The following is a 56,238-nucleotide window of genomic DNA, read 5'->3' on the forward strand; positions in this document are numbered from 1 at the left end:
GGGCCGGCCAGGCGCCGGTGCCGGCGGGCAGCTTGACCCGGGTCTCGGCGTAGTCGCCGGTCTTGACCTGGAAGCCCTCGCTGGAGCCCTCGGTGGTCAGGAAGCCGGTGTTCCAGGACTGCTTGCCGTTCTCCAGGGCCGGGCCGCCGGGGGTGGCGGTGAAGGTGGCGACCCCGTTGGCGACGCTGACGTTGTTCTTGTTCAGCCAGTCCAGCTTGTTGTCGTCCGGGTTGTGGTTCCCGTACTTGTAGGCGGTGCTCTTGTCGCCGACCCAGCGCTGGCCCCAGGAGATCGAGCCGTTGAACTCGTCGGACCAGGTCAGCGACTTGCCGGCGACCGGGGACGACGGTGCCGGGGACGACGGTGCCGAGGTGGACGGGGTGGCGGTGGCGCTCGGGGTGGGGGTGGCCGTCGGCTTCGGGGTGGCCGTCGGCGCCGGGGTCGGCGCGGTGGTGCCGGTGGCCGAGACCACCAGCTGCTGCGCGGGCAGGTTGTGCCAGGCACCGGCCACGTCCTGCCAGAAGCCGAACTGGCTGTACGTGCCGGCGGGCAGGGTGCGGGCGGCGCTGGTGAAGTTCACGCCGCTCGGGCAGATCTGCACGTTGGAGGCGTTGCCGGGGAAGTCCAGGTTGGTGCCGCTCGCGTCGCGTACGCCCACCCCCACCGTTTTCGCGGTGAAACAGGCCGAGGAGTGCAGGCTCAGCGAGGCGGTGGAGGCCTTGCCCGCGACCATGGCGGCGGGGGCGAGGCGGTCCTGGGTGACGGTCGGCGCGGTGGCGGCCTGGGCACCGGCGACGGACGGCAGTCCGAGCAGGCCGGCGCCGCTGATCGCGAGCGCCCCGGTGGCGGCGAAGGCGGCGTTGCGACCGCGACGGGAGGGACGGGCGTGGCGCGGCGCGCTGCGCCGGGCGGCAGGCTGGGGCATGGGCGACCTCTGCGACGCCTGCGAGGTGAGCTGTCGGGTTCGGGCTGCAGTTGCCCGGCCGCCTGTGGCGCGGCTTCACCCCTAGCCTCGACCCGTGTGCGCGAGCGCACGGGTCGGGCGCCGACCTTGGTTCCCCCGCTCCCGTCCGCTGTGGTGCTCGGTGACCCGCCGGCGGGTGGACGGGACTCGGCGTCCCGGCGGCGGGGTCCGCGACGGCGGACGACCGTTGCAGGCTAGGCAGGCCGTACGTGAACGGACAACTCCCCCGGGTCGGTTGTCGCGCAGGTCACAGCGGTGTCGATCAACGACGCTGCGTGGCGGCCGAGTTGATCAATATTCCTGCCCGGCGGGATGATCCGCAGGATGACCTGCGGGGCACCCGGCCCGATGCCGGGAGCGGGGCGGCTCGGACAGTGCGGCTCGGACAGTGCGGCTCGGACGGGGCGGCTCGGACGGGGCGGCTCGGACGGGGCGGCTCGGACGGGGCCGGTCGGGCGAGCGGGCGCCGACCCGGGTGTGGTGTCCGGAGTCCGGTGCCCGGGTGAGCTCCGGGCGGCCGGTGCGGTCCGGCCCGTCCCGGCCGCTGGCTCCGAGCCCCGGACCCCGAGCCTCGGGCCCCGAGCCCCGGGCCCCGGCCGGCGGCGCGTCGGTGATCCCGACCATGGCAAAGATCTGACCGAGTGCACCCGGTCGGATAAATTGGAACTCCGAGATTTTCCGCCGTGCACAAGACCGCCTCCACCACGAAACGAGGAGCCGCCCCACCATGACCGCGTCCCCGCCCGCCTTCGCCGGCCGTACCTACGTCTTCCGGGCCGACAACGGCGCGGCCTTCCGCAACACCTACTCGGCCGACGGCACGCGGCTGCGCTGGGAGGGTCTCGGCGAGTCCGCGGGCCAGTGGGAGGACGTGCGGCTGCACGTCGCCGAGGTCGCGCCGGAGATCTACTTCGTCAGCTGGACGGAGCAGAGCGGGATCACCGTCAGCCACGTGATGGACCTCAACAAGCTGACGGTGCGGGCCTTCTGGACCTTCGAGGGCGAGGGCGGCCGAGTCGGGCAGTTGCACACCGGGACGCTGGAGCGGGTGGCCTGAGCCGCGCGACGACCGCGTGACGACCGAACCCCCGGAGCCGTGGCTCCGGGGGTTCGGTGGTTCGGTGGTTCGGCCGTTCGGCCGTTCGGTCGTCCGGCCGTCAGGCGGTCGGGTTCGGCACCCTGAGGTGCTGGGACAGCCACTCCAGCGAGGACGGCAGCAGCGCGCTCCAGGTCTCGAAGTTGTGGCCGCCGTTCTCGAGCATGCTGTAGGAGACCTTCATCGGGCTCCGCACCGACTCCACGAAGGCCTCGGTCTCCCGCCGGTAGTCGCCGTCGCCCCGCTTGGTGCCGGCCAGCAGCACGGACACGTTCGGCTGCGGCAGGTTCTTCAGCCGCCACATCAGGTTGGCCTCGTCGCGGCGCTGCTTGCTGCCGCCGAACAGGTCACCGGTGGTCGGGTCGTCGGCGGCGTCGTAGTAGGCGGAGAGTGCGACGGCCGTCGGGAAGACGTCCGGGTGGCGCATGGCCAGCTTGAGCGCGCAGTAGCCGCCGGTCGAGTTGCCCATGAAGGCCCAGGCCTGCGGGTCGGAGGAGACCCGGAAGCTGGCCTGGATCGCCGAGGGCACGTCCTTGGTGAAGTACGTGTCGGACTGCGGTCCGTTCGGGATGTCCTCGCACTCGGTGTCCTGCGGCAGAGCGGGCGAGGGGCGCACCAGGACCATGACGGTCGGCTGCATCCGGCCCTCCTGCAGCAGCTTGAGCGCCGCACCCGGGTAGTTGAACCGGGTGATCAGGTTCTCGGCGATCCCGGGGAAGCCGGTGCTGACGATCACGGCGGGGAACTGCTTCTGCGCGTACTCCGGCTGGAAGTACTGCGGGGGCAGGTAGACGTAGCCCTCGGTGGAGAGCCGGCTGACCGCGCCGTCGATCCGGACCTTGCGGATCTCGCCCGACTGACCGGGCTCGCGGCCCATCGCGCCGCCACCCTTGACCGAGGCGTGGCCGATCGTCTCCACCAGGAGCCGTCCGGAGGCGTCCGCCTTGTTGTGGATCACCACCGGGCCGGTGTCCCCGGTGCCCAGCAGGTCGTCCCAACTGCTGTAGAAGGCGAAGTAGCTGTTCGCCACCAGACCGAGCGCCGCGAGGACGGCGAGCTGGGTGGCGAACAGCGCGCCGATCCGGCCGAGCACCGCCTGCCAGGTCCTCCCCGCCAGTCTCGGCCAGAGCCAGACCGTGCCCCCCATCACCACGACGGCGATCAATACGGTCAGCGCCAGCACCTTGTGGCTCGTCAGACCCATGTCCTACTTGCTCCCACGCCTCGAACTCCGGCCCCCTCCGCTGGGGACATCCGAGGAGTCGACCCCGGTTCCCCCCACCGGGGCGCGAAGATCAACCCTAACGCCAGCTGGGAGCCCGCTGATGACAGCTGGGAGGTCACGGGGAGCGGATGTCCGGTTTCGGGTGACAGAGTTCAACCGACAGATTTCAGATGACAGATTTCGACATCTGTCATCTGTCATCCGTCGACTGAAGCACGCGCCCCGAGCTCCTCCGCCCCACGACCCGTCGCCACCCACCGGCGACCCGAGGGCGGACGAGCCGCCGACCGTCGACCGCCACCCGCCGGACTCAGGACAGACGCTCCCAGAGCCGTAGCCCCGCCGTGAGTTCACGCATGCAGCGGGCGCCCAGGTCGCGCGGGGAGTCCGGGCCGGTGGCGGGGGCGCCGGAGGCGGCCCACTGCTCCAGGGCGACCCGGATCGCCGCGGTCGCGGCGGCGGCGGCCAGCCGGATCTCCAGCGGATCCGCGCCCGCGGGGCAGCGCTCGGCGAGGACGGCGCGCAGCCGCACCTCCGAGTCGGCGTGGACACGCTGCCAGGTTCCTTCCAGCTGCGGGTCGCGCAACAGGCTGCGGGTCCACCGCATCATCTCGGCCCCCGCCTCGTCGGCCGGCGTCAGCGACGCGACCGCCGCGCTCTCCAGCGCCTCGCGCAGCGGCAGGTCGGCCGGACTGTCGGCGAGCCGCTCGACCCACTGCCTCCCGCCCGCCGCGAGCAGCGGGGCGACGGCGTCCTCCTTGACGGAGAAGTACCGGTAGAAGGTCCGCAGCGAGATGCCCGCGGCGAGGGCGATCTCCTCGGCGGTGGTGGCCTCCGCGCCCTTCTCGGCGAAGAGCGCGGCGGCGGTGCGGGCGATCTCCAGCCGGGTGGCGTCACGGCGGCGCTGGTTCAGGGTCGGACGTCCGGTCACGGGGTCAGCCTACGCGGGGTGGTGCCACAGTGGCACGCTGCGCATGAGTGGCACGTCAAGACTTATTGGCACAATGTGCCACATGGGCGTACCGTGCCTCCTGAGGTCGAGAGACCACGAACGAACGGAGTACCACCATGGAGCGCTTCAGCGGGCGGAACGTCCTGATCACCGGCGGCGGCTCGGGCATCGGCCGGGCCACCGTGCACCGGATCCTCGCCGAGGGCGGGAAGGTCGTCGCCGTCGACGTCAACGAGGACGGCCTGAAGGAGACCCTCGACCGCGCAACCGCCGACGGCACCGCGGAGCGCCTGACGGTCCGGGTCCTGGACATCTCCGACGAGGCCGCCGTCGTCGCGGGCGTCGCCGGTGCGATCGCCGACCTGGGCGGACTCGACGTCCTGGTCAACGCGGCCGGCATCCTGCGGTCCTCGCACACCCACGGAACCACCCTGGGGTTCTGGAACAAGCTCCTCGCGGTGAACCTGACCGGCACCTTCCTGATGACCCGCGAGGCGCTCCCCGCGCTGCTCGCCGGCGGCAACGGCGTGGTCGTCAACTTCAGCTCCACCTCCGCGAGCTTCGCCCACCCCTACATGGCCGCGTACGCCGCGACCAAGGGCGGCATCCAGTCCTTCACCCACGCCATCGCGTCGGAGTACTCCCGGCAGGGCCTGCGCGCGGTCTGCGTGGCGCCGGGCAGCATCGACAGCGGCATGACCAACGATCCCGGCCTCCCCGCCGACGCCGACCTCGGCCTGCTCGCCAAGCTCTCCCCCGCCCTCGGCCAGGGCTTCGCGGGCCCGGAGACGGTGGCCGGCGTGATCGCCATGCTCGCCTCCGACGACGGCGCCTTCGTCACCGGCACCGAGCTGCGCATCGACGGCGGCACCCACATGTGACCGCCCGTCGCGGCCCGGAACGCCGGGGCCCGTGCCGTCCCCTGGGCGGACGTCAGGGTTCGGAGCGTCGGCATGGCCCCACCGTAGGAGGCGCCGCAGGGCCGCCGTCGGCTGTCAGCCCGTTCCGGCCCGGGCGTGGCGCCCCCTCGGGACCGCACCGCTGCGCACGTCCCGACGGGTGGCGAGGGCGTTGCCCACCGCGGCGACGGCCGCCCCCACCAGGACGACGGTCACCGTCATCAGGAAGCCGGCCCCGGCCACCCGGCGGTAGCCGCCGTGCCGCCCGGGGTCGAGGAAGGTGTACGGGTACCAGTCGACGGCGTGGCCGCGCAGCAGCGCGTACACCAGGTACAGCAGCGGGAAGGCCAGCCAGCCGAGCACCACGGCCGGGCGCACGCGCCGGGCGGGCGGGTCGACCAGCCAGTCGGCGAGCACCAGGAGCGGCATCACGCGGTGCACGACGTCGTCCACCCACGGGATCACCAGCTGGTCCGGGTAGCTCGCGAGGTACGTGCCGTAGAACAGCCCGGTGATCACCAGGTAGAGCACGACCGCCCCGCGCACCTCGTCCGGCACCGGGCGGCGGCCGGTCAGGCCCGCCCAGCCGCCGTAACCCAGGACCGCGACACCGGCGAGGTCGCTGAGGACGGTGAAGTAGCTGAAGTAGTTCACCACCCCGGTGGGGCCGCTCGCCGCGCGGTAACCGGAGAAGCAGAGGGCGACGGCGACGAAGGCCGCGACCGCGAGCCGGGCGGGGGCGAGCCACGGGTGGGCCGGGGGTGCGGGCATCGACGGGTCCGCCTCTCTGGGGGAGCCCCTCATCCGGCAGGAGGGCTACTCGGATTCAAACCCGGGTGGGAGCAGTCGGCCACAGGAGCGGGATCGGTTCGGGCGGTGGCGCTTCGGGCCGGGGCGCTTCGGGCGGTGGCGGTTCGGGTGGACGCGGCCCGCGCGGAGGCCGGACCTTCGGGGCTCACGGGGAGCGCCAGTCCGCGGCGAAGGCGGCCGCCGGGTTGGTGGTGAGGAGGAGTTCGGGCAGCTCGGGGCCGAAGGCCCGGGCCAGTCGCGGGGCGAGGTCGGTGAGCAGCCGGGTCGGGCCGCCGGCCTGCCGGGCGGTGCGGGTGGTGGTGTCGGCGCCCAGAAGCACCTGGGTGGCATGGCCCGCTTCGACCAGGTCGGCGATGACCTCGAAGGCCTGGAGGTCGGCCGGGTGACCGGCCCGGGAGGGGCTGTCCAGCGCGAGGCGGACGCCCTCGGCGGCGAGGCCGCGGTACACGGAGCGGTCGGGGAAGCGGGTGAGATGCCCGAGGATGATCCGGTCCGGCCGGACGCCGTTGCGGCCGCTGAGCCGGCCCAGGACCTCGTACGGATCGCCGTCGGGTTCGAGGTGGACCGCGATCGGAGCACCGGTGGCGTGGTGCGCCTCGGCGGCCGCGGCCATCGTCCGGCGGGTGTGCGGGGTGGTGCGGCCCGCGTCGTCCGCGACCTTGATCAGCCCGGCCCGTACGGCCCGGGGTGTGCCGTGGGCACCCGGCAGGTCCGTGGCAGCCGGCAGGTGCGCCGTTCCCGGCAGACCCGTGGTGAGCTCGGTGACGAAGCGTTCGGCGAGGTCGTCGGGGGCGGGATCGGTGCCCGGTCCGTAGTGCACCGCCTGGTGCGTGCCGGTGGCGGCGACGACGTGGACGCCGGTCGCGCGGGAGAGGGCGGCCAGGGAGTCCGCGCCCCGGCCCATCCCGAACGGGGTCCACTGGACGAGAGCGCTGCCGCCCGCGGCCGCGTAGGCGCGCAGGACGTCCTCGGCGGCGGCCGGGTCGTCCAGCTCCTGTCCGGGGAGCAGCGGGCTGCGGATGAAGAGGTGGTCGTGGGAGTCGGTGACGCCCAGCTCGGCGGGGTCGAGGTCGCCGAGGACGGTGCGGACGGTGCGGCTCATGCCTGCTCCTCGGTGACGCCGGTGGCGGTGGCTGCGGTGGCTTCGGTCGCGGCGGTGGCATCGGTCGCGGCGGTGGCATCGGCGATGGTGGCGGTCGCGACGCGCAGACCGGCCAGGGCCTTGGGGACGCCGACGTACGGGGCGAGGTGCACCATGACCTCGGTGATCTCCTCCCTGGTCATGCCGATCCGCAGGCTGTAGCGGACGTGGTCGGCGAGCTGCGGTTCCACGCCGCCGAGGGCGGTGAGGGCGGCCAGGTTGGCGATCTGGCGGTCGCGCAGGGCGAGGCCGGGGCGCTGGTAGGTGCCGCCGAAGAGGCTGGTGACGATCCAGTCCGGGAACCCGGGGGCGAGGGCGTCCAGGCCGCCGAGGGCGGTCGCGGCGGCCGGGCCGGCGAGGTCGGCGAGCAGGGCGTACCCGGCTTCGCGGTCGAACGGGGCCGGGGTGAGGTCGGGCGGCGGGGCGGAGGTCATCGGGACAGCTGGTCCTTTCACCAGTGGCGGCCGGCCGGCAGCCGGTCGAGTTCGGGGCGGGAGAGGTGGAGCACCCGGTAGCGGGTGCCGGTCGTCTCCTCCGGTGCCTGGCCGTGCCAGAGGGCGACGGTGAGCAGTTCCCACCGGCTCGGATCGACGGCCACGGCGGCGGTGTGCAGGGCCGGGTGCACGGGGAGTTCGGCGAGCGCCCGCTCGACGGCCTCGGCCGGATCGGCGGTCTCCGGCAGCCGTACGGTGTGGCGGGTGGCGGTGGTCGGGGCGGTCCCCGCCGTTCCGGTCACGGTGCCGCCGACGAGGCCCGCTCCGAGCCAGTGGCGGACGACGGGACGGCCGAAGTCGGCGCTCAGGCTCCGGAAGCCCGGACCCCAGAGGAAGCCGTTCATGCCCTCGGCGGTGCGCCAGAGGTAGAACGGCGCGTACTGGTTGACCGGCGAACTCTGGTGGCCGCGCTCCCTGATCAGGTACGCCTTGAGGCCGAGGCCCAGGTGGGCGTCGAGCAGGTGGCCCTTGTCGGCGACGCGCTTGCGGATGATGCCCATGTCGTAGTCGACGGGGAGGGTGATCTCGTACTGCATGGCGTGCACGGCGGGGCTCCTCGGGATCGGTGGGACTGTGCCGGGCTGTGTCGGGCGGCGTCGGGCTGTGCCGGGCGGCTGGGGCCGTGGGTGGGGTCCGGTGCGGTCCGCACCCACGGCCTGGCCGCCCTGCGCGTCCGGTCCGACCTGCGCGTCCGGTCCGTCTTGTTCCTCAGGCCGCCCGGTGTGCCGCCAGCAGGCCGAGGGCGCCACTGACGGCGCGGTCGAAGGGCTCGGTGCTGTCGGCGGCGCGGGCGAGGACGTAGCCGCCCTGGACGACGGCGACCACGGCGGCGGCGGTGTCGTCCGGGTCGAGGCCGGGGGCGAACTCGCCGCCGGCCCGGCCTTCGGCGACCAGTTCGGCGATCCGGCCGCGCAGCCAGTCGAAGGTCTCCTCGACGGGGGCGCGCAGCTGGGGGTCGGCGACCACGTCCGGGTCCTGGGCCATCCGTCCGATCCGGCAGCCGCGCAGGACGTCACGGTCGCGGCGCAGGTACGCGGCGAAGCGGTCGTAGGCGCTGCCCGGGGCGGCGAGGTCGGCCTCGGCGATGCCCCGCATCTGCTCGGCGCTGCGGCGCAGGGCGGCGGCTGCGAGGTCGGGCTTGCCGGCGAAGTGGTGGTACATGCTGCCCTGGCCGACCCCGGAGCGCTGCTGGATGGCCTTGGGACTGGTGCCGACGTAGCCGCGTTCCCAGAGGAGGGCCTGGGTGCTCTCGATGAGGCGGTCCTGGGTGCTCATGCAGACCACTGTACATACCAGTAGGTACAGAGAGCCAGTGGTCTTCCGGATCCCGTTGCCCTGAGACAGGTCCGGCGGCCGACGCGGACACGAGCCCGCAGGCGGGCAGGCGAGCAGTCGGGCAGGCGGGCAGGCGGTCTACTGGGCAATCGGGCAGGTGAGCAGGCGGTCTGCTGGGCCGGGGTGCCGGGGGCGTTCGACGGTCGCCCGGCCGACTGAGGGCCGTGCGCCGCCCCCCGGCGGCCACGGCCCCTCGACGGTTCGTCATCCCCCGCGCCACCGAACGGCATTCCGGCGCGATCGGTGGCGCGCGTCACGTCACGCACGGTTGTCGGCGTCACACCGCGTAGGGGGTGCACGGCGCGCTGCGCGGGCGGGCGACGGACCGTCCGTCACCGGAGTTCGCGCCGGATCACGGGCGCCACCTCACCCGCGAACAGCTCCAGTTGCTCGCGCTGCACCCCCTCGGTGAGCGCGTCCACGCCGATGCCGACCACCTCGTTGCCGAAGGCCTCGCGGTAGCGGTGGATCTTCTCGATCACCTACTGCGGGCTGCCGACCAGCGCCGATCCGCGGTCCAGCGCGTCCTCCAGCGAGCCGAACGGGGAGTTGTTGTGACGGCCGGCTGCTGAGCCGAACAGGGCGTTCCAGTAGGGGCGGTAGCCCTCGACGGCGTCCTGCGAGCGCTTGGCGACGTACAGTCCGCCGAAGCCCGCGCCGACCCGGGCCCGCTCCGGATCGTGTCCGCAGTGCGCCCAGCGCTCGCGGTAGTGCTCGACCAGCGAACGGTACTTCTCCAGCGGGTGGAAGGAGTTCGCGGAGAAGAGCGGGCGTGGCGTCAGCGCCGGGTGCTGCTGCGGGGGCGACAACAACAGCGGGGTACGGCGCGCGCCACGGGCACGGCGTGCGATACACGGACGGCACGTGTCGGTGGCCCGGGCTGCGCCGGCGGCCCCGACTGCACCACGGGCGAGCCGGGAGCAACGGGTACGGCGGACCCGGCGGACACGCCCCGGACTGCCATCACGCCTCCCCCCACCCCGCACGCACACGATCCTCCGCAAGCGTAGGCACCGACCAAGGAGCGGGCAAGGGATTGATCCGCCGGTGCCGACTGGCAGGATGTCCGGCATGAGCTACCTCGCCGCGGATGACCGCTATGCCTCGATGACCTACCGGAAGGCCGGCCGCAGTGGCGTCCAGCTGCCCGCCGTCTCGCTCGGGCTCTGGCACAACTTCGGTGACGCCCAGCCGCTGGAGGTGCAGCGGGCGGTGCTGCGCCGCGCCTTCGACCGGGGCGTCACGCACTTCGACCTGGCGAACAACTACGGCCCCCCGTACGGCAGCGCCGAGCGCAACTTCGGTTACCTGTTCGCCCAGGACTTCCGGCCGTACCGGGACGAGCTGTTCATCGCCACCAAGGCCGGCTGGGACATGTGGCCCGGCCCGTACGGCAACGGCGGCAGCCGCAAGTACCTGCTGGCGAGCCTCGACCAGTCGCTCGACCGGATGGGGCTGGACTACGTCGACGTCTTCTACTCGCACCGCTACGACCCGGACACCCCGATCGAGGAGACGATGGGGGCACTGGACACCGCGGTGCGCTCGGGCCGGGCGCTGTACGCCGCGATCTCCAACTACCCGGCGGAGCAGCACCGGGAGGCGGTGGGGATCCTGCGCGAGCTGGGGACGCCGGTGCTGATGAACCAGTCGGCGTACTCGATCCTCGACCGGCACGTCGAGGAGGCCGGCGTGCTGGACGCGGTGGGCGACACCCAGACCAGCCTGATCGCCTACTCGCCGCTCGCCCAGGGACTGTTGACGGACCGCTACCTCTCCGGCGACGTGCCGGCGGGCTCTCGGATGTCGGTCGGGAAGTTCCTGACCGAGGAGGCGCTCACCGGGCCGAAGCTGGAACAGCTGCGGGCACTGAACAAGATCGCCGAGGAGCGCGGGCAGACGCTGGCGCAGCTGGCGCTGAGCTGGGTGCTCCGGGACCCGCGGGTGGTGTCGGTGATCATCGGTGCGAGCAGTGTGGCCCAGCTGGACCAGAACCTCGACGCACTGGCCGGCGGGCCGCTGACGGCGGAGCAGCTGGCGGAGATCGACCGACTGAGCCGGTGAGCTGCTGATTCACCAGGCTGCGTCGACGTGACAGATGACAGCTGACAGATTTCGAAATCTGTCGGCTGTCATCTGTCGGCTGTGATCCGTCAGCTGTCGGCCGACATCCGTCAGCCCATCAGCTCCGGCCGATGCCCAAGCCGGGCAGAACCGTTTCTGCAACCCGGTGGGCCTCCTCCAGCAGCGGGTTCCCCGAGAGGATGAAGGTGTCGACGCCCAGCGCCTCGAACTCCTGCAGCCGCTCGATCACCTGGGCGGTCGAGCCCACCACCGCCGTTCCGGGACCGGGCCGGAACAGGCTCATCCCCGGCCACAGGTTGGGGTGGGCCTCCAGCTCCCGCGCCCGGGCCGGCACCCTGCCGCCGTGCTGGCGGAACTGCCGCTGCCAGCCGACCCCGTCCTCCCCCGTCGCGTCGCCCAGTCGGCGCGCGTACGTCGCCTCGCTCGTGACGTCCAGCAGCCGGTCGGCCGCCGCCCAGGCCTCGTCCTCGGTGTCCCGCACGATCAGGTGCAGCCGCAGCCCGATCCGCAGGGTCCGGCCGTGCGCGGCGGCACGCTCGCGCACGAGGTCCAGTTTCTCCTTCAGCAGGTGCGGCGGCTCGCCCCAGGTCAGGTACACGTCCACGTGCTCGGCGGCCATCTCGATCCCGGCCGCCGAACTGCCGCCGAACCAGAGCGGGATGCCACCGGGCTGCTCCGGGATCAGCTCGCGCAGGCTCGCGCCGGCGTTCTTCAGGTCGTAGAACTCGCCCTTGTGGTCGAAGACCTCACCGGCCGTGAGGCGCTTGACGATCGACCAGTACTCGCCGCTGAGCCGGTACCGGTCGTCGTGCTCGACGTCCAGGCCGTACTCGCGCAGTTGCGCGGTCGAGCCGTTGACCACGTTGAAGCGCAGCCGGCCGCCGTGCAGTCGGTCGAAGCTGAGCGCCATCTTGGCCAGCAGGGTGGGCGAGATCAGCCCGGGGTGGACGGCCAGCAGCGGCTTGAAGGCCGGGGTGGTGGCCGCCGCGAGCGCGCTGCCGAGCGTCCAGACGTCGTGGAGGTCGGTCGCCAGCAGGGCACCCGTGTAGCCCAACCGCTCCACACTGCCGGCGAGTTGCTGCAGGTAACGCAGGTCCACCGGGCGGCGGCCGGCCGGCTCCCAGGGGTAGTGACCCTCGCGCGGGATGATGTACCAGAGGACTTCGGAGGGCACGCGTCAGACCGCCTTCGCGAGCGCGGCGGCCACCGGGGCCTCCAGGGCGGGCAGGTGGGCGTCGGCTACGGTCAGCGCGCGGTCGATGAAGCCCACCGTGCGGAAGATGTCCGCGGCCTCCTGCTGCTCGGCGACGAACCCGGCGGTGGCGGGCTCCAGTCGCCACGGCAGTGCGGCCAGCGCCGTCCGCCAGTCGGCGACCGTGCCGCCCAGTTCCCCGGCCGCGATCGCGGCGGCCTCGGCCGGGTGCGCGGCCGCCCAGGCGTCCGCGCGGCGCAGCGCGCCTGTGATCGCGGCGACCACCGCGGGACGCCCGGTCGCGAACTCGCGCCGGGTGAAGAACACCGAGCGGTCGGTGATGACGTCACCGGTGCGGATCAGCTCGCGGAGGTCCCCGCTGCGCCGGGCGGCGGCGAGTTCGGCACCCTGCGCGATCCAGCCGGCGATCTCGCCCTCGCGCAGCCTCCGGGCCTGGTCCTCACCCGCCGCCGGGCGCACCGCGGTGACGTCCCCGCCGTACGTCAGCCCCTGCCCGTTCAGGGCCTTGGCGAGCAGGTGGGTCTGCCAGGAGCCGACGCCGAGGACGACGGTGCCGCCCTTGAGGTCCGCGACCGTCCGGACCGGGCCCGCGGCCGACACCAGCAGGGCGCCGTGGTCCGGGCGCGGCGCGGACACCGCCGCGTAGACCAGGGCGTGGCCGGCCGCCTGTGCGGTGATCGGCGGGGTGGAGCCGGTGCCGCCGAAGTCGATGGTGCCGTCGGCGAGCAGTGCGCCGGTGCGGGTGCCGTCGGCGTAGTGGTAAAAAGCACCGGTCTCGCCGAGCGGCGCCAGTTCCTCGTCCAGGTAGGGGAGCCGGGCGAGGTAGTAGAGCGAGGGGTTGCTTGCGTGGACGCCGAGGGTGACGGTCATCTGTTCGACTCCGGTGGTACGGGCTCGGTTCGGCCGGGGAGGTCGACGGGAGCGGGGAGGTCGGGTGACGGGAGCGGGGAGGTCGGGTGGTCAGTGGACACCGAGGTCGGCCAGCAGCCGTCGGCGCAGTTCGGCGAAGGCCGGGTCGGCGGGGTCGCGCGGGCGGTCGACGGCCACCGCCTCGTCCCGGGCCACCAGACCGTCGCGCAGGACCACGACACGGTCGGCGAGCCGGACGGCCTCGTCCACGTCATGGGTGACCAGGAGCACGGCCGGGCGGTGGCGGCGGACCAGGTCGCCGACGAGGTCCTGCATGCGCAGCCGGGTGAGCGCGTCCAGGGCGGCGAACGGCTCGTCCAGCAGCAGGAGTCGGGGCTCGCGGACGAGCGCCCTGGCGAGCGCGACGCGCTGCGCCTCGCCGCCCGAGAGGGTGGCCGGCCAGGCGTCGGCGTGCCCGTCCAGACCGACCTCTGCGAGTGCCTTCAGCCCGGTGCCCCGGGTCTCGGCACCGCGCGGCAGACCGACCGTGACGTTGGCCAACACCCGCTTGGACGGGACGAGTCGGGGCTCCTGGAACACCACCGTACGGGCCGGAGGGACGAGCACCGTGCCCTCGTCGGCCTGGTCGAGCGCGCCGAGGATGCGCAGCAGCGTGGTCTTCCCGGTGCCGCTGGCGCCCAGAAGTGCGACGAACTCGCCGCGGGCGATGGAGAGGTCGACTCCGTCGAGGACCGTCCGGGTGCCGAACACCCGGCGCAGTCCGCGCAGATGGACCGCCGGGACGGCCTCCCCGGACGCGCCGCCTGCGGGTGCGCCGTCGGGCGTGGCGGCGGGCGTGGCGGCGGGTGCGCCGTCGGGCGTGGCGGCGGACGTCGCACGGGCTGCGGTCACGGTCATCGGGCCGCCCCCTGGACGGCCCGGCGCCACGGCATCAGCGCCCGCTCCAGGACCCGGACGATGCCGTCCGCGGTGAGGCCGAGCACCCCGTAGATCAGGATGCAGACGGCGAGGACGTCGGTGCGGGAGTAGTTCTGGGCCTGGGCCATCAAGTACCCGATCCCCTCGGTGGAGTTGATCTCCTCTGCGGCGATCAGGGCGATCACGCTGAGCGTCATGGACAGGCGCAGCCCGGAGAGCAGGGACGGCAGCGCGCCGGGCAGCACGACCGTCCGGACGATCGCCCAGCCGCCGAGGCCGAAACTGCGCATCGCCTCGACCAGTTTGCGATCCGTACTGCGGACCCCACCGGAGGCGGACACGTACATCGGGAAGCTGGTGGCGACGGCGATCAGGGCGACCTTCGCGGTCTCGGTGATGCCGAACCACACCATGAACAACGGGACGAGCGCCAGGAACGGTACGGTGCGCAGGACTTGGACGGCGGAGTCGAGCAACTCCTCTCCGAGTCGGGTGAATCCGGTGATCACCCCGAGCACCAGACCGGCGGACGCCCCGAAAGACAGGCCGAGTCCGGCTCGGGTGAGGGAGACCGCCAGGGCGTCGGCCAACTGGCCGTTGCTCCACAACTCCGCCACCGCTCCCGCGACCTGGGCCGGCGAGGCGAGCACGTCCTGGGTCAGCGCGCCGGTGGCGGAGGCGAGTGCCCAGCCTCCGAGCAGGGCCAGCGGACCGAGCGCGCGCAGGGTGACGGCGAGCGCCCGCGGGCGGGGCCGGTGCCGTCTGCCGCGCGGGGCGACCAGACCGGCGTCCAGTGCGGCCCGGGTGTCGCCGGGCACGTTTCCCGGCGCACCGCCGGATGCGGGTCCGGCTGCGGGCGGGGCGGGGGACCCGGCTGCGGGCGGGGCCTCGGGTCCGCCTGCGCGGCCGGCGGCCACGTCCGATGCTGCGGTGGTCACTTGGCACCGTCCCCGAGCGTGTCGATGTCGATCAGGTACGGCTTGACGTCCACGAGCTGCTTGGTGACCTTCTGCTCGGCGAAGAACCGGGCGACCGTACCGAACCGGACGGTGTCCGCGTCGGAGATGGCGTCGGCCGCGGCGCTCTGCTTGCCGACGTTCACCGCGACGTCCTTCTCCGCGGGGGTGACGGCGGTGGGGCCGGAGTCGGTGAAGACGTTGAGGTAGGCGGCCGGATCGGCCTTCTCCTTCCGGCCGTTCTCGCGCAGGTAGGCGTAGAAGGCCCTGACCACCCCGGGGTGCTTGTCGGCGAAGCCGTTGCGCACGGCCCAGACGGCGTAGTTGTCGGAGCCCACCTCCCGGCCGTTGACCAGGAAGTGCGCGCCGGCGTTCGCGACGGCGGGCGTCGAGAAGGTGTTCCAGGTCGCCCAGGCGTCCACCTGGCCGGAGTTGAACACGCCGGAGGTCTGGTCGGCCCGCAGGTAGACCCGCTCCACCTGGTCCGCGGGGACGCCGTTCTCGGCCAACGCCTTGAGAAGCAGGTACTCACTGGTTCCGCCCTGGGAGACGGCGACCTTCCGGCCCACCAGGTCCCGGACGGACGTGACGGGCGAGCCGTTCTTCACCAGGATCCCCTCGCCGACGCCGTCGGGCGCGGTCTGGGCGAACAGCTTGAAGCCGGGCTTCTGGGCGAGCGCGGCCACGGCCGAGGTGATCGAGCCCTGGGCGACGTCCAGTTGGTCGGCGGAGAGGGCCTGGGCGGCAGGAGCGAAGGGACCGGCGCTGCCGGTCCAGGCGACCTTGGCGTGGACGGCGGCCAGGGCCCGGTCCAGCGAGCCGTCCTTCTTGCCCAGGGCGAGGAACCCGTTGTTCCCCGGGTCGGGCAGGCGGAGCACCACATCGGCCTTGCCGTCGGCCCCTCCGCCGGCGGAGGCCTCGGTCCCGCCGGCGGACGAGCCGCAGGCGGCCAGGGTGGTGGAGGCGAGCAGCGCGGTGGCGGCGAGGGCCAGGCGGTGGGTCTTCACGGGGATCTCCAATGGGGTACCGGATGACAACTGACAACTTTCGAAATCTGTTATCTGAAAGCTGAAAGTCGACATCTGAAAGTCGTCCGCCGAAGGCGGTTCACTGAAAGCCGTTCACTGAGCTGTTCGCCGAAGGCCATCGGCGCGAGCGGGGACGTCGAGGGGACCGCGGAGGCCCGCCGCCACGCCCGCCCGCCGCCGGTCGAGCAGCTCACGGGCCGCGCGCAGCGGTTCCGGGTCCGCCCACGCCTGGACGTCCACCGGCGCGACGAGGAAGCCCCGTTCCCGCAGGAAGCGTTCCTGCAGCGCCAACAGCTCCAGCCGTTCCGCCGACAGGTCCAGGCGCAGGGTGCGGTGGCTGCCCGCCGCGTAGGCCCCGGCGACGCCCTCGGCGCCGGCCCCGGTCTCGGCCCGGAGGATCCGGGCCACCTCCGCCGGCCGCTCGGCCGCCCAGTCGGCGGCCTCCAGCAGGACGGCGAGGAAGCGAGCAACCAGCTCGGGGTGTTCGTCGAGCAGACGCTGGTGGACGGTGACCGGCCGGGGCGTCCCGTTGTTGACCCTGGCCCGACGGTCCGGCGCCGCATCCAACTCCACGGCCACCTCCGCGCCGATCCGGCGGGCCGCCTCGACGGCGAGCGCCCCCTTCACGTACACCGCGTCGACCGTGCCGTCCCGCAGCGCGGCCAGTTCGGCCGACCACTGCCCGCCGCCGGGCACGGCCGGGACGTCGACGGGTACGGCGTCGTCGAGGGTGAGTCCGGCGAGCGCGAGGGCGCCGCGGAAGCCGGCCAGGGCCATGGCCCGCCAGAAGTCGATGCCTATTCCATGATGTGGGAGAGCCAGCCGCAGCCCGCGCAACTGTCCGGGCCCGGTGATGCCGCTGCCGACCCGGACCAGGACCACCTGGCGCTCCTCGATCCAGGTGAGGCCGATCAGCCGGGTCGCCGCACCCCGCGAACGGGCCCACAGCGCGGGCACGTTGCCGCCCTCCCGGAAGAGGCCGGTGAGCGCGTGCGTGTAGTGGTGGTCGGCGGCCTCCTCGGGCGGGGCGTCCTGGAGCGAGCGGACGGCGATCCCGTCGGCGGCGAACTCACGGGCGAGCCAACCCCGGTCGGCGGCGATCCCGGTCGCGGTGGGCACCGGGCAGCGGGTGAACCACAGGGTGTCGGGAAGGGCGGAGGGGCCGGTGGAGGGGCCGATGGAGGGGCCGATGGAACGACTGGACACGGGGCTTGGTCCTCTACGAAGGTCACGGAGGCGAGGAGAGCGAGGCAGGCACGGCAGCGAACGGAAGCGAACGGCAGGCTCCGACGGCCGCCGAAAGGGAGCGGGTCCGGGCACGCCCCCGGCGAGCGCGCCGCCGGGAGGCGGAAGGATCGCGCACCGCGGGAACGGTGGCGGCGCGACGCAGGGTCGGCAGATCAACCGGCCAGCGGATCACCGGGTGGGCCGATCAACCCGTCAGCGGATCAGCGACAACACGCACAGGAGGGGAGACACCGGCGGAACGTCACGGCACTGCTCCTTCCCGCGAGTCGGGCCATCCGCGCCGCCCGGTCCTTGGTGCCGTTCGGCGCGTTGTGAGGAGCGTTCCACGGCCGTCGATCCGGAATCAAGCCTTTGCCACATGGTGGGATCGATTGTTCATCAATGCCATTCCATTGCAACGTCATCGACACATTCCCGCAGCACCGGCTGCCCTACGCTGAGACTCCCTCCGGCGGTCCGACCGGAACCCGAACCGAAACGCGAGGTGTCATGGCCGAGGCCGCCACCGCCGTCCAGAACCCGCCGGCCGGTGCGCAGGCGGTCCAGCGCGCGCTGGGGTTGCTGCACTGCTTCCACGACAACGGCCCCGACCTGAGCGCCTCCGACCTGGCCCGCCGGATGGGCCTCTCGGTCTCCACCGCGCACCGGCTGGCCCGCACGCTGGTCAGTGCCGGGTTCCTGGAGCAGGACGGGCAGAACGCCCGCTACCGGCTCGGCCCGGCCGTCGCCGAACTCGGCCAACTCACCTTCCACCAGCGCGGACTGCACCTGGCCGCGCCCGAGCTGGAGCTGCTCTCCCGGCGCACCAAGGCGACGGCGGACCTCGCGATCCGCAGCGGCCCGCACGCGGTGATCCTGGTCGGCGGATCGGTCCGACCCGACACCGGGCTGGGCCTGCGCCGCCCGCTGCACTCCACGGCGCTCGGCAAGGTCCTGCTGGCCTGGCCGCGCCCGGGCCGGGCGGCGACCTCGACGCTCGGCCCGCTACGCCCCTTCACCGACCGGACGATCACCGAACCAGCCCTCCTGGACGAGGAGTTGGCGAAGGTCCGGGTGGCCGGGTACGCCCTCAACGACGGCGAGTCGGCCGACGGGGTGCGGACGGTGGCCATCCCCGTCCTGGACGGCGCCGGGCAGGCCCGCTTCGCGCTCGCGGTCCGCTCGACCCCGGCGCACCTCACCGACGACCGGCTGGACTGGTTCCTGGGCCACGCCCGCACCTGCGCCGACGCCCTCGCCGTACTCCTGCTGCCACCCGGCCAGCGGGCCTGACGGCTCGTCACGCAATGCGCAGCGGCCGGCCGCCCGCCCCTTCAGGGGGCACGGGCGGCCGGCCGCTGGAGTCGGCGGCAGCGATCAGACGACGGCCGGGGTGTACTTGTAGCCGACCCGGCGGACCGTCACGATCGTGTCGCGGTAGACGGATCCGAGCTTGCGGCGCAGCCGGGCCACGTGCACGTCGACCGTCCGGCCGTCCCCGACGTGGCCGTAACCCCAGACCGCGGAGACCAGGTGATCCCGGGTGTGCACCCGCTGCGGGTGCTCGGTGAGGTGGGCCAGCAGCTCGAACTCCAGGTAGGTGAGGTCGAGCAGCCGCCCGTCGACGTAGGCGTTGCGCCGCTCGGTGTCGACGCTGATGCCGCGGCCCGCGGGACGCACCGGGCGGACACCCGCCTGGGCCTGGGCGCCGGACCCGGGCGGGGTCGGGGTGACGGGCACACCGGGCAGGCCCGGGTCCCCCGCCGCCGAGCTCTCGGCGGGCACCAGCACCAGGTACCCGACCAGCGGGCTCCCGTTCGCACCGAACTGCGTGCCGTACTGGGCGAGCAGCCCCTGCGGCAGCACGCCCTGCGGCAGGGCGGCGACGACGGCCGCCCCTTCCGGCAGCGCGGCGAGCAGCGCGAGCGGGGCCGGCGGAGCGACCGCACCCGGCTGCGGCGCGGGGGTCGCCGCGGCGGCCGGGGCGACCCCCGGGCGGGCCGGTCCGGCGTGCGGCGGACGGACGGCCGCTCCGGGCCATCGGTCGGCCACCGAAGCCGGGGCGACGGACGGGCCGACGGACGACCGGACGGAGGGGCCCGCGACCCCGGCCGGGCCGGGGGCACCGGGCACGGCGGCGGGGACGGGCGCAACGGTGGGGACGGACGGCGCCGAGCGGACCGCGCGCAGGTGCGGGGTCGCGGTGGGCAGGGGCAGGGTGGCCGTGGAGGAAGAAGACATGGTGTGCCGCTCATTTCGCGCGTGACGGACGGGGTGGGTCGTCTGCGCGTCGACCGGGCGTATTACCGGGGCTGGACCGGACGGAACCGGATCAGCGGGCGGAGGGCCGGGACGCGCTGGGCGAGCCCGGACACGTCTGATCGAACAGGTGCGGCTGCCGGGACGGCCAGAACGGTTCGAGGTCGTGGCGGCCCCGTCGGCTGTCCACCGCGCGGCCCGCGCGCCCGTTCCACCGTCCGGTCCGGCCGTCACCCGCGCACGCCCCGGGGGCCGCAACGGTCGTTCGAGTACGGCCGACGACGGCGGGGGAAGGTCTGAGGCAGACGATGTTCACTGGTGTTCTCTCCGCTGGGCGGGTCCGGTTGGTCGGCCGCGGCACGCCGGACGGCGGTCCGCTACGGCCTGGTCGACGGGATCTGCGGTGCGTCGGGCGGCGGCCGGTGGGCCGGGAGCGCCGGGGACGTACCGGGACGGGACGGGCCGGTCAGCGACAACACGCGCTACAGACCAGCGCGTGGTCGATGTAGCGGCGGACGGTGAGCACCGGAACGGCGGCGCCCGAGCGGGCTGAGCCGGGTGCGAGGGGTCCGGGCACGGCGGTGACGGCGAGTCGTCGGCCGACGGTCATCTGCTGCCCTCCCCCTCGTTCTGCGTGTGTCGTCGCGCCGTTGTCGGCACGCGCCGGCGGTGCCCCGCCGGATCGTCGAAGGCCGTCCGCCGGTCGGCAACGCCCGTGTGAACGGAGCGTTTCCGGCTCCCCCGACGGCACGGCCGGGCGGCCCTCGTCCACAGAGCCTTCCACGGCCGGGCCGGTCTAGGCAACCTTCCGCCCACCGATCGTCCGGGATGCGGACGGCCGGATGAGACGGCAGTCCGGGCGGGACACCGCCGCAGCCCTCACCCGAGACTCCCTCAGGCCCCGGCGGGGCGCGGGGAAGCCCGGAGATCCCGCGAGGCCCGGCGCCCGGGCGGACGCCCCGTCAGGCTCGGGCGGGGGCGCGGTGGCGTCGCGCCGCGGCGTGCTCGACGAGGGCGACGAGCAGGTCCTTGCCGTCCTCCCGCAGCCGCGCGTCGCAGAGCAGGACCGGGATGCCCGGGTCGAGGTCGAGTGCGTCCCGCACCTCGTCCGGGGAGAACCGCTCGGTGCCCTCGAAGCAGTTCACCGCGACCACGAACGGCATGCCGCGCTGCTCGAAGAAGTCGACCGACGGGAAGCAGTCGGCCAGCCGACGGGTGTCGGCGATCACCACGGCGCCGAGCGCGCCGCGCGCCAACTCGTCCCAGACGAACCAGAACCGGTCCTGCCCGGGCGTGCCGAACAGGTAGAGCGCGAGGCCGGTCCGCAGGTCGATCCGGCCGAAGTCCATCGCGACCGTGGTGGTGCGCTTCGCCTCCACGCCCGAGGTGTCGTCCACCGGGCGGCCCAGCTCGCTGAGCTCCTCCTCGGTGCGCAGCGGTCGGATCTCGCTGACCGAGCCGACCAGGGTGGTCTTGCCCGCACCGAAACCGCCCGCGACCAGGATCTTCACCGCGACTGCCGGACCGCCGCGCCACTGCGGGTCGTTGGCGTTCGCCGGGTGGGACGCGGCACCGTCCGGGCGGAGGTGGTGGTCAGAGCGCACGGAGTCCATTGATCACGTCTCGCAGCAGGCGCTCGTCCGGCAGCTCGGCGAGCGGAACGGGTCGGGTGACGCTGATCAGGTCGGCGTCGTAGAGGTCGCCGAGCAGCACCCGCACCACGCTGACCGGCAGGTCGGTGTAGGAGCCGAGTTCGGCGACGGAGAGCGGCTCGCTGCGGCACAGGGACAGCAGCGTCTGGTGCTCCGGGTCGAGGACGTGCGCGGGCACGGCCCCCGCGTCCGGCCCGGGCTCGACGGCCGTGACCAGCGAGATCAGGTCGAACAGACCCTCCTCGACCGGCCGGGTGCGGCCGCGGGTCATCGAGTAGAGGCGCACCACCGGACCGGCCTCGTCGTCGAACCAGCGGTCGTCGACCGGGGTGCGGGGCCGGAACAGGTCGACATCAGGCCCGTCCGGGTCCACCGGCTCCGCGCCCACCGACTCCGGGTCCACCCGAGCGTCCGCAGGTGCGCCCGCGGGACCGGCCGGGGGACCGGCCGCCGGGGCATCCGCGGGACCGTCCGCGCCCTGGGACGCGGCCACGCCGGCCGGCGCGCCGGTCTCTGTCGACGCGTTCGCATCGGCAGGCGCGGTCGCACCGGCCGGCCCGTCCGTGCCCACCGGCACCTCCGGGCCGTCCGGCACGTCCGCCTTGGGATCCGCCATCGGACCGCTCATCTCCCCGGCGGGGCGATTTCGGTGCGCGGCTCGGCAGCCATGTGCTCGCCGACCCGCTTGACCAGCAGGGCCATCTCGTAGGCGATCTGGCCGATGTCGGCCTCGGCGTCGCTCAGCACGGCCAGACAGCTGCCGTCACCGGCGGCCGTGATGAACAGGAACGCCTCGTCCAGCTCGATCATGGTCTGCCGGACGCCGCCGACCTTGAAGTGCGCGCCGGCCCCCTTGGCCAGGCTGTGGAACCCGGCCGCGACGGCGGCCAGGTGCTCGGCGTCCTCGCGGTCGAGGTCGCGGGAGGCGCCGGTGGCCAGGCCGTCGCTGGAGAGGATCACCGCGTGCCGCAGGGCCGCGACGCGCCCCACGAGGTCGTCCAGGAGCCAGGTGAGGTCCCCGGACGGCTGCGTCGAAGTGGTCATGAATCAGTTCCTTCCGCTGGAGCGGGTGGTGCAGGTGATGCGGGTCGTGCGGGTGGTTCCGGTCGTGTGGGTGGTGCGGGTACGACGGGTGATGCTGACGGTACTGGTGATCTGGGGCCCGGTGTGCGGCGGACCGGCGGACCGGGCTGCTGCCGGCGCGCGAGCGGTGCCCGCCCGGTGTCCGAGGGCGCGGGCAACGCAGCCGGGGCGGGTGCCGGGGCGATCGCCCGGCGGGACATGTCCGGCGGCTGCCAGACCGGGACGACGGTGACGCGACCGCGCGGCGCGCCCTCGCGGGCCTCCGGCTTGCCGTCGCGCCCCTTCGTCGAGCCGTCACGGCCCTCGACGGCGCCGGTGCGGTCCGCCGGGGTGGCGGCACCGCGTCCCCGGGTGTAGCCGCGCTGGAACGAGGTGAAGGTCGCTCGGGCCTCCTCGGGCGAGCGCTCCCGCACCTCCCGGGCGTCCGGGTCGGTACCCGCGCCCCCCGCCGGCCCTTCCCCGCCGCCCGCGCTGCGGAATCGTTCCTTCAGCTGGTCCGCGCGCTGCTCCCTGAGCTGCGGCGCCAGGTTCGCCTGCCGGACCCGGCGCGGCAGTCCGCCCGCCGTCCGGGGCGCGGCGGCCACCGGTGGCGCCGCGGCGGCCTCGACGGTCGCAGCAGTGGTCGCGGTGGTCGCAGCGGCGGTCGCGGTGGTCTCACCGGCCGCACCGGACCCGGTGGCCGCCGCGGCCTCGAAGGCCTCCGCGGCTGCGGCCAGCACCACGTCCTCCCGCCGGTGCCGCCCCGTCCCCGGCGTCTCCCCGGAGTCCGCGCCGGGCGCGGGGACCAGGACCGGCCCGCCCTTGGTCCGCGAGGCCCGACGCGGCAGACCGCCCGCCGTGCGCCCCGCCTCGGGCACGGAGGGCCGGGGCCCGCCCGTCCCCCGGTGCTGGCCGCCGACTCCGTCGCCGGCTGCGGACGAGGAACCGGAGGAGGACGAGGAACCGGAGGAGGACCGGGACGGCCCTCCGGACGAGGATCCGACCGACGCCACGGACCCGACGCCGCCCCGGACACCCGCTCCCGCTCCCGTCCCCGGCACCGCGACCAGGTCCCGCTGCCCGCGCCGGTCGGAGCCCACCGACCGCCGGCCGGCCGCGGTCGGCTCCGGCAGCCCGTCCGGCGCCTCCGCCAGCAGCTCGCGCGGAATCAGCACCACCGCCGTCGTCCCGCCGTACGGGGACGGCCGCAGGTGCACCCGGATGCCGTGCCGCCGGGCCAGCCGGCTGACCACGAACAGGCCCAGCCGGTCGGTGTCGGCGAGGTCGAACTCCTGCTCCACGGAGAGGCGTTCGTTGATCTCGGCGAGCAGTTGCTCGCTCAGCCCGAGCCCGCGGTCGTCGATCTCCAGCGCGAAGCCGTGCGCCACCACCTCACCCTGGACGGTGACCTGGGTGGTCGGCGGGGAGAACACCGCGGCGTTCTCGACGAGCTCGGCGATCAGGTGGGTGACGTCCGCGACGGCGCTGCCGAGCAGGCCGGTGCCGGGGAACGGCCGGACGGCCACCCGGGCGTAGTCCTCGACCTCGCCGACCGCCGCCCGGACCACGTCCACCATCCGGACCGGCTTGCGCCAGGCGCGCCCGGGCGAGCCGCCCGCGAGGATGATCAGACCTTCGGCGTGCCGGCGCATGCGGGTGGTGAGGTGGTCGACCTTGAAGAGGTCCGCCAGCTCCGTCGGGTCCTCGGTGCGGCGCTCCATGGTGTCGAGCAGGGTGAGCTGACGGTGCAGCAGCACCTGGCTGCGCCGGGCCAGGTTGACGAACACGGCCGAGACGCCGCGCCGCAGTTCGGCCTGTTCGACGGCGGCCTCGACGGCGGCCCGCTGGACCGCGTTGAAGGCCTGGCCGACCTGGCCGATCTCGGCGTCACCGAAGTGCAGTTCGGGCGCCTCGGTGGCCACGTCCACCGGCTCGCCGCGGCGCAGCCGCAGCATGACGGAGGGCAGCCGGGAGCCGGCCAGCTCGTTGGCCGCGTTGCGCAGGCCGATCAGCTCGCGGGCCAGGCCACGCCCGATCCGGAACGAGATCAGGATCGACAGCACGACCGCGACCAGGCCGATCGCACCGGCGATGCCGCCGCGCCAGAGCATCCCGATCGCCGCGGACCGCGTGCGGTCGTCGAGCCCGGCGGCGATCCGGCTGTTGATCGAGGCGAGGTCGCCGAGCGCCCGGTCGGCGGTCTCCCGCCAGGAGTCGCCGTTGAGCGCCTGGACGACCCGGTCGGGGCCGCCGGCGCCGACGAAGTCCGCCTCGGCGCGGGCCAGCGCGCCCCAGGCCTCACCGCTGCGCAGCGCGATGTAGTCGGACTGGTCGGCGGGTTCGAGCTCGGCGACGTAGACGGTGTACAGCGCCTGCTGGTTGTGCAGGGCGTCCAGCGCGACCTGGTACTGCTCGGCGGTGGGCTTGGCGGCGCCCGAGCGCAGGCCCTCCATGGCCGCGTCCTCCTGCGACAGGTACTCGCGGGCGCGCACCAGCTCGATCAGGATGGTTCCCTGGCGCGGAAGTTGGCCGGTCTGCCGGGCGACGTAGGCGGACCGGAAGCCGAACACCGGCTTGACCAGGTCGCTGTACTGGCCCAGCGCGAACTCCCAGTTCAGCGCGGTCCGGCCGACCTGGGACCGCAGCGGGCCGATCTGGTCGGCGGCGGCGATGATCTGCACGAAGCGGCCGCGCTGGGAGGTGGAGAGCTTGGCGGCCGAGGCGTCCTTCATCTGCCGCAGCACGGCGAGGCTGTGGTCGGTGACGGTCTCGGCGTGCTCGTAGGCGTCCCTGGCCACGGGCGAGCGCGGGTCGGCCAAGCGCTGGACGGCGGCACGGCGCTCGTTCTGCAGGTCGGTGGCGTACTGGTCGACCGGGCCCGCGAACTCCTTGTACGTACGGCTGATCCTCAACTGGTTCCAGACGTCCCCGGTGGTGGCGATGGTCGCGTACACCCACAGGGCGGTGAGCGCGACGATGGGCACCAGGAGCAGCGCGATGATCTTCGCGCGGATCGAGCTGCTGCGCAGACGCATGGAGTCCTCGGTCGGGAAGTGCCAGGCGCGGACGGGGAGGGTGGGGGTCGTGGAAGCGGTGGCGCGCCGGGAGGGGTGGGGCACGGCGGGGACGGTAAGGAGGGATACGGAGGGGGCTCCCGGCCACGGGTCTGCGCGACTCTACTACGCCCTGACCACTCGTTCGAGGGTCGAACCGATCCACATCTCCGGCTTGCCCCGCACACGTCAGAAACCGGTCGCAATCTCCTCCACTTCGCGCCCGGATCATCCGCAGACGTCCGGTTTTTCGCCCGCTCCGCGCTCCGGCCCTCGCCCGACACCCTCGCCGGACCCTTCCCCGGCCCTTCCTGGGTCTTCCCCAAGTCCGCCTCCGCCTCCCCCGTGGCACGCCCCGACCCCGACCCCGACCCGCCACCGTCACTCCCCCGCTTCCCTCCCGCCCCTCGCCGACGCCGTCCCGCCTCCCCCTGCCTCCCCCGCGCCTCCCCGATCGCGACACCATCCGACCGGACCCGTGCCGATCTCGTCGCGTCACCGTCACAACCCTGGGAAGTGACCGGGCGATCCGATAGTTTCGCTCCACCCGCACAACCGGGCGCCGCCGCCCCGGCGGCCGGAGGGCGGGCCGGCCCGGGCCGGCGGAAGGCGCCGGGGAGACGCGAACTGGGGAGGAACGTGCGCGAGTTCACCACCCCCGCCCCGGCCGTTCCGGAGGCCACCGGAGGACTCGCCGACTCCCTCTACGACACCGCCGAGCGCACCCCCGACCTGGTCCAGCTGTCCTGGCGGACCGCCGACGGCCGGTGGCAGGACGTCACCGCCCGGGAGTTCCGGGACCAGGTGCTCGCCCTCGCGAAGGGCCTGCTCACCCACGGCGTCCGCTACGGCGACCGGGTCGCCCTGATGTCCCGTACCCGCTACGAGTGGACGCTCTTCGACTACGCGCTCTGGTCCATCGGCGCGATCACCGTCCCGGTCTACCCCACCGCCGCCGCCGAGCAGGTGCGCTGGATCCTCGCCGAGACCCAGGCGGTGGCCTGCCTGGTCGAGGACGAGGACGCCGCGATGACCGTCGGCGCGGTCTGCGACGCGCTGCCCGACCTCACCGGCATCTGGCAGCTGGACCGCGACTGCGTCGCCGCGATCACCGAGGACGGCCGGGGCGTACCCGACTCCCTGGTGCACCGCCAGCGCCTCGGCGTCACCGCCGAGAACATCGCCACCGTCGTCTACACCTCGGGCACCACCGGCCGCCCCAAGGGCTGCCTCCTCACCCACGCCAACCTGGCCTCCGAGGCCGACTCACTGCTCGCCGGCTGGGGCGACGTCCTGCGCGACACCGGCGGCAGCCAGCCCGGCACCCTGCTGTTCCTGCCGCTCGCCCACGTCTACGGGCGGGCGGTGCAGATCGCGGCGATCCGCGCCGGCTTCCGGATCGGCCACGTCCCCGAGGTCTCCACCGACGCGCTGCTGCCCGCCCTGGAGACCTTCCGGCCGACCTTCCTGCACGCCGTCCCGTACGTCTTCGAGAAGATCTTCCAGCAGGCCCGGCGCGCCGCCGAGGACTCCGGACGCGGCGAACTCTTCGAGCAGGCCCGGCAGGTGGCCGTCGACTGGGCCGCCGCCCGGGAGCAGAAGGCCTTCGGGCGCGGGCCCGGACCAGGCGCCGCGCTACGGCTGCGCCACCTCGCGTACGAGCGGACCGTCTACCCGAAGCTGCGCGCGGTGCTCGGCGGCCGGGTCCGCAGCGTGATGTGCGGAGGCTCCTCGCTCCGGCGCGAACTGGGCCTGTTCTTCACCGGCGCCGGGCTGCAGCTGTTCGAGGGGTACGGGCTCACCGAGACCTCCGCGGCGATCACGGCCAACCCGACCGGGCGGCAGAAGATCGGCACGGTCGGGCAACCGGTGCCGGGCGCGTCGGTGGCGATCGCCGACGACGGCGAGGTGTGGGTGTGCGGCGGCTCGGTCTTCGGCGGCTACCTCAACCACCCGCGGTGCACCGCCGAGTCGCTGGTCGACGGCTGGTTCGCGACGGGCGACCTGGGCCGGCTGGACGAGGACGGCTACCTCACCATCACCGGCCGCAAGAAGGACCTGATCGTCACCAGCAGCGGCAAGAACCTCGCGCCGTCGGGCCTGGAGGACCGGGTCGCGGCGCACCCGCTGGTCTCCCAGTGCCTGGTGGTGGGCGACGACCGCCCGTACGTGGCCGCACTGATCACGCTCGACCAGCCGGCGCTGTCGCACTGGCTGAAGACCCGCGGACGGGAGCAGCTGGACGCCTGGGCGGTGCTCGCGGACGAGGACCTGCACACCGAGATCCAGCGCGCCGTGGCGGCGGCGAACACGGCGGTCTCCCGGGCCGAGTCGATCCGCGCGTTCCGGCTGCTGCCGCGGGAGTTCAGCCAGGAGCAGGGCCTGCTGACGCCCTCGCTCAAGCTGCGCCGGACGGCCATCGCGGAGTACTACGCGGAGGACATCGAGGAGCTGTACCTCACCTGATCGGCATGCACGGCCGGCGTTCTGAGGGATCGTCTCCTCCGGTGCGGCGCGGGCTCGACGGCCGTCCGGTTCACCTGCCGTTCCCTTGACGGGCCGATTGGTCCAGTCCATTGTTTCTCTTCGGTCCGCGTGCGGCGCACCGCCACCCCCTCTGCTCACACGCCTCCTTCACCCACGCCCTCCGCCCTCCCGTCCCTCCGGGAGCGCCCGGGCCATCACGGTTCCGACCCTGTCACCCGATTCCGCTCACGCCCTCCCCACGGGCGTCACCCCCCACACGCTGGAGTCCTCACGTGTCGATGTCCACGCGCCTGTCCGCACTGGCCGCCTCCGTCGCACTGCTCACCGCCTTCGCCCTCCCGGCGGCCTCCGCCCGCACGGCGCCGTCAGCCGCGAGCACGTCCGCCGTGAGCACGTCCGTCGCCGCGCCCGCCCCGGCGGCCGCGCCACCTGCCGCGACCGTCAACCTTGCGACCGACCCCGGGTTCGAGGTGCCCGCGCCGAGCCTCGCCGACTGGGGCAGCATCCCCGGCTGGACCTGCACCGGCGGTCCGACCGAGGCCGCCCTCACCACCACCGCCCCGCACTCCGGCACCTCCGCCCTGACCGTCACCCCGGCGACCGCCGACTCCACCGGCGAGTGCACCCAGACCGTCGCCGTCCAGCCCGGCACCACCTACACCGCCTCCGCCTGGGTCCGCGGCACCTTCGTCCACCTGAGCGCCACCGGCACCGGCAACGACCTCCCGCCCGCCTGGACGGAGAGCACCGGCGGCGGCTGGCAACGGCTGACCACCCGCTTCACCACCGGCCCCACCGCGCGCACCATCCGGCTGTACGTGCACGGCTGGTACCAGCAGGGCCCGTTCTCGGTCGACGACGTCCGGGTCGACGGCCCCGCGCCCGTCCCGGCAGTGGCAACGGGCTCGATCCCCACCACCGACAAGGTCGTCTTCTTCACCGTGGACGACGGCTGGCAGCGCACCCCGGAGGCGGAACAGTTCATCGCCGACCACCACCTGCCCGTCACCGCCTTCCCGCTGCCGATGCCGGCGGGCACCGACCCGGCCTTCTTCCGGCGGGTCACCGCCGTGCCCGGCTCCTCCGTCCAGGACCACACGGTCTCCCACTCCGACCTCAGCAAGCTCCCCATGGACCAGCAGCAGGTCGAGATCTGCGACGCTCGCGACGCCATGACCCGCCTCTTCGGCACCACACCGGTGGTCGTCCGCCCGCCGTACTTCGCCTCGAACGCCGACACCCTGCAGGCCGCCGCCAACTGCGGCATCCGCACCGTGCTCACCGCCGACGCCGACTTCAGCTGGGGCGCCGCCGACATCTGGCACCCGGGCCCGCTGCAGCCGGGCGACGTCATCATCATGCACTGGACCGACACCCTGGCCACCGACCTACAGCGCGCCCTGGCCGCCGCCGACGCCGCCGGCCTCAGGCCCGCCGGTCTGGTCGACTACCTGCGCTGAGGCCCTGGCACGCCCGTCCGCGACCGCCCCTGCCGGGCGGTCGCCCGGCCGTCCCCGGCGGGCACTCACTCGGCCGTCCCGCTCGGGCAGTCACTCGGCAGCGTGCTGAGCGATCCCGCTCATCGACAGCCCGTCCGCCGCATGGCTCTCATGAGGCGGTGCAGCGCGGCGCCGGCCACAGAGAAGTGGGCCGGCCGGTGGCCGAGCGAGCACCCTTCCGAAGGGACGATGCGCGAGCACCTCGACCCGGAGGAGGCGGAGTTGCTGCCGGTCCTCGTCGGCATCCCCTTCCCGCCGACCGGGCGGATCCAGGTCCTGTCCGGCCGATCTTGGCGTCGCGGGCCCGGCAAGACCGGCCGGACAGGGCGTAGGCCGGTCGGGCGGGCCGGGGACGACCGGGCCCGCCCGACCGGTTGCCGGAAACGGCGTTGCCGCCGCCCCCTCCCCGTGCCTCTGGAGGGGGCGGCGGCACCCGCGGCAGGACGGCGTCGGAGACCGACGCGACCCGTCAGGACTGCGAGAAGACCGGGAGGTAGCCGCCCGCCTGGCCGGAGGCCTTCGGGTGGTAGCTCTCGTCGATCGGCAGGGTGGTGCTGTTCAGCCAGGTGGTGAGGCTGCCGCAGATCTCGTGGCCGGTGAAGATGCTGCGGACGTCGCCGAAGGTGAAGCCGGCGTTGGCGGCGCGCTTGGCGAGGACGCCGTCCAGGGTGTCGGCCGCACCGTTGATGGCGGCGCGCTTGGTGTCGCCGATGCCGAAGACGCAGTCACCGCCGACCTTGTAGATGTGCGGGTAGCCCATGACCACGACGTGGGCGTTCGGCGACTTGGACTTGATGGCGGAGTACACCTGGTCCAGCTGGGCGGGCAGGGTGTTGAGCGCGTAGTTCTTGGCCGTGTTGACGGCGTTGAGGCACGCACTGTCGGAGCCCAGGACACAGGTCTGCATGGTGTCGGCGAAGCCGGCGTCGTTGCCGCCGACCGAGATGCTGACCAGCGTGGTGCCGGAGTCCAGGGCGGAGATCTGGCTGTTCAGGATGTCGCCGGTGCGGGCGCCCGAACAGGCGACGAACTTGAAGGAGGACGGCGAGTGCGCGTTCTTCCACAGGTACGCGTACGCGTTGGTGCTGCGCTTGCAGCTGCCGCTGTCGCTCAGGTAGCTGCCGGCGCCGACACCGGCGGAGTACGAGTCACCGAGGGCCACGTAGTTGACGCCGGCCGCATTGGCGGACGAGGCGGCGAAGAGCGTCGTCATGGTGAGGCCTGCCGCAATCGCGGCGATGGACAGGGCACGGGCGGGGCGGAGCATGACACCTCCAGGGTGGGGGGGAGTGGGGGGTCGTGGCGTGGGTCACAGAAGTGATACCAGGCGGTCGGGGAACCCGGAAGCGCTCATGCCAAGGCAATTGACGAATCGTCTGATAGCAGAGAGGTGAACTGCCGCCGACGGTAAGTGACTTCACACTGGTCAGCGGGGGTGCGCTTTGACGCGCGTAGTACTGCGCGCGTAGACCGGCAACTTGCGGCCGTTAAGGCAGGGGTAAACCTGGAGTCGTTGTCCGACCATCGTTGAGTCAGTTTCGACAGCGGTCGGCCGTCGAGGCGAGGGCGCGGCGACGGGCACGAGGAGACCGCGGCGGGCGCGAAAGGGCCGCCGTGAGCGCGCGCGGGTGCGACCGGACACGGCTGGGCGCCGGCGCGAGCCTCCCCCGGCGCCGAACGCGCGAAATGCCCCGAACCAGCGGAAGGCACGGAACGCACAGAACACACAGAACGCATGGAACGCACGGAACACCGGGAATGCGCGGAACACCCGGAACACCCGGAACACCCGGAACACCCGGGGCACCCCGGGCACCCCGGGCACCCGGAAGACGCAGAGCGCACGGAACACTGAACGCGCGGAGCACGCGGAGGACACGAACCGTCAGGACATCGGCATCACCGAGGACTCGGGAGCGGCCGGTCGCCTCCCGGACCCGGTCCGGTCAGCCCCGCGCGCCCGAGTGACCGCCGCCCGGGTACACGGTGCCCGGCGAGACCGTGCAGCCCTCGACCGGCAGTTCCTCGATCGCCTCGTTCGCGGCGGCGGGCACGCCGAGCCAGCGGACGGCGGTGGCGACCGCCGCCCGGGCCTGGCGCAGCCCTGGCGCGCCCCAGCCCAGCAGCTCGACGGCGAGCCCCGGCGCGACCAGCAGCCGCCGGTAGTGCCGGCCCGAGGCCGGGTCGGCCGCGCTCGGCCCGACCGCCCGCAGCACCGCCGCCATCCGGACGCGCGCGCACTCGTGCCCGCCGTTCGCCGAACCGACCCGGTCGTAGAGGTAGCCGAGGTAGTACGGCCGGCCGATCGCCGCCTGCGCCTCCTCGGCGGCCTCCCTGGCCAGGGCCGCCGCAGGGTCGCCGGCGTCCTCCGGCTCCAGCGAGCCGCCGGGCAGCGAGCAGATCCCGTCCCTGGGGTTCACCAGGGTCAGTACCCGCCCGTCCGGGGCGAACAGCCACCCCCAGGACTGCTTGACCGGCAGCCCGTCCGGCACCTGCTCGCCCGGCCGCCACGGCCAGCCCGCCGTCGGACGCCGCCGTACCTTCCCGAGCAGGTCGGCGATCTCCGCGCTGTACTCGATCGGACTCATGCTCTCGCCTCGCGGCGCTCGGCGGGGCCTTCGACCGGGCCGGTGGAACCGCCGGTCGGCTGGGAGGAGGCGCCGGTCGACCGGGAGGAACCGCCGGTCGCCCACGTGAAGGCGCCGGTCGGTCCGGCGGGGGCATCGGCGGAGAAGCCCGCGCAGGCCTCGACCGTGGCGTCCGCCTGCGCGCACCCCCCGGCACCGGGCTCGCTCCGCTCGCTCATGCGTCCCCCTCTCGCTGTCGGGCTCGCCGGACCGGCGGTGCGCGGAGAGGACCTGCGGGGCGCGGTACGGAGCTGAGCGGCCGGAGCGGCGGCGTGGGGTACCGCGCGCTCCTGCTGTTGATCTTCTCCGAATCTTCCCCGAACAGGCGGTCGATGAACAGTCCCCAGCGCCGCATGGTGGATGCGGAGGCGGTGGACGCCGTGATCATCCCAGCGGCTGCCCCCCTTCCCGGGGCCCCGGGAAGGGGGGCAGCGGAAACCCGGGCCGCGGGTCGACGCCCGGCGGGAACGGCAGCCCGCGCGCGGCGTCGTCGGCGAGCTCGTCGAACACCTCGTGCGCGGTCATCGGCCGCAACCGCCCGTCGACCAGCGCCCACCCGCGCACCGGCGGCCGGACCGACGCGTCCCCGTCCGGACCGCCCTCCGGCCCGCCGAGCTGCGCGCCGGCCCGGCCGCCCGACGACGGATCGCCGTGCAGCAGCAGCGCCCCCGCCCCGCCGGAGGCCACGCCCGCCGCCAGCGTGACGCAGAACGCCTCGGTGTCCCGCCCCGCGGGGTACAGCTGCCCCTCCTCCACGCACACGTCCACCGCCGAGGTGAGCTCCTCGCCGTCCTCGGGACCGTGGCAGCGCAACGTGAGCAGGTGGCAGCCCTCCCCGGCCCCCTCGGCCAGGGCCAGGTAGACCGACGTCACGTACCGCATCACCGCCGCCATCCGGCGCTGCCCGGCCGGGTCGTCCCCGATCGCGTCCAGCAGGGCCACGCAGGCCACGGACATCCGCACCCGCGCCCGGTGGTCGTCCATCAGCACGGGCAGCAGCTCGACCAGCCGCTCCCCCGCGTAGACGAACGGCTCCCCGGCCAACTCGGGATCGCCGGCGTAGGCGACCCGGGCCGCGGGCATCCGCGGGTCGAGGCCGAGCGCCTCGCAGTAGTCCTCGAAGTCGTTCGCCTCCAGGACCCGCAGGTGCACCTCCAGGCCCTGCCGGTGCAGGGCCGTCAGCTGCTCCTCCGCCCGCCGCAGGTACTCCTGGTGGCCGAGCCCGCCGAACAGCCCGTACCGCGCGAGCCCGGCGAAGTCCCCGGCCGCGACGGCCAGCGCCACCGCGACCGGCTGCGGCGGCGCGCCCCGGGCCGGCCCGCCGCGCCGTGCCCGCGCACCACCCCCTCCCGTGCGCCCGCCGGGCGGCCGCCCGCCCCCGGGCGGCGCGGCCCCGCCGGGCCCGCCGCCCGGCGCCCCGCCGACCCCGCTCCCCCGCTTGCCGCCGGCCAGCACCAGCACCCGTCGGCGCCCCCGCGACGTCCGCGCGCCCGCAGCGCACACCACCTCGCGCACCACCCCGCACACCAGCTCCCGCACCGCAGCCATGGCTCCTCCTGCTTCTCGCTCGTCCGACACCCGACGGCGCCGGCCGCCCCGGACGACGGGCCGCCGACGTCGAGGAACATACACAGAGCCACTGACAATGCACCCCGGGTAATCGAACGCCGGGTCGGGAACGCCCCCCGGGCGGCCGGTCGGACGGGTCCCCGGCACGACGGCGGACCGGTCGGCGGCCCTCCGGCCCCCCGGTACGGGTGAGACGCATGCCTCCGCGGATCCGGGCGGGATTGTCAGTGCCGCGCGTTAGGGTCGGGGACCATGCGACTGCTGCATACCTCCGACTGGCACCTCGGGCGTTCGTTCCACCGGGAGAGCCTGCACGACGCCCAACGGGCCTTCCTGGACCACCTGGTGGACGTGGTCCGGGCCGAGCGCGTGGACGCCGTGCTCGTCGCCGGGGACGTGTACGACCGGGCCCTGCCGGGGCTGGAGGCGGTCGCGATGTTCGACGACGTCCTGCACCGGCTGGCGGACCTCGGCGTGCCGACGGTGTTCATCAGCGGCAATCACGACTCGGCCCGCCGCCTCGGGGTCGGGGCGGGCCTGATCGGCCGTGCGGGGATCCACCTGCGGACGGATCCCGGCGAGTGCGCCAGCCCGGTGGTGCTGGCGGACGAGCACGGGCCGGTCGCGGTGTACGGCCTGCCGTACCTGGAGCCGACGCTGGTGCGCGAGCGGTTCGGGCTGTCGAAGGGCGGGCACGCCGCGGTGCTCGGGGCCGCCATGGCGGAGGTCCGGGCCGACCTGGCGGCGCGCCCGGCCGGCACCCGCGCGGTGGTGCTGGCGCACGCCTTCGTCACCGGCGGAGCACCGAGCGACAGCGAGCGGGACATCGCGGTCGGCGGCGTCGCCGCCGTGCCCGCCTCGGTCTTCGACGGGGTGCACTACGTCGCGCTCGGCCACCTGCACGGCTGCCAGACGCTCGCCCCGCACCTGCGCTACAGCGGCTCCCCGCTCGCCTACTCCTTCTCCGAGGTGCGTCAGCGCAAGAGCACGTGGCTGGTCGACCTCGCGGCCGACGGCTCGGTGGCCGCCGAGCGCGTCCCCTGCCCCGAGCCGCGCCCCCTGGCCACCCTGCGCGACACTCTCCAGGCCCTGCTCACCGACGAGGCGTACACCGAGCACGAGCAGTCCTGGGTGCAGGCCACGCTCACCGACGCCGCCCGGCCGGGCGAGCCGATGGAGAAGCTGCGCCGCCGCTTCCCGCACACCCTGCAGCTGCTCTTCGACCCCGAGGAGTCCGACGCGGAGCCCTCCTCGTCGTACGCCGCGCGGGTGAGCGGCCGGGACGACCTGGAGATCGCCGAGGGCTTCCTGCGGCACGTCCGCCCCGGCGCCGAGCCGGAGCCGGACGAGCTCGGCTGGCTGCGCGAGGGCTTCGAGCGCGTCCGGGAGACCACCGACCGGAAGGCGGACCTGCCCCGATGAGGCTGCACCGGCTCACCGTCACCGCCTTCGGCCCGTTCGCGGGCTCCGAGACGGTCGACTTCGACGCGCTCGCCGCCGGCGGGCTGTTCCTGCTGCGCGGCCCGACGGGTGCCGGCAAGAGCAGCGTGCTGGACGCGGTCTGCTTCGCCCTGTACGGGGAGACGCCGGGCGCCCGCCGGGCCGCGCGGCTGCGCAGCGACCACGCCGACCCGGCACGGCTGACCGAGGTCCGGCTGGAGCTGACCCTCGGCGGGCGGCGGCTGCAGATCACCCGCCTGCCGGAGCAGCGCCGGCCGAAGAAGGTGGGCAGCGGGACGACGGTCGAGCGGGCGCAGACCCTGCTGCGCGAATGGGTCGCCGACTCCGGCGACGGCTCGCCGGGCTGGCGGGGGCTCAGCAAGTCGCACCAGGAGGTCGGAGAGGAGGTCCTCCGGCTGATCGGCATGAACCGGGAGCAGTTCTGCCAGGTGGTGCTGCTGCCGCAGGGCGACTTCGCCCGCTTCCTCAAGGCCGACTCGGAGGAGCGCGGCAAGCTGCTGCGGCGGCTGTTCGACACCGAGCGGTACCGGCTCGTCGAGGACTGGCTGGCCGAGCAGCGGCGCACCCAGGAGGCTGCGGTCCAGGCGGGTCGGCGCCGACTGCGCGACCTCGCCAGCAAGGCCGAGCAGGCGGCCGGCCCGGACGCCGAGCCCGCCGAGGGCTGGGTCCCGGCCGAGGACGCCTCCGCCGGGCTGACCGCCGGGGTGCTCGGCTGGGCCGCGGTCCTGCGCAGCGGCGCGGCCGAGCAGCTCGCCGTCGCGGAGTCGGCGCTCGCGGGCGCCGGGGACGCGCACGGTGCGTCCCAGCGGCACCGCGAGGAGGCCGAGGAGCTGGCCGGGCGGCAGCGCCGGTACCGCGCGGCGCTGGCCGAGGCCGAGCGGCTGGCCGGTTTCGAGCCCGCCGCGGCGCGGGACCGGCAGCGGCTGGCCGCCGCGCAGGGGGCCGTCGGGGTGGAGTCCGCGCTGCGGCTGCGGGAGGGCGCGACCGAGGCACTCCGGCGCGCGCGGACGGCGGAGCTCCGGCACCGCGAGGCGTTGGCCGCCGCGCCGGGCGAGGAGGGCCGGCGGCTCCACGGGGCCGACGCGGCCGAGCTGGCCGAGGCCGAGCTGCGGCTGCGGGCCGAGGTGGTCCGGCTGGAGGCGGCCCGCACGGAGGAGCGGAGCTGCGCCGAACTCGCCCGGGAGCAGCGCTCCCTGACGGCGGACCGGACCTCCGCCGAGGCGCTGGCCGAGGAGGCCGAGGACTGGCTGGCCGAGTTCGAGGGCGAGCTGCACCGCCTGGAGGAGGAACATTCCCGGGCCCGGGCCGCGACCGCCAGGGTCGAGCAACTGGACGGTCAGCGCGCCGAGTTGACCACCCGCCTGGACGCGGCGCGGGAGCGCGACGGCCTGCGCGCCGAGATCGCGGCGGCCGAACCGCGGGTCGTCGGACTGCGCGCCGCCGCGCTGGACGCCCGCGAGCACGGGCTGGACCTGCGGGACCGGCGGCTGGCAGGCATGGCCGCCGAACTGGCCGAACAGCTGCTGACCGGCGAGGCCTGCCGGGTCTGCGGCTCGCCCGAGCACCCGGCCCCCGCCGAGGCGGCGCCCGGCAGCCGGGTCGGCGCCGAGGACGAGGAGCGGGCCCGCCGCGCCCAGGCCGTCGCCGACCAGGCCTGGACGGAGGCCGACCAGGCGCTCACCGCCCTGCGGGTGCGCGAGGCCGCGGCCGCCGGCGCGGCCGGGCCGGACGGCGCCGAGGCGCTCGCACGGGCCCTCACCGAGCTGGAGCACGAGCACCGCGGGGCCCGGCACACGGCGGAGGCGCTCGGCCGGGTCGAGCAGGAGATCGCCCGGCTGTCGCGGGACCGCACCCGCCGGGGCGACGAACTGCACGAGGCCAGGGAGCGCGCCGCCGTCCTCACCGACCGGCTGCTGAAGCTCGGCACCGAGCAGGAGGCACTGACCGCCCGGGTGGCGGCCGCCCGGGGCGAGGCGGCCTCGGTCGCCGAGCGGGCCGCGGCCCTCACCCGGCTCGCCGAGCAGGTCGCCGCCGCGGCGACGGCCGCACGGGCCCACACCGAGGCGGCGGGCCGACTCGACGAAGCCGAGGGCGAACTGGGCAGGACCGCCGCCGCGGCGGGTTTCCCGGACGCCGCGGCCGCGCTGGCGGTGCTGCTGCCGCGCGAGGAACGCGACCGGCTGGAGGACCGGCTGGAGCGGCACCGCGCCGAGACCGCCGCCGTCCGGCACGAACTGGACCTCCCGGAGCTGGCCGAGGCCGCGACCCGTCCGCCGGTCGACCTGCCCGCCGCCGGGGCCGCGCTCCGCGCCGCGACCGACCGGCTCGGACAGGCGCACGCCGCTCAGGCCGCGGCCCGCGAACGCTGCGGTGCACTGGCCGAGATCGGGCGGCAGCTGGCCGGGCTCGCCGCCGAGCTGGCCCCGGCGCTGGACCGGTACGGGCGGATCAACCGGCTCGCCACGCTGGCCGCCGGCACCTCCGCCGAGAACCGGCTGCGGATGCGCCTGGAGTCGTACGTGCTGGCGGCCCGGCTGGAGCAGGTCGCGGCGGCGGCCAGCGACCGGCTGGTCCGGATGTCCGGCGGGCGCTACACCCTGGTGCACAGCGACGACCGGGGCACCGGCACCAGGCGCTCGGGCCTGGCCCTGCGGGTGGTGGACGCCTGGACGGGCACCGAGCGGGACACCGCGACCCTGTCCGGCGGCGAGAGCTTCTTCGCCTCGCTCTCCCTCGCCCTGGGCCTGGCCGACGTGGTGACCGACGAGGCGGGCGGCATGCCGCTGGACACCCTGTTCATCGACGAGGGCTTCGGCACGCTCGACGAGCAGTCGCTGGAGGAGGTGATGGACGTCCTCGACGGCCTGCGCGAACGGGACCGCGCGGTCGGCATCGTCAGCCACGTCGCCGATCTGCGCAGCCGCATCCCGGCCCAGCTGCTGGTCCGCAAGGGGCGGCGCGGCTCGACGCTGGCGCTGGCCGGGCGGGAGGACGCGTAACGCGCGTGCCTCGACCGGGGGCGGCTCGACCACGGGCGGCCCGACCGGGGCGGTGTCAGCCCGAGCAGGCGATCCGCTGCGCCTGCTGCCAGGCGCACACCGGGCAGAGCGTGCTGCCCGGCTGGTCGGCGGACAGCTCGGTCGGCTCGCCGCACAGCACGCAGTCGGCGCGGGGCCCGGACGCCGCCGGGTCGTGCCGCAGCGCCGCCTCGGCGCTGCCGTCGGGGGCGAGTTCGCAGACCACCGTGGGCTCGTTCGTCGCGTTGTCGCTCATGCTGCCTTCCTACTCCGACGCTCCGCCCCGCCGCAAGACGGCCCCGGTGGTGGCCCCGGCGGCGGCACCGTTCCCGGCCCCGCTCCCGCTCCCGCTCCCGCTCCCGGCCGACTCGATCATGGTGGCGACCCCGTCCAGCAGCGGCTTCAGCCCGAAGGCGAAGAGCGCGTCCAGGTCCAGGTCGTAGCCGTCGCCGAGGCTGCCGGTCGTCCGCGCGAACACGGGGTGGCGCTCGCCGGTGACGATCGCCGTGAGGGCCGGGCCCTGACGGTCCATCCACTGGTCCTCGCTGAGACCGGTGCTCGCCTCGGCCTGCGCCTCCCGCTCCAGGTGGACGGCGATCCCCTGGACGTAGCTGTAGAGCAGGACGTGCAGGTCGAGCATCGTCGCGGCGTCGAGGCCGTGGCCGTCGAGTGCGGAGAGCGCCCACTCGGCGTGGTCCAGCAGGGCGGGAAGCATCAGCGGGCGGGTGAGCGCGCCGACCTGGGCGAGCCACGGATGGCGCCGGTAGATCCGCCACAGCATGTGCGCGCCGAGTTCCAGCCGCGCCCGCCAGTCCCCCGGCGGCCCGGCCGGGTACGACTCCTCCCCGAACGCGGCATCCGCCATCAGCAGCACCAGGTCGTCCTTGCTCGGGACGTACCGGTAGGGAGACATCGCGGCGACACCGAGCCGGGCCGCGACGCTGCGCATGGAGAGTGCGGCGAGCCCCTCGCGGTCGGCGATCTCCATGGCGGCCCGGACGATCCGCTCCGCGGTGAGTTCGACGGACGGCCCGGGAGTGGACGGTTCGGCGGGCGTCGGAACGCGTACACCCACCGCGGTGCCGGGCCGCGCAGCGGTGGCGGGCGCAGGGTCAGGGGAAGGGGCGGGGGCGGGGGCGGCTGCCACCACGGTGCCCACCCGGGGCCGGGTCTCGACCAGCCCCTCCAGCCGCAGCGTGGTGAGCACCTTGGTGGCCGTGGCCAACGCGACGTGCCACTCGCGGGCGATCCGCCGGGTCGAGGGCACCCGATCGCCCGGCGCGAGGGCACCCTCGGCGATCCGCGCGGCGATCTCGTCGGCGATGCGCCGGTACGGCGGCGCGGACCCGGGGGTGGCGGATCCGGGGATGGTGACAGGTCCGGGAACGGCGGTCCCGGGGGTGGCATGCGTGCGGCCGGCTCCGACTCCCTCGTGTGACACGGATCTCCTTCTGCGACGCCCGGAACTGTACTAGCTCAGACGCTACCAGGAGAGCTTCCCCGAAGTCCCCGGCTGCACTAGTTCAGAAGCGGGAAAACCGCACTTGGCAGGCCTGCATGTACGCCGTACATTCAGCGCCGCGTACAACGTACGGACCGGCGCGCGACACCGCGCGCGGACGGACAGCGAGGAGCGACCCATGAAGACCGTGCTCATCTCCGGCGGCGGCATCGCCGGCACCGCGCTCGCCGCACTGCTGAGCCGCCGGGGCTTCGCCCCCACGGTGGTCGAGCACGCCCCCGCACTGCGCGGCGGCGGACAGGCCGTCGACATCCGGGGCGCTGCACTGGAAGTGGCCGGGCGGCTGGGCGTGCTGGCACAGGCCCGCGCCCACCGGACCCGGATGCGGGGCATGTCCGTCCTGGACGGCGACGGCCGGGAGGTCCACCGCTCCACCGAGAGCACGATCAGCAGCGGGCGGCTCGACAGCGACGACATCGAGCTGCTCCGCGACGACCTCGTCCGGATCCTGCACGAGCGGGCAATCGCCGAGGGGAACACCCGGTTCCTGTTCGGCGACGGCGTCACGGCACTCGACCAGGACGAGGACGGCGTCCGGGCCCACTTCGAGCACGCCGCACCCCACCGGTACGACCTGGTCGTGGGTGCCGACGGCCTGCACTCCGCCGTGCGCCGGCTGACCTTCGGACCCGAGGAGCACTTCGCCCACCACCTCGGCATGCACCTGGCGATCTTCAGCTCGGACAACTTCCTCGGCCTGGAGGACTGGCAGCTGTGGCTGCGCGACGGCGAGGCCGGCTACGGCGTCTACCCGGTGCGGGACAACACCGAGCTGCGGATCACCTTCGGCTTCGGCGGCGAGCCGCTGCCGCACGGCCGACGCGGTCCGGAATCGCAGAAGGCGGTCGTCGCCGAGCGGATGGCGGCACTGCGCTGGGAGACCCCGAGGCTGCTGAAGGCACTGGCCGAGGCACCCGACTTCTACTGCGACACGATGACCCGGATCCGAATGGACCGCTGGTCGCACGGCCGGGTCGTCCTGCTCGGGGACGCGGGCTACTGCGCCTCCCCGCTGTCGGGCCAGGGCACCAGCCTCGCCCTCGTCGGCGCCCACGTCCTCGCCGACGCCCTCGCCCGCTCCGACGGCGACCACCGGGCCGCCTTCGCCTCGTACGAGGAACGGCTGCGCCCGTTCGTCGAGCTCAACCAGGCCCTGGCGACCGAGAATCCGGGCGGGCCGGCCGCCGAGGAGTCGGTGGAGCGGGCCAAGAGCGCGATCTCGCTCGACGGCTGACCGGCGCGGACGAGCGGCGGGCGACGCGGGCGGCGGGCAAGCGGCCCCGACAGCCAGGCACGGACAGGGGCACGACAAACAGATGTCAGAAGACGTTCGCTGAACTCTGTCATCTGAACTCTGTTCGCTGAACGTTGTTCGCCGAGCCCCGCCAGTCGGCCTCCGGCGCCCCGCGGGCCCGCAGCCCCCGGCAGCCCCCGGCAGCCCCTGGCAGTCCCCGACAGCCCCTGACAGCCCGCCGACCGGGCGGTCCCGGGCGGCGGCTACCGTGGCCGGCATGGCCACCGACCTCCACCGCCGCCTGCTTGCCGCCCGCGCCACCGCACCCTCGTACGCCGAGGTGGGGGCGACCAGGGGCGGGCGGTTGCCGGACGGCTACGCGCACCTGCGGCGCCGGGTGCACCTCGGGCGCGGGCCGGAGGTGCTGCAGCGGGCCGGGCGGTACGTGCGCGACTGGGGCAGCCAGACGGGCACCGGTTTCGCCGTCCACCCCGGCGGCCCGGCCCGGGACGGCGACACGGTGCTGTTGCGGCTGAGTCTGCCGGGCAGCCGGTGGCCACGGCTGGTGATCCCCTGCCGGGTCGTGTGGACGATGGACGAGCCGGACCGGGTCGGGTTCGCCTACGGAACGCTCCCCGGCCACCCCGAGTGCGGCGAGGAGGCGTTCCTGGTGTCGATGGACGCCGACGGCGAGGTGTGGTTCGAAGTCACCGCGTTCTCCCGGCTGTCCGCCTGGTACGCACGCCTGGGCCGCCCGGTCGCGCTGCTCTGCCAGCACCTGGCGATCGAGCGCTACCTGGCGGCGGTGGCCGCCCACGTCGGCCGGTAGCCGGTATCCGGTATCCGCGTCCGGCAGCCTGCACCCTGCAGCCGCCGGGACCGACCCGACGCCGACCCAGCCCGACGCCGACCCGAATCAGCCCCAGCCCGACGCCGACCCGGATCAGCCCAGGAAGGACAGCCGGACGGTACGGCGCGGATTGTCCCCGTTGGTGTCGACGAGCACCACGGACTGCCAGACGCCGAGCGCGAGTTGGCCGCCGAGCACCGGCAGCGTCGCGTGCGGGGCGACGAGGCCGGGCACCACGTGGTCCCGGCCGTGTCCGGGGCTGCCGTGCCGGTGGCGCCAGCGGTCGTCGGCCGGGAGCAGGTCGCGCAGGGTGGCAAGGAAGTCGTCGTCGCTGCCGGAGCCGGTCTCCAGGACGGCGATCCCGGCGGTCGCGTGCGGCACGAAGACGTTGAGCAGGCCGTCGCGCCCGGTGGCCCGCTCGTCCAGGAACGCCGCGCAGCGGTCGGTGATGTCGACCGCGACTTCGCGGCTGCCCGTGGTGATCTCGAAGGTGGTGGTCTGGAACCGGCCGGTCGGGGTGGAGTGGTTGTTGTCCGCCATGGCGCCATCCTGGCCCAGGTCAGGGGGTCGGGCCTACTGCCTCGCCGACTCGCCTTGCCAGGGAGGCAAACTCGCATAAGGTGAAAGGTTCAGACCACAGCGCGGGCTTCGGGACGCCCCGGAGCGACGGGCCGTCCGGACACGCCAATGACCCGGCGGACCGGACGGTCCACCGGGTCTGTTCCCGACCAGGGCGGGACGACGACCGACGACGGCTGGGGACGAACCCCTAGCCGCGCCCGCCGAAGAGGCTCCGACGCAGTCGACGCAGCGGCGTCAGCAGCGAGATCCTGGTGTGGCGACGACGGGTCGTCGGGGCCCCGGCGCCGCGAGGCGTCAGTTCCCTTATCAGCCCGAGCGCCTCGGCGGTGTCCACCGCCGGGAGCGCGGGCGCGCCGAGCACGGCCAGGTGTCGTTCGATCCGGCGGCCGGTCGTGCCGACACCGCACTGGATCGCCGGCACACGGGGCCGAGTCCGCACTTGCATGTGTTCCATCAGTTTTCCCACCCCTACGAGGCGCCAGGGCCGTGAGGCGAAGACTATCCGTGACAGACGGCCTTCGCGCAACCGTCCTTGGTGTTGTGCCACCGTACCGTGCGGCGCCAACTGACGATGCACCAGGGGCCACCCGGCCGATCACGACTAGGCATCAATGATGGTGCACGACCGGCCATCCGTCAGCAGTGCCCGGAAGTGCGGACCGGGTAACCGTCCGCGCCGTCCGCGCCCGGCGCACGTGGGGCGCTGCGGCGGCACCCGGCACGGCGTCGGCCGGAGCGCCCGCGCACACCCCCGCGACCTCCGCAGACGGACTCCCCATATAGGGGACAGCCGCCAGATCGACAAAGTGATCTTCGGGACGCCTCCGACCCCGCGTCGACACCGGTTCCCGAGCCGACGCCGAGCCGGCTCCGAGGCGACACCGTCGCCGGTTCCCGAGCCGACGCCGAGGCGGTTACCGTCGCCGCTTCGCAACCCGACGCCGCGAGCCGACCGTCGACCTCCACCCGCCCCGACGTGACCCGCGAGCCCCGGATCGCCACCCCTCGTCACCCATCGCCACCTCTCGTTACCGGACGCCACCGACCCCCGCCGATTCGACCCCCCTCACCCCCCGCCCGCTTGCTTTCATGAAGTGAACACATTCGAGGGATTGACTCCCGCCCCACCTCCAAGCAATATCTGATTGCACGCGCTGTGCCCGCACCGCACCCAGGCGCGTGTTCGATTGATGAAGAACTCCGGCTCCCGCGAGCCACTGCCCGGCCGCCTCGACGCTGCGGTGGCCAGGCTCGCGCGGTGCCCGGACCGGCGGTCGGCCGTCGAGGGTCGGCCGGACCGCCACCTGACTGCCGGTGCCGCCCCGCGAGGGGCCCGGCACCGGCGGTTCCGGGTCGGTCCGCCGCGGATCCCGCCGGCGAAATCCCGCCCGTCCCCGGCGAGACCGCTCGCACCGGACGTCCGCGCTGGTCGCGCCCGGTGGATCGGTAGACTCGGCCAGCGTGTCCCTCCTCCTCAGCATCGTGCTCCCGGTCCACGGCGTGGAGCGGTACCTGCCGCGCTGCCTCGACTCGATCCTCGGCGACACCCCCGCCCTGGAGTCCCGCTTCGAGGTCATCGCGGTCGACGACCTCTCCCCCGACGGCTCCGGCGCGATCCTGGACGCCTACGCGGTCCGCGACCCCCGGCTGCGGGTGATGCACCTCACCGAGAACCAGGGCCTCGGCGGCGCCCGCACCGCCGCCCTGCCGCAGGCCCGTGGCGAGTACGTCTGGTTCCTGGACAGCGACGACTGGCTGCCCGAGCGGACCGTCAGCGTGGTCCTCGACGAGCTGGCGCAGGAGCGCCGCCGCGAGACCCCCGCCGACGTGCTGATCACCGACTTCACCCACGTCTACCCGGACGGCGGGACGGAGTCCAACCCCTGGCGCCACGTGCTGACCGGCTCCCCGCTGGTCGAGGGCAGCACGCTGGCCGAGCACCCGGCACTGTTCCAGACCGTGATGTCGGTGTGGAACAAGGTGTTCCGGCGCGAGTTCCTGGACAGCCTCGGCGTCTCCTTCGGCCGCGGCTACTACGAGGACATCTCGGTCACCTACCCGGCGCTGCTGGCCGCCGAGCGGCTGCGCTACGTCGACCGGGCCTGCTACAACTACCGGCGCGGACGGGACGGTGCGATCACCGCCACATATTCCCCCAAGCACGCCGACGTCTTCGCGCAGTACGACGCGATCTTCGCCTTCCTGGACCGCCCGGACCGCCCCGGCAGACCCGTCCCGGAGTCGCTGCGCACGCTGGTCTTCGACCGGACCGTCCGCCAGGCGCTCAACGTCTACGACTCCCCCGGGCTGGTCCCCGCCGACCTGCGCCGGGACTTCTTCCAGCAGATCGCCCGGCACTTCGACCGGCACCGCCCGGTCGGCTACCGCTACCCCGGCGGGGTGCGCGGCGTGCAGTACCGGCTGGCCGCCCGCGGCGCCCGGATCGCGTACGCCGAGCTGCGCCGCACCGGCCGGCTTCCGCGCGAACTCAAGCGCGGGGCACGGGCGGTGGCGCCCGCGGTGAAGAAGGGGGTGCGCAGCGGCGCCCGGTTCACCGCGTACAACGCCTTCCGCCGGTTGCCGCTCGACGAGAACCTGGCGGTCTACGCCGCGTACTGGCACCGGGGCTACGCCTGCAGTCCGGCGGCGATCTACGAGAAGGCGAAGGAACTCACGCCGCGGATCCGGGGCGTGTGGGTGGTGGAGAACCGCCGGCAGGCCGGCACGCTGCCGCCCGGGGTGCCGTACGTGATCGTCAACACCCCCGCCTACCTCAAGGTGATGGCGACCGCCAAGTACTTCGTCAACAACGTCAACTTCCCGCGCACGATGGTCAAGCGGCCCGGCTCGGTGCACGTCCAGACCCAGCACGGCACCCCGCTCAAGACCATGGGCATGGACCTGCGCGACCGCCCCGAGGCGGCGGAGGGGATGGACTTCGACCTGCTCCAGGAGGCCGTCGACCGCTGGGACTTCCTGGTCTCCCCGAACCCGCACACCAGCGAGCACTTCGCCCGCGCCTTCCCCGGCCGGTACGAGATGCTCGACACCGGCTACCCGCGCAACGACCGGCTGGCCGACGCGTCCCCGGACGAGGTGCGCGCGGTGCGCGAGCGACTGGGGCTGCGGCCGGGCACCAGGGCCGTGCTGTACGCGCCGACCCACCGCGGCGGCAAGGGCGGCTACGTGCCCCTGCTGGACGTGGCCGAGCTGGCCGGGCGGCTGGGCCCGGACTTCACGCTGCTGGTGCGCACGCACTACTTCCACACCGGCGGACCGGGCGATCTGGCGGCCGACGGGGACGCGGCACGGATCGTGGACGTCTCGGCGCACCCGACCGTCGAGGACCTCTACCTCGCAGCGGACGTGCTGGTGACGGACTACTCGTCGATGATGTTCGACTACGCGGTGCTGGACCGGCCGGTGGTGGTCTTCGCCCCGGACTGGGAGGAGTACCAGCGGGAGCGCGGCGTCTACTTCGACCTGTTCGCGGAGCCGCCGGGAGCGGTCACGGAGACTGCGGGGGAACTGGTGCGGGCACTGCTGGCGGGCGATCCGGCACCGGGGGCGCGGGCGCGGTTCCGGGCGAAGTTCTGCGTCTGGGACGACGGCGGCGCGGCGGACCGGGTGGTGCGCCGGGTGTTCCCGGTGACCGACGGGCGGTAGGGCCCCACGGGACGTCACTGGGCGGCCCGGGGCACACGGGACGCGACGGGGCGGCACGGGGGACGGCGGAGCGGCCCTGGCGCGGAGAAGCGACGGGGCGGCCCGGGGCACGGGGGACGGCGGGTCCGCCGGGCGGGGCCGGTGCCGCCGGTACGGCGACCGGCCCCGTCGGCACGCGGGCTCAGCGCCGGCGCGCGGCCAGGAACTCGTCGAAGGTCAGGACGCCGTCGTGGTTGGTGTCCATGCTGTGGATCAGGGCCTCGGCCATCGAGAGGGTGACGTCGTGGTCGCCCATCTCGTTCGCGGCGAGCGCGTACTCGGCCGGGGTGATCTTGCCGTCGCCGTCCTTGTCGAAGCGGTCGAAAAAGGCCTTGATCGCCTCGGTGGTCTCCATCGTGCCCTCCTGGGTACTGCGGGGTGTTGCTCGGTTCGGACGGCCGTACCCTACCTGTCCGTGGTGTGCACCACGGTCGGCGGGAGTGGACGGGCGCGGGGGTGGGTGTCGTAGTCTGCGGATCTGATTGCGGGCCCGGGCACCTCCCGGGCGGTCGTTCGTCCAGGGAGGGAATCGTGCTCGACCTCGTCACCAAGCTGGTGCTGAAACCGGTTTCGCGGGGAATCTGGCGCCCGGTCATCGAGGGGGTCGAGAACGTACCGCGCAAGGGCGGGGTCATCCTGGCCAGCAACCACCTGTCCTTCATCGACAGCGTGGTGATCCCGCTGACCTCGCCGCGCCGGGTCCACTTCCTCGCCAAGGCCGAGTACTTCACCGGCCCCGGGCTCAAGGGCAAGCTCTCCAAGGGCTTCTTCGAGGCGATCGGCGCGGTGCCCGTCGAGCGCGGCACCTACCGTTCCGCTCAGGCCTCGCTGGAGTCGGCGCTGGAGATCCTGGAGGACGGCAAGGCCTTCGGCATCTACCCCGAGGGCACCCGCTCGCTGGACGGCCGCCTCTACCGGGGCAAGACGGGCGTCGCCTGGCTCGCGCTGACCGCGGGCGTGCCGGTGGTACCGGTGGCGCTGGAGGGGCCGGAGCAGATCCTGCCGGTGGGCAAGCGGGTGCCGCGACTGGAGAAGGTGACGGTCCGCTTCGGCGAGCCGCTGCACTTCGACGAGCTGCACGGGCAGGCCCGCTCGCTGAAGGCCCGTCGGCAGGTGACCGACGAGGTGATGGCGGCGATCCAGCGACTCTCCGGCCAGGAGGTCGCGGAGACCTACAACGAGGTGCCGAAGGCGGCCTGACCGCCTGGGGTCGCCCCTGTCCGAGGGGTCCACGCCCGGGCACGGGTTCACGGCCGTGCACGGGCCCACATCCGCTCGAAGGCTTCACACCGGGGTGGGGTTCGCACCCGGGCTGGGGTTCGCACCCGGGCCGGGCTTCACACCCGGTCGAGGGCGGCCTCCGGCAGGACGGCCTCCGGCAGCGCGGCCGCTTCCGGTACTTCCCGGCGCAGCAGGGCCGCGTACCGGCCGTCCAGCGCCACCAGCTCGTCGTGGGTGCCCAGTTCGACCACCTCGCCGTGGTCCAGGACGGCGATCTGGTCGGCGGCGCGGACGGTGGAGAGCCGGTGCGCGATGGTGATGGTGGTGCGGCCGGCGGACAGGGCGTCCACGGCCTGCTGGACGGCGCGCTCGGTGCGGTTGTCGAGCGCGCTGGTGGCCTCGTCGAGGATGAGCACCGGCGGGTTGCGCAGGATCGTCCGGGCAAGCGCGAGGCGCTGCTTCTCACCGCCGGAGAAGCGGTAGCCGCGTTCGCCGACCATGGTGTCGTAGCCGTCCGGCAGGGCAGCGATGGTGTCGTGGACCTGTGCGGCCCGGGCGGCCTCGACCAGTTCGGCGTCGGTGGCGCCCGGCTTGGCGAAGCGCAGGTTCTCGGCGACCGAGGCGTGGAAGAGGTAGGTCTCCTGGGAGACCACGCCGACCGAGCGGGCCAGGGTGTCGAAGGAGAGCTCGCGGACGTCGACGCCGTCCAGGGTGACCCGGCCGCCGGTGACGTCGTACAGCCGCGGGACGAGGTAGCTGAGGGTGGTCTTGCCCGAGCCGGTCTCGCCGACCACGGCCAGTGAGCTCCCGGCCGGGACCGTGAGGTCGAGGCCGGAGAGGGTCGGACGCTCCTGGGCCGGGTCGTAGCGGAAGTCGACGCGCTCGAAGCGGACCTCGCCGCGCGGCTCGGCCAGCGTGACCGGCGCGGCCGGCTCGGCGATCTCCACCGGGAGGTCGAGGTACTCGAAGATGCGTTGGAAGAGCGCGAGCGAGGTCTGCACGTCGACGCCGGTGGACAGCAGGCTCACGGTGGGGCGGAAGAGGCCCTGCTGGAGGGTGACGAAGGCGACCAGGGTGCCGACCGACACGATCGGGGCGCCGGCGGCGGAGGTCAGGCCGGCCGCCCAGTAGATCAGCGCGGGCATCGCGGCCATCACGATCTGGATGGTGTTCATCCGCCAGCGCCCGGCCATGCCGGCCCGGACCTCCAGGTCGGCGAGCCGGTCGGACTGCTCGGTGAAGTCGCGGGCCAGTGAGTCGGAGCGGCCCATCGTGCGGCCGAGCAGGATGCCGCTGACCGACAGCGACTCCTGGACCGCCGAGCTCATCACGGCCAGCTGCTTCTGCCGCTCGGTGGTGATCTTCTTGCGTTCCCTGCCGACCCTGCGGCTGATCCAGACGAACAGCGGGAGCAGGAACAGGGAGACGACGGTGAGTCGCCAGTCCAGGGCGAGCATGGCGACGACGGAGGCGACCACCGCGGTGAGGTTGGACACCAGGCTGGTCGCGGTGGAGGTCACCGTGGACTGCATGCCCCCGATGTCGTTGGCGATCCGGGACTGCACCTCGCCGGTGCGGGTGCGGGTGAAGAACGCCAGCGACTGCCGCTGCAGGTGCCCGTAGACGGCGGTGCGCAGGTCGTGCATCACGCGCTGGCCGACGGTGGTGGAGACCAGCGTCTGCAGGACGTTGAAGACGCTGTTCACCACGGCGGTGAGGATCATCCCGAGTGCGAGCAGGCTGAGCAGCCCGGTGCGGCCCTGCGGGATGGCGGTGTCCAGGACGGCCTTCAGCAGGAACGGCGAGACCACCGAGACCACGGCGGAGGCGGCGACCAGCAGCCCGACGGTGGTCAGGCGGCCCCGGTACGGGCGGAAGAGCGCGAGGATGCGCCGCCACTGTGCGGGCGGGCGGGGCTCGCCCTCGGCGCGGGCGGGCGGGGTCCAGTTGACGGCGGGCCTCAAAGGCGGGCCTCCAGGGTCGGGACGCGCGCCGGGGGCGCGACGACGGGTGGCACGGCGGTCGGATGAACGCCAGCATAGCGAGCGTAGCTCATAGTTAGGCAAGCTAATAGTGAGGGTTACCCTATTCCCCGCCGCCCAGCGACCCCGCAGCCCCGCAGCCCCGCAGCCCCGCCCGCCATACGCCGCCGCCCGCCCGCCGCCCGCCGCCCGCCGCCCGCCGCCGCGAGCCTCAGTTCGTCCGGTAGGTGCGCGCCGCCTTCGAGGAGAGCCCGCCCAGCCCGCCCGGCGGCAGCAGCCGGGCGATCGCGACCGCGACCTTGTACCGCTTGCTCGGCACGGACACCGACCGGCCGCGGGCCAGGTCGCGCATCGCCTCGTCCACGACCCGGTCGACGGAGAGCCAGGACCAGGCCGGGATGTTGCCCGTGCCCATGCCCGCCCGCTCGTGGAACTCGGTCCGGGTGAAACCCGGGCACAGCGCCATCATCCGCACGCCCGTGCCGCCCAGGTCGCGCAGCACGCCCTGGGTGAAGCTGACCACCCAGGCCTTGCTCGCCCCGTACGTCCCGCGCGGCAGGAAGGCCGCCACCGAGGCGACATTCACGATCGCACCCCGGCGGCGCTCGCGCATGCCGGGCAGTGCGGCCGTCGTCAGCCGCAGGATCGCCTCGACGTGCACCTTCAGCATGTCCAGCTCGTCCTGCAGCGGGACGGTTCCGAACGCGCCCTTGTTGCCGAACCCGGCGTTGTTGATCAGGAGGTCCACCGGACGGGCGGGGTCGGCCAGCCGGGCCTCGACGGCCCCGATGCCGTCGTCGGTCGCGAGGTCCGCGGTCAGCACCTCCGCCTCGACGCCGAACTTGCCGTGCAGGTCGGCGGCGGCGCGTTCCAGGCGCTCGGTGTCCCGCGCCACCAGGACGAGCTGGTAGCCGCTGCGGGCGAGCCGGCGGGCGAACGCGGCTCCGATGCCGGCGGTCGCGCCGGTGATCAAGGCTGTGGTCATGCCCCCGACCGTACCCACTCGCCGCTGTCGAGCCCACACCGAGTGCAACGCCCCAGTTCAGGACGCTGCGGATACAGGTACTCGATCGTGCTCGTAGTGTCGGACGGGGGCACCGCCGGACCTGGCGGTGAAATCCAGACGAGGAGGCACATCTGACGCTTACTCAGTTCCGGACCGAATCGGTTTCGACGTCACGCAGCGCGACGTCGGCCGAAGCCGGCCTTGGCCAGCGACCGCTCTGGCTTTGGGAGCGGCCGCTCCGCTCCTCAGGCAGCGACCGCTTTGGCGCGGTCGGCGGCGATGTGCACGGCCAGCCCGGCGAGGACGGTGCCCATCACGTAGCGCTGGACGCGCAGCCAGGCCGGACGACGGTTGAGGAAGGAGGCGATGCCGCCCGCGCTCATCGCGATCAGTCCGTTGACGGTGATCGCGATCACGATCTGGATCAGCCCCAGCAGCAGGCTCTGCAGCGCCACGTGACCGCGCTCCGGCACCACGAACTGGGGCAGCAGCGAGATGTACATGATGGCGATCTTCGGGTTGAGCAGGCAGGTCAGGAACCCCATCGCGAACAGGCGGCGCGGAGGGTCCGGCGGCAGTTCCTGCGGGGCGAACACCGCCGTGCCTCCCGGCTTGACCGCCTTCCAGGCCAGCCAGAGCAGATAGCCGGCACCGGCCAGCTTGATCGCGGTGTAGAGGGCCGGCACCACCGAGAACACCGCGGCCACCCCCGCCGTCACCGCGACGAGGTAGACCAGGAAACCGGTCGCGACCCCCAGCAGCGAGATCAGCCCGGCACGGCGGCCCTGCGCGATCGAGCGCGACACCAGGTAGATCATGTTCGGCCCCGGCGACAACACCATGCCCAGTGCCACGGCGGCGATCCCGAGCACGGCGTGACCGTCCACAGCGGTTGTCAACGTGTCCATGCGAGGAGGCTAGGCCGGGCGATCAGCTCGGCGCAATGACGACTTTGTGCTCGGTGCAATGATGGCGGGGCGCGTCGTGTGTGATGCGGGGCGCCGGACGCGGGGTGCAGGGCGCGGGGGTGCAGGACGCGGGATGCCGGGCGCGGGGCGCGCAAGGCATACCCGGACACGCAGGAGACGGAGGGATCGACGCCGATGGACGACTACCGCCAGATCGCCGACCAGGTCGCCGCCGACATCGCCGCCGGGCGGCTGCGGCCCGGCCGGCAACTGCCCACCCAGCGCGCCTTCGCCCGCAGCCGGGGCATCGCCGCCTCGACGGCGGGACGGGTCTACCGGGAACTGGGCCGCCGCGGCCTGACCGTCGGAGAGGTCGGACGCGGGACCTTCGTCCGGGCCGGGCACGACCCGGACGGCGGGCGGGTCGCGCTCGCCGAACCGGCCGCCACACCGGTGGACCTGGAGCTCAACTACCCCGTCGTCCCCGGGCAGGCCCGGCTGCTGGCGGGCGGGCTGACTCCCCTGCTGCGCGCGGACGCGCTCGGCGACGCGCTGCGGCCGGTCGGCGCGGCCGGGACGGACGCGGCACGGCACGCCTTCGCGGACCTGCTCCCGACTGGCACCCGGGCGGCCGGCGGCCCTGACCTGCTCTTCGCGGGCAACGGGCGGCAGGCCATCGCGGGGGCGCTCGCCGCGCTGGTCCCGCCGGGGCAACGGCTGGGGGTCGAGGAGCTGACCTATCCGGTGGTCAAGGCGACGGCGGAACGGCTGGGCATCAGGCTGGTGCCACTGGCGGTGGACGACCACGGACTGCTGCCGGACGCCGTCGCCGTCGCCCACCGGGCGGCGCCACTGCGCGCCGTGTACGTGCAGCCCCGGCTGCAGAACCCGCTCGGCGTGAGCCTGCCGCACGAGCGGGCGGTTGCCCTCGCGGAGGAGCTGCGGCGACTCGACCTGCCGGTGGTCGAGGACGCCGTCTGGTCCTTCCTGTGCCCCGGGTCGACCCCGCTGGCCGCGCTCGCACCGGAGCGCACCGTCCTCGTCGACAGTCTCTCCAAGCGGCTCGCACCTGGTCTGACCACCGGGTTCGCGGCCGTGCCGGCCGGGCTGCGCGAACAGGTGGCGGGCGCGTTGCGGTCGGGCGGCTGGACGCCCAACGGGTTCGCGCTGGAGGCGGCGGTGCGCTGGATCGGGGACGGCACGCTGGTCGCCGTCGAGGCGGCGAAGCGGGCCGACGCGGCGGCCCGGCAGAGGCTGGCGCGCGAGGTGCTGGCGGGGCAGGGACTGCGGGCCGACCCGTGTTCGTACTACCTGTGGTGGGAACTGCCGGGCGGCCGGCGGGCCGAGACATTCGTCGCGGCGGCGGCGCGCGCCGGGATCGCGGTCACGCCCGCGACGGCGTTCGCCGTGGATCCGCGGCGCTCGCCGTCCGCCGTCCGGGTCGGGTTGGCCTCGCCGCCGCTGCCGGTACTGGCGCAAGCCCTTGAAACGCTGGCACGGATCGCGGGCGAGAGCGAGGGCGAGGGAGTCGACGACGGCGAGGGAGCGGACGACGGCGGGCGGCGAACAGATAGCAGATGACAGCTGACAGCTTTCGAAATCTGTCAGCTGTCATCTGTCACTTGTCGCCTGCCGCCTGCCGCCTGCCGCCTGTCAGTTGTCAGCGGCTGGTTGGCCGCAGTCAGCCGTCCGCGTCAGCCGTCGCCTCGGCTGTCCGACCCACGTCGGCTCCCCCGAGCCTCGGTGTCCGCCGCACCCCCGGCGCCGACGGCGCGCAGGCGGTCGGCGGCGGTGGCGGCGAGCTGCGGGGCGAGCCGGGCCACGTCCCGGGAGCCGACCACCGCGATCAGGCTCGGCAGCAGCCAGCGGACCGGCTGCATGCCCCGAAGCCAGGCCTGGGCGTAGACGTGGGCCGACCGGCGGGCGATGCCCGCCACGATCCGGTCCACTGCGGGCTCCAGCGGGTACGTCTTGTTCGCCGGCCACGGCAGCCGCGACCGCATCTGCTTCAGCACGGCGTCCTCGTCGGCCCCGCGCACCATGTCGGTGTCGGTCCAACTCAGGTATCCGACGCCGACCTTCACACCCCGGTAGGCGACCTCGGCGCGGATCGAGTGGGCGAAGGCCTCCACCCCGGACTTGCTGGCGCAGTACGCGCTCATCAGCGGTGCCGGTGTCAGCGCCGCGAGCGAGGCGATCTGCAGCAGGTACCCACGGCTCTCGGTGAGGGCCGGCAGGAAGGCCCGCGCGGTGGCGACGCTGCCGAGCAGGTTCACCTCGATGACCCGGCTGAACGCCCGGTGGTCGCTGTCCGTCAGCGGCCCGCCGAGCGCGATCCCGGCGTTGGCGACGACGGTGTCGATCCGCCCGTAGTGCTCCTTGACCCGTCGGGCGGTGTCCTCCAGCGCGTCGAGGTCGGTGACGTCCACCTCCCAACTGGTCGCGTCCGGGCCGCACTGGGCGGCGACGGCCTTCAGCTCCTCCGGCTCCAGCCCCAGCAGGGCGACCTTGGCCCCGCGCCGGGCGAGCTTGCGGGCGAGCGACGCGCCGACCCCGCGGGCGGCCCCGGTGACGACGACGACCTGCGCGGACAGTGACGGGATGGCGGTCATGCGACGGCGGTCCTCTCATCGGCGGGTTCATCGGCGGACTCGGGGCGATCAGCGGAGCCGGCGCCGCCGACCAGGTGCGCGGCGGCCATCCGGTGGATCTCGGCGGCGACCTCCGCCGGGCGCTCCAGCGGCGACATGTGGCCGACCCCGGGCAGCAGCAACAGCCCCTGCGGGTCAGCCAGTTCGGCGACCATCCGGTGCGCGTGCACCGGCGGGGTCAGCCGGTCGGCGGTGCCGACCACGACCGCGGTGGGCGCGGCAAGCCGGGCCAGTCCGGCGCGAACGTCCAGCCGGTCGAGCACCGCGGCCCAGTTGGCGCGTACGACGGTCGGGCAGGCGTGCACGATCCGGGCCGTGGCCTCCACCTGCCCGGCGGGCGAACCCGGCCCCATGGTGGCGTACTTGAGCGCGACCCGGCTGACCGGCGAGACCGGTCCGAGCGGCAGCCGGGAGCGGAGCAGCTGCCGGTGCAGGAAGCGGCGCAGACCCGGGGAGCGGACGCCCGGGGGCAACACGGTGAGTTCGGCCACCAGGTCGGCCGGACCGGTGGAGATCAGGATCGCGGCTGCGGTGCGGTCGGCGACCTCGGGGCGGCCGCCGGCGGCCATGATGGTCATCCCGCCCATGCTGTGTCCGGCCAGCACGGCCCGCTCCCCCGCCGGAACGGTCCGGGCGAGTACCGCGGACAGGTCCTCGGCGAGCGCCCTGGTCGAGTAGCGGGCCCGGCTCGGCGGGATCTCGCTGTGACCGTGGCCGCGCTGGTCGTAGGCCACCACCCGGTAGCGGTCGGAGAGTTCGCGGATCACCGGGGCCCAGAACGTGGTGGAACAGGTCCAGCCGTGCGCCAGCACCACGGTGGGTGCGCCGGGTTGGCCGTGCACCTCGACGTGCAGCCGGATGCCGTCCGCCGACCGTACGCTCAACTCCTCAGCGGGTACCGGAGGTTCGTAATCGGCAGGCAGATGGACGGCGCTCACGCGGAGACCTCCTGGACGGTGCGGGTGGCGGCCGGTGCGGCGCGCATGATCAGCTCGTACTCGCCGAGGTCCACCTTGCGGGTCGCGCGGCGGAACGAGGTGGTGGAGCCGGGCCAGAGCACGGTGTTCCTGCCACTCGGGTCGAGGTACCAGCTGCGGCAGCCACCGGTGGTCCAGACGGTGCGGTCCATCCGGTGCTGCAGTTCGAGGTTCCACTGCCGTTGGGCGCGCGCGGTCGGCTGCATCGCGGCGGCACCGATCGAGCCGAGCATGGTCAACGCGTCGATCATGTAGTTCAGTTGGGACTCGATCATGAGGATCATCGAGCTGTTGCCGAGGCCGGTGTTGGGCCCGATGACGAAGAAGAGGTTCGGGAAGCCGCGCACGGTCGAACCGCGCAGCGCCTCCATGCCGCCCTTCCACTCCTCGGCCAGACTGGTGCCGTTGACGCCGAACACTCGGTCACCGATGGGCATGTCGGTGACGTGGAAGCCGGTGCCGAAGACGATGGCGTCCACCTCGTGCTCGCTGCCGTCGGCCGCGACCAGGGTGGAGCCGCGCAGTTCGCGCAGGCCGGAGGCGACGACCTCGGTGTTGGCAGCGGAGAGCGCCGGGTAGTAGGTGTTGCTGAGCAAGATGCGCTTGCAGCCGATCCGGTAGTCCGGGGTCAGCCTGGCGCGCAGCGCCGGGTCGGCGACTCCCTGCGCGATGTGGCGTTCGGCGAGCTGCTGGACCAGGCGCAGCATCCCGGGGCGGCGGACGAAGGCGTCGACCTGGAGCTCGCGGAGGGCGAACAGGGTGCCACGGCGGACCTTCGCCGTGACCGGCAGGCGGCCGTGCAGCCACTTCTCCAGCTGGGTGATCTCGCGGTCGCGGCGCGGCAGGACCCACGCCGGGGTGCGCTGGAAGACGGTCAGCTTGCCGACCTCGGGCTGGATCGACGGGATGATCTGGGCGGCGGAGGCGCCGGTGCCCACCATGGCGACGCGCTTGCCGGTCAGGTCGAAGTCGTGGTCCCAGCGGGAGGAGTGGAAGACCTTGCCGGGGAAGCCGCTCAGCCCGGGCAGGTCGGGGACCTGCGGGTCGGCGAGCGGCCCGGCGGCGGAGACGACGGCGTCGGCGGTCCACTGACCGGCCGAGGTGGTGATCCGCCAGCGGGTCTCCTCGCTCTCCCACCGCGCCTCCAGCACCTCCGCGTTGAAGCGCAGGTGGGGGCGGAGGCCGAAGACCGTCGCGACCTTCTCCAGGTAGGCGCGGATGTCCGGCTGGCCCGAGAAGCTGCGCGGCCAGTCGGGGTTGGGGGCGAAGGAGAAGGAGTAGAGATGCGAGGGTACGTCGCAGGCGCAGCCGGGGTAGCTGTTGTCGCGCCAGGTGCCGCCGACGGAGTCCGCGCGTTCCAGGACCACGAAGTCGGTGATCCCGGCGCGCCGCAGCCGGACCGCCGCACCGAGCCCGCCGAAGCCGGAGCCGATCACCGCCACCCGGACGTGCGGCACGGTCTCCGCCGCCACGCGGGCGCCGGTCGCGGCCGCCGCTTCGGGCGTGCCGCCGGCGTCGGGGGCACCGGGGGTGCCGGAGGTGCCGGAGCCGTCGGCTGCGCCGGGCGTGTCGGGCCCGCCGGCCGTGCCGGAGCGGGGGCGCTTGCTGCTGGATGCCATGCGGCCTCCTCCTGAGGGTGGGCGGTGGTCGTCGCGCTCTCCGGGGACCCCGCCCCCGGACCCTGCCAATCGCGCCAGTAAT

Annotated in this window: 50 protein-coding genes and 1 riboswitch (1 of these 51 cut by a window edge); of the genes, 13 read left to right on the forward strand and 37 right to left on the reverse strand. The window is 74.0% G+C overall.

The window, feature by feature from the left end:
* On the reverse strand, nucleotides 1-925 hold the 5' portion of the coding sequence (locus AB0D10_RS03080) for a glycoside hydrolase family 16 protein (protein WP_360250261.1). 353 nt of this gene lie to the left of the window's left edge; 925 of the gene's 1,278 nt are visible here — the first part of the coding sequence; it begins with the start codon at nucleotides 923-925; its stop codon lies beyond the left edge, outside the window.
* Between the two features lie 2 nt (nucleotides 926-927).
* Nucleotides 928-1,091: riboswitch (cyclic di-AMP (ydaO/yuaA leader) on the reverse strand.
* A gap of 600 nt (nucleotides 1,092-1,691) precedes the next feature.
* Between AB0D10_RS03080 and AB0D10_RS03085 the strand changes: the two genes are divergently transcribed.
* On the forward strand, nucleotides 1,692-2,021 hold the full coding sequence (locus AB0D10_RS03085; RefSeq protein WP_360250264.1) for a phenolic acid decarboxylase: 330 nt from the start codon (nucleotides 1,692-1,694) through the stop codon (nucleotides 2,019-2,021).
* Nucleotides 2,022-2,121: 100 nt separating this feature from the next.
* Here AB0D10_RS03085 and AB0D10_RS03090 read toward each other — a convergent pair whose 3' ends face one another.
* On the reverse strand, nucleotides 2,122-3,264 hold the full coding sequence (locus AB0D10_RS03090; RefSeq protein ID WP_360250267.1) for an alpha/beta hydrolase-fold protein: 1,143 nt from the start codon (nucleotides 3,262-3,264) through the stop codon (nucleotides 2,122-2,124).
* Between the two features lie 331 nt (nucleotides 3,265-3,595).
* The gene (locus tag AB0D10_RS03095) at nucleotides 3,596-4,216 is read right to left on the reverse strand and encodes a TetR family transcriptional regulator (RefSeq protein ID WP_360250270.1); all 621 of its coding nucleotides are present in this window, start codon (nucleotides 4,214-4,216) and stop codon (nucleotides 3,596-3,598) included.
* A gap of 137 nt (nucleotides 4,217-4,353) precedes the next feature.
* On the opposite strand from AB0D10_RS03095, the gene AB0D10_RS03100 reads away from it, so the two are divergent.
* Nucleotides 4,354-5,118, forward strand: a complete 765-nt coding sequence (locus tag AB0D10_RS03100) for an SDR family oxidoreductase (RefSeq protein ID WP_360250273.1) — start codon at nucleotides 4,354-4,356, stop codon at nucleotides 5,116-5,118.
* Nucleotides 5,119-5,232: 114 nt separating this feature from the next.
* Here the strand turns inward: AB0D10_RS03100 and AB0D10_RS03105 are convergent, their stop codons facing one another.
* The 7 genes from AB0D10_RS03105 to AB0D10_RS03135 form a co-directional block, all read right to left on the reverse strand.
* Nucleotides 5,233-5,907, reverse strand: a complete 675-nt coding sequence (locus AB0D10_RS03105) for a Pr6Pr family membrane protein (RefSeq protein WP_360250276.1) — start codon at nucleotides 5,905-5,907, stop codon at nucleotides 5,233-5,235.
* A gap of 184 nt (nucleotides 5,908-6,091) precedes the next feature.
* Entirely contained in the window at nucleotides 6,092-7,048 is a 957-nt protein-coding gene (locus AB0D10_RS03110; RefSeq protein WP_360250279.1) for a phosphotriesterase, read from the reverse strand.
* Nucleotides 7,045-7,521: a carboxymuconolactone decarboxylase family protein gene (locus AB0D10_RS03115; protein ID WP_360250282.1), complete on the reverse strand. Its 477-nt coding sequence runs from the start codon at nucleotides 7,519-7,521 to the stop codon at nucleotides 7,045-7,047. The genes AB0D10_RS03110 and AB0D10_RS03115 overlap by 4 nt, the downstream gene beginning before the upstream one ends.
* A 17-nt stretch (nucleotides 7,522-7,538) precedes the next feature.
* A complete protein-coding gene (locus AB0D10_RS03120) occupies nucleotides 7,539-8,126 on the reverse strand; it encodes a DUF4865 family protein (RefSeq protein WP_360250285.1) in 588 nt (195 codons plus the stop codon).
* 163 nt (nucleotides 8,127-8,289) lie between these two features.
* The gene (locus AB0D10_RS03125; RefSeq protein WP_360250288.1) at nucleotides 8,290-8,856 is read right to left on the reverse strand and encodes a TetR/AcrR family transcriptional regulator; all 567 of its coding nucleotides are present in this window, start codon (nucleotides 8,854-8,856) and stop codon (nucleotides 8,290-8,292) included.
* A 392-nt stretch (nucleotides 8,857-9,248) separates the two neighbouring features.
* Nucleotides 9,249-9,398: a hypothetical protein gene (locus AB0D10_RS03130; RefSeq protein WP_360250291.1), complete on the reverse strand. Its 150-nt coding sequence runs from the start codon at nucleotides 9,396-9,398 to the stop codon at nucleotides 9,249-9,251.
* Nucleotides 9,399-9,725, reverse strand: a complete 327-nt coding sequence (locus tag AB0D10_RS03135; RefSeq protein ID WP_360250294.1) for an LLM class flavin-dependent oxidoreductase — start codon at nucleotides 9,723-9,725, stop codon at nucleotides 9,399-9,401.
* Between the two features lie 262 nt (nucleotides 9,726-9,987).
* Between AB0D10_RS03135 and AB0D10_RS03140 the strand changes: the two genes are divergently transcribed.
* Complete coding sequence (locus tag AB0D10_RS03140; protein ID WP_360250297.1) at nucleotides 9,988-10,980, forward strand: aldo/keto reductase; 993 nt, start codon at nucleotides 9,988-9,990, stop codon at nucleotides 10,978-10,980.
* A 118-nt stretch (nucleotides 10,981-11,098) separates the two neighbouring features.
* Here the strand turns inward: AB0D10_RS03140 and AB0D10_RS03145 are convergent, their stop codons facing one another.
* The 6 genes from AB0D10_RS03145 to AB0D10_RS03170 form a co-directional block, all read right to left on the reverse strand.
* Nucleotides 11,099-12,175 (reverse strand): LLM class flavin-dependent oxidoreductase, encoded by a 1,077-nt coding sequence (locus tag AB0D10_RS03145; protein ID WP_360250300.1) that lies wholly within the window; start codon nucleotides 12,173-12,175, stop codon nucleotides 11,099-11,101.
* Nucleotides 12,176-12,178: 3 nt separating this feature from the next.
* Nucleotides 12,179-13,084 (reverse strand): ABC transporter substrate-binding protein, encoded by a 906-nt coding sequence (locus AB0D10_RS03150; protein ID WP_360250303.1) that lies wholly within the window; start codon nucleotides 13,082-13,084, stop codon nucleotides 12,179-12,181.
* Nucleotides 13,085-13,174: 90 nt separating this feature from the next.
* Nucleotides 13,175-13,981 (reverse strand): ABC transporter ATP-binding protein, encoded by an 807-nt coding sequence (locus tag AB0D10_RS03155; RefSeq protein ID WP_360250306.1) that lies wholly within the window; start codon nucleotides 13,979-13,981, stop codon nucleotides 13,175-13,177.
* Entirely contained in the window at nucleotides 13,978-14,820 is an 843-nt protein-coding gene (locus AB0D10_RS03160; RefSeq protein WP_360250309.1) for an ABC transporter permease, read from the reverse strand. The genes AB0D10_RS03155 and AB0D10_RS03160 overlap by 4 nt, the downstream gene beginning before the upstream one ends.
* Nucleotides 14,821-14,936: 116 nt before the next feature.
* A complete protein-coding gene (locus AB0D10_RS03165) occupies nucleotides 14,937-15,965 on the reverse strand; it encodes an NrtA/SsuA/CpmA family ABC transporter substrate-binding protein (protein WP_360250312.1) in 1,029 nt (342 codons plus the stop codon).
* Nucleotides 15,966-16,079: 114 nt separating this feature from the next.
* Nucleotides 16,080-17,192, reverse strand: coding sequence for an ABC transporter substrate-binding protein (locus AB0D10_RS03170; RefSeq protein ID WP_360250315.1), 1,113 nt, complete (start codon nucleotides 17,190-17,192; stop codon nucleotides 16,080-16,082).
* Nucleotides 17,193-17,723: 531 nt separating this feature from the next.
* Here AB0D10_RS03170 and AB0D10_RS03175 point away from each other — a divergent pair.
* Complete coding sequence (locus tag AB0D10_RS03175; protein WP_360250318.1) at nucleotides 17,724-18,506, forward strand: IclR family transcriptional regulator; 783 nt, start codon at nucleotides 17,724-17,726, stop codon at nucleotides 18,504-18,506.
* 84 nt (nucleotides 18,507-18,590) lie between these two features.
* On the opposite strand, the gene AB0D10_RS03180 is transcribed toward AB0D10_RS03175, so the two are convergent.
* The 6 genes from AB0D10_RS03180 to AB0D10_RS03205 form a co-directional block, all read right to left on the reverse strand.
* Entirely contained in the window at nucleotides 18,591-19,133 is a 543-nt protein-coding gene (locus tag AB0D10_RS03180) for a winged helix-turn-helix domain-containing protein (RefSeq protein ID WP_360250662.1), read from the reverse strand.
* Between the two features lie 805 nt (nucleotides 19,134-19,938).
* On the reverse strand, nucleotides 19,939-20,082 hold the full coding sequence (locus AB0D10_RS03185; protein WP_360250321.1) for a hypothetical protein: 144 nt from the start codon (nucleotides 20,080-20,082) through the stop codon (nucleotides 19,939-19,941).
* 352 nt (nucleotides 20,083-20,434) lie between these two features.
* Nucleotides 20,435-20,983, reverse strand: coding sequence for an ATP/GTP-binding protein (locus AB0D10_RS03190; RefSeq protein ID WP_360250665.1), 549 nt, complete (start codon nucleotides 20,981-20,983; stop codon nucleotides 20,435-20,437).
* Between the two features lie 82 nt (nucleotides 20,984-21,065).
* Nucleotides 21,066-21,395, reverse strand: coding sequence for a DUF742 domain-containing protein (locus tag AB0D10_RS03195; RefSeq protein ID WP_360250668.1), 330 nt, complete (start codon nucleotides 21,393-21,395; stop codon nucleotides 21,066-21,068).
* Between the two features lie 353 nt (nucleotides 21,396-21,748).
* Entirely contained in the window at nucleotides 21,749-22,168 is a 420-nt protein-coding gene (locus AB0D10_RS03200; protein ID WP_360250324.1) for a roadblock/LC7 domain-containing protein, read from the reverse strand.
* A complete protein-coding gene (locus AB0D10_RS03205; RefSeq protein ID WP_360250327.1) occupies nucleotides 22,165-25,305 on the reverse strand; it encodes a nitrate- and nitrite sensing domain-containing protein in 3,141 nt (1,046 codons plus the stop codon). Before AB0D10_RS03205 ends, AB0D10_RS03200 begins: the two co-directional genes overlap by 4 nt.
* Nucleotides 25,306-25,878: 573 nt before the next feature.
* On the opposite strand from AB0D10_RS03205, the gene AB0D10_RS03210 reads away from it, so the two are divergent.
* Nucleotides 25,879-27,705 (forward strand): AMP-dependent synthetase/ligase, encoded by a 1,827-nt coding sequence (locus AB0D10_RS03210; protein ID WP_360250330.1) that lies wholly within the window; start codon nucleotides 25,879-25,881, stop codon nucleotides 27,703-27,705.
* A 299-nt stretch (nucleotides 27,706-28,004) separates the two neighbouring features.
* Nucleotides 28,005-29,186, forward strand: coding sequence for a polysaccharide deacetylase family protein (locus AB0D10_RS03215; RefSeq protein ID WP_360250671.1), 1,182 nt, complete (start codon nucleotides 28,005-28,007; stop codon nucleotides 29,184-29,186).
* A 508-nt stretch (nucleotides 29,187-29,694) separates the two neighbouring features.
* Here AB0D10_RS03215 and AB0D10_RS03220 read toward each other — a convergent pair.
* From AB0D10_RS03220 to AB0D10_RS03235, 4 genes are all read right to left on the reverse strand, one after another.
* Nucleotides 29,695-30,492, reverse strand: a complete 798-nt coding sequence (locus AB0D10_RS03220; RefSeq protein ID WP_360250333.1) for an SGNH/GDSL hydrolase family protein — start codon at nucleotides 30,490-30,492, stop codon at nucleotides 29,695-29,697.
* Between the two features lie 679 nt (nucleotides 30,493-31,171).
* A complete protein-coding gene (locus AB0D10_RS03225; protein ID WP_360250336.1) occupies nucleotides 31,172-31,813 on the reverse strand; it encodes a hypothetical protein in 642 nt (213 codons plus the stop codon).
* On the reverse strand, nucleotides 31,810-32,031 hold the full coding sequence (locus AB0D10_RS03230) for a hypothetical protein (RefSeq protein WP_360250339.1): 222 nt from the start codon (nucleotides 32,029-32,031) through the stop codon (nucleotides 31,810-31,812). The genes AB0D10_RS03225 and AB0D10_RS03230 overlap by 4 nt, the downstream gene beginning before the upstream one ends.
* Nucleotides 32,032-32,236: 205 nt before the next feature.
* Nucleotides 32,237-33,400: a hypothetical protein gene (locus tag AB0D10_RS03235; protein ID WP_360250342.1), complete on the reverse strand. Its 1,164-nt coding sequence runs from the start codon at nucleotides 33,398-33,400 to the stop codon at nucleotides 32,237-32,239.
* Between the two features lie 273 nt (nucleotides 33,401-33,673).
* Here AB0D10_RS03235 and AB0D10_RS03240 point away from each other — a divergent pair, with 273 nt between their 5' ends.
* Nucleotides 33,674-34,843, forward strand: coding sequence for an exonuclease SbcCD subunit D (locus AB0D10_RS03240; RefSeq protein ID WP_360250345.1), 1,170 nt, complete (start codon nucleotides 33,674-33,676; stop codon nucleotides 34,841-34,843).
* Nucleotides 34,840-37,881 (forward strand): SMC family ATPase, encoded by a 3,042-nt coding sequence (locus AB0D10_RS03245; RefSeq protein ID WP_360250348.1) that lies wholly within the window; start codon nucleotides 34,840-34,842, stop codon nucleotides 37,879-37,881. Before AB0D10_RS03240 ends, AB0D10_RS03245 begins: the two co-directional genes overlap by 4 nt.
* Before the next feature lie 55 nt (nucleotides 37,882-37,936).
* Here AB0D10_RS03245 and AB0D10_RS03250 read toward each other — a convergent pair whose 3' ends face one another.
* The gene (locus AB0D10_RS03250) at nucleotides 37,937-38,155 is read right to left on the reverse strand and encodes a hypothetical protein (protein ID WP_360250351.1); all 219 of its coding nucleotides are present in this window, start codon (nucleotides 38,153-38,155) and stop codon (nucleotides 37,937-37,939) included.
* Between the two features lie 9 nt (nucleotides 38,156-38,164).
* Nucleotides 38,165-39,268 (reverse strand): TetR/AcrR family transcriptional regulator C-terminal domain-containing protein, encoded by a 1,104-nt coding sequence (locus AB0D10_RS03255; protein WP_360250674.1) that lies wholly within the window; start codon nucleotides 39,266-39,268, stop codon nucleotides 38,165-38,167.
* Nucleotides 39,269-39,539: 271 nt separating this feature from the next.
* Between AB0D10_RS03255 and AB0D10_RS03260 the strand changes: the two genes are divergently transcribed.
* Nucleotides 39,540-40,655, forward strand: coding sequence for an FAD-dependent monooxygenase (locus AB0D10_RS03260; protein WP_360250354.1), 1,116 nt, complete (start codon nucleotides 39,540-39,542; stop codon nucleotides 40,653-40,655).
* A gap of 277 nt (nucleotides 40,656-40,932) precedes the next feature.
* Nucleotides 40,933-41,484, forward strand: coding sequence for a DUF1990 domain-containing protein (locus AB0D10_RS03265; RefSeq protein WP_360250357.1), 552 nt, complete (start codon nucleotides 40,933-40,935; stop codon nucleotides 41,482-41,484).
* A gap of 114 nt (nucleotides 41,485-41,598) precedes the next feature.
* Here AB0D10_RS03265 and AB0D10_RS03270 read toward each other — a convergent pair whose 3' ends face one another.
* Both AB0D10_RS03270 and AB0D10_RS03275 read right to left on the reverse strand, forming a co-directional pair.
* Nucleotides 41,599-42,045, reverse strand: coding sequence for a YjbQ family protein (locus AB0D10_RS03270; RefSeq protein ID WP_360250360.1), 447 nt, complete (start codon nucleotides 42,043-42,045; stop codon nucleotides 41,599-41,601).
* A 229-nt stretch (nucleotides 42,046-42,274) separates the two neighbouring features.
* The gene (locus AB0D10_RS03275) at nucleotides 42,275-42,541 is read right to left on the reverse strand and encodes a hypothetical protein (RefSeq protein ID WP_360250363.1); all 267 of its coding nucleotides are present in this window, start codon (nucleotides 42,539-42,541) and stop codon (nucleotides 42,275-42,277) included.
* 1,007 nt (nucleotides 42,542-43,548) lie between these two features.
* Here AB0D10_RS03275 and AB0D10_RS03280 point away from each other — a divergent pair.
* On the forward strand, nucleotides 43,549-45,753 hold the full coding sequence (locus AB0D10_RS03280; protein ID WP_360250366.1) for a bifunctional glycosyltransferase family 2 protein/CDP-glycerol:glycerophosphate glycerophosphotransferase: 2,205 nt from the start codon (nucleotides 43,549-43,551) through the stop codon (nucleotides 45,751-45,753).
* A 181-nt stretch (nucleotides 45,754-45,934) separates the two neighbouring features.
* On the opposite strand, the gene AB0D10_RS03285 is transcribed toward AB0D10_RS03280, so the two are convergent.
* A complete protein-coding gene (locus AB0D10_RS03285) occupies nucleotides 45,935-46,147 on the reverse strand; it encodes an EF-hand domain-containing protein (protein WP_360250369.1) in 213 nt (70 codons plus the stop codon).
* Nucleotides 46,148-46,323: 176 nt separating this feature from the next.
* On the opposite strand from AB0D10_RS03285, the gene AB0D10_RS03290 reads away from it, so the two are divergent.
* A complete protein-coding gene (locus AB0D10_RS03290; protein WP_360250372.1) occupies nucleotides 46,324-46,992 on the forward strand; it encodes a lysophospholipid acyltransferase family protein in 669 nt (222 codons plus the stop codon).
* A gap of 137 nt (nucleotides 46,993-47,129) precedes the next feature.
* Here AB0D10_RS03290 and AB0D10_RS03295 read toward each other — a convergent pair whose 3' ends face one another.
* The 3 genes from AB0D10_RS03295 to AB0D10_RS03305 all read right to left on the reverse strand — a co-directional run bounded on the left by AB0D10_RS03295 (nucleotide 47,130) and on the right by AB0D10_RS03305 (nucleotide 50,909).
* Nucleotides 47,130-48,977 (reverse strand): ABC transporter ATP-binding protein, encoded by a 1,848-nt coding sequence (locus AB0D10_RS03295; protein ID WP_360250375.1) that lies wholly within the window; start codon nucleotides 48,975-48,977, stop codon nucleotides 47,130-47,132.
* Nucleotides 48,978-49,206: 229 nt separating this feature from the next.
* Complete coding sequence (locus tag AB0D10_RS03300; protein WP_360250379.1) at nucleotides 49,207-49,980, reverse strand: SDR family oxidoreductase; 774 nt, start codon at nucleotides 49,978-49,980, stop codon at nucleotides 49,207-49,209.
* Nucleotides 49,981-50,246: 266 nt separating this feature from the next.
* Nucleotides 50,247-50,909, reverse strand: a complete 663-nt coding sequence (locus AB0D10_RS03305) for a LysE family translocator (RefSeq protein WP_360250382.1) — start codon at nucleotides 50,907-50,909, stop codon at nucleotides 50,247-50,249.
* A gap of 195 nt (nucleotides 50,910-51,104) precedes the next feature.
* On the opposite strand from AB0D10_RS03305, the gene AB0D10_RS03310 reads away from it, so the two are divergent.
* Entirely contained in the window at nucleotides 51,105-52,490 is a 1,386-nt protein-coding gene (locus tag AB0D10_RS03310) for a PLP-dependent aminotransferase family protein (protein WP_360250385.1), read from the forward strand.
* Between the two features lie 113 nt (nucleotides 52,491-52,603).
* Here AB0D10_RS03310 and AB0D10_RS03315 read toward each other — a convergent pair whose 3' ends face one another.
* Genes AB0D10_RS03315 through AB0D10_RS03325 form a run of 3 tightly spaced genes read right to left on the reverse strand, consistent with a single transcriptional unit; the run spans nucleotide 52,604 to nucleotide 56,156 of the window.
* The gene (locus tag AB0D10_RS03315; RefSeq protein ID WP_360250388.1) at nucleotides 52,604-53,521 is read right to left on the reverse strand and encodes an SDR family oxidoreductase; all 918 of its coding nucleotides are present in this window, start codon (nucleotides 53,519-53,521) and stop codon (nucleotides 52,604-52,606) included.
* Nucleotides 53,518-54,444 carry an alpha/beta hydrolase gene (locus AB0D10_RS03320; protein WP_360250391.1) on the reverse strand — a complete coding sequence of 309 codons (927 nt, stop codon included), beginning with the start codon at nucleotides 54,442-54,444 and terminating at the stop codon, nucleotides 53,518-53,520. Before AB0D10_RS03320 ends, AB0D10_RS03315 begins: the two co-directional genes overlap by 4 nt.
* Nucleotides 54,445-54,494: 50 nt before the next feature.
* Nucleotides 54,495-56,156 (reverse strand): NAD(P)/FAD-dependent oxidoreductase, encoded by a 1,662-nt coding sequence (locus AB0D10_RS03325; protein ID WP_360250394.1) that lies wholly within the window; start codon nucleotides 56,154-56,156, stop codon nucleotides 54,495-54,497.
* Nucleotides 56,157-56,238 lie beyond the last annotated feature (82 nt).

The sequence above is a fragment of the Kitasatospora sp. NPDC048545 genome, assembly GCF_040651155.1.
Lineage (GTDB): Bacteria > Actinomycetota > Actinomycetes > Streptomycetales > Streptomycetaceae > Kitasatospora.

Bases quoted from the DNA above. Each gene is read 5' to 3' on its own strand.
- AB0D10_RS03085 (WP_360250264.1), top strand. From the start codon at position 1,692: ATGACCGCGTCCCCGCCCGCCTTCGCCGGCCGTACCTACGTCTTCCGG.
- AB0D10_RS03315 (WP_360250388.1), bottom strand. From the start codon at position 53,521: ATGACCGCCATCCCGTCACTGTCCGCGCAGGTCGTCGTCGTCACCGGG.
- AB0D10_RS03200 (WP_360250324.1), bottom strand. From the start codon at position 22,168: ATGACCACTTCGACGCAGCCGTCCGGGGACCTCACCTGGCTCCTGGAC.
- AB0D10_RS03155 (WP_360250306.1), bottom strand. From the start codon at position 13,981: ATGACCGTGACCGCAGCCCGTGCGACGTCCGCCGCCACGCCCGACGGC.
- AB0D10_RS03300 (WP_360250379.1), bottom strand. From the start codon at position 49,980: ATGACCACAGCCTTGATCACCGGCGCGACCGCCGGCATCGGAGCCGCG.
- AB0D10_RS03220 (WP_360250333.1), bottom strand. From the start codon at position 30,492: ATGCTCCGCCCCGCCCGTGCCCTGTCCATCGCCGCGATTGCGGCAGGC.
- AB0D10_RS03195 (WP_360250668.1), bottom strand. From the start codon at position 21,395: ATGACCCGCGGCCGCACCCGGCCGGTCGAGGAGGGTCTGTTCGACCTG.
- AB0D10_RS03275 (WP_360250363.1), bottom strand. From the start codon at position 42,541: ATGGAACACATGCAAGTGCGGACTCGGCCCCGTGTGCCGGCGATCCAG.
- AB0D10_RS03235 (WP_360250342.1), bottom strand. From the start codon at position 33,400: ATGGCTGCGGTGCGGGAGCTGGTGTGCGGGGTGGTGCGCGAGGTGGTG.
- AB0D10_RS03245 (WP_360250348.1), top strand. From the start codon at position 34,840: ATGAGGCTGCACCGGCTCACCGTCACCGCCTTCGGCCCGTTCGCGGGC.
- AB0D10_RS03225 (WP_360250336.1), bottom strand. From the start codon at position 31,813: ATGAGTCCGATCGAGTACAGCGCGGAGATCGCCGACCTGCTCGGGAAG.
- AB0D10_RS03105 (WP_360250276.1), bottom strand. From the start codon at position 5,907: ATGCCCGCACCCCCGGCCCACCCGTGGCTCGCCCCCGCCCGGCTCGCG.
- AB0D10_RS03270 (WP_360250360.1), bottom strand. From the start codon at position 42,045: ATGGCGGACAACAACCACTCCACCCCGACCGGCCGGTTCCAGACCACC.
- AB0D10_RS03310 (WP_360250385.1), top strand. From the start codon at position 51,105: ATGGACGACTACCGCCAGATCGCCGACCAGGTCGCCGCCGACATCGCC.
- AB0D10_RS03150 (WP_360250303.1), bottom strand. From the start codon at position 13,084: ATGACCGTCACCCTCGGCGTCCACGCAAGCAACCCCTCGCTCTACTAC.
- AB0D10_RS03100 (WP_360250273.1), top strand. From the start codon at position 4,354: ATGGAGCGCTTCAGCGGGCGGAACGTCCTGATCACCGGCGGCGGCTCG.
- AB0D10_RS03125 (WP_360250288.1), bottom strand. From the start codon at position 8,856: ATGAGCACCCAGGACCGCCTCATCGAGAGCACCCAGGCCCTCCTCTGG.
- AB0D10_RS03305 (WP_360250382.1), bottom strand. From the start codon at position 50,909: ATGGACACGTTGACAACCGCTGTGGACGGTCACGCCGTGCTCGGGATC.
- AB0D10_RS03175 (WP_360250318.1), top strand. From the start codon at position 17,724: ATGGCCGAGGCCGCCACCGCCGTCCAGAACCCGCCGGCCGGTGCGCAG.
- AB0D10_RS03090 (WP_360250267.1), bottom strand. From the start codon at position 3,264: ATGGGTCTGACGAGCCACAAGGTGCTGGCGCTGACCGTATTGATCGCC.
- AB0D10_RS03250 (WP_360250351.1), bottom strand. From the start codon at position 38,155: ATGAGCGACAACGCGACGAACGAGCCCACGGTGGTCTGCGAACTCGCC.
- AB0D10_RS03240 (WP_360250345.1), top strand. From the start codon at position 33,674: ATGCGACTGCTGCATACCTCCGACTGGCACCTCGGGCGTTCGTTCCAC.
- AB0D10_RS03110 (WP_360250279.1), bottom strand. From the start codon at position 7,048: ATGAGCCGCACCGTCCGCACCGTCCTCGGCGACCTCGACCCCGCCGAG.
- AB0D10_RS03325 (WP_360250394.1), bottom strand. From the start codon at position 56,156: ATGGCATCCAGCAGCAAGCGCCCCCGCTCCGGCACGGCCGGCGGGCCC.
- AB0D10_RS03215 (WP_360250671.1), top strand. From the start codon at position 28,005: ATGTCCACGCGCCTGTCCGCACTGGCCGCCTCCGTCGCACTGCTCACC.
- AB0D10_RS03285 (WP_360250369.1), bottom strand. From the start codon at position 46,147: ATGGAGACCACCGAGGCGATCAAGGCCTTTTTCGACCGCTTCGACAAG.
- AB0D10_RS03115 (WP_360250282.1), bottom strand. From the start codon at position 7,521: ATGACCTCCGCCCCGCCGCCCGACCTCACCCCGGCCCCGTTCGACCGC.
- AB0D10_RS03260 (WP_360250354.1), top strand. From the start codon at position 39,540: ATGAAGACCGTGCTCATCTCCGGCGGCGGCATCGCCGGCACCGCGCTC.
- AB0D10_RS03265 (WP_360250357.1), top strand. From the start codon at position 40,933: ATGGCCACCGACCTCCACCGCCGCCTGCTTGCCGCCCGCGCCACCGCA.
- AB0D10_RS03185 (WP_360250321.1), bottom strand. From the start codon at position 20,082: ATGACCGTCGGCCGACGACTCGCCGTCACCGCCGTGCCCGGACCCCTC.
- AB0D10_RS03230 (WP_360250339.1), bottom strand. From the start codon at position 32,031: ATGAGCGAGCGGAGCGAGCCCGGTGCCGGGGGGTGCGCGCAGGCGGAC.
- AB0D10_RS03140 (WP_360250297.1), top strand. From the start codon at position 9,988: ATGAGCTACCTCGCCGCGGATGACCGCTATGCCTCGATGACCTACCGG.